At 49.3% G+C, this 57,671-nt stretch carries 41 protein-coding genes and 2 pseudogenes (2 of these 43 running past the window's edge); 34 read left to right on the top strand and 9 right to left on the bottom strand.

What is annotated here, in order from left to right:
- The 10 genes and pseudogenes from WMW72_RS10595 to WMW72_RS10550 all read left to right on the top strand — a co-directional run.
- Positions 1–93, top strand: the end of a protein-coding gene (locus WMW72_RS10595) for a hypothetical protein (protein WP_341415416.1). It extends 135 nt beyond the left edge of the window; 93 of the gene's 228 nt are visible here — the last part of the coding sequence; its start codon lies beyond the left edge, outside the window; the stop codon is at positions 91–93.
- 581 nt (positions 94–674) lie between these two features.
- A complete protein-coding gene (locus WMW72_RS10590; protein ID WP_341415415.1) occupies positions 675–1,946 on the top strand; it encodes a hypothetical protein in 1,272 nt (423 codons plus the stop codon).
- A gap of 16 nt (positions 1,947–1,962) precedes the next feature.
- Entirely contained in the window at positions 1,963–2,100 is a 138-nt protein-coding gene (locus WMW72_RS10585) for a hypothetical protein (RefSeq protein ID WP_341415414.1), read from the top strand.
- Positions 2,079–5,951 (top strand): LPD38 domain-containing protein, encoded by a 3,873-nt coding sequence (locus WMW72_RS10580; RefSeq protein WP_341415413.1) that lies wholly within the window; start codon positions 2,079–2,081, stop codon positions 5,949–5,951. Before WMW72_RS10585 ends, WMW72_RS10580 begins: the two co-directional genes overlap by 22 nt.
- Positions 5,952–5,987: 36 nt before the next feature.
- Complete coding sequence (locus WMW72_RS10575) at positions 5,988–6,125, top strand: hypothetical protein (protein ID WP_341415412.1); 138 nt, start codon at positions 5,988–5,990, stop codon at positions 6,123–6,125.
- On the top strand, positions 6,109–6,615 hold the full coding sequence (locus WMW72_RS10570) for a hypothetical protein (RefSeq protein WP_341415411.1): 507 nt from the start codon (positions 6,109–6,111) through the stop codon (positions 6,613–6,615). The genes WMW72_RS10575 and WMW72_RS10570 overlap by 17 nt, the downstream gene beginning before the upstream one ends.
- Positions 6,581–7,324, top strand: coding sequence for a peptidoglycan recognition protein family protein (locus WMW72_RS10565; RefSeq protein ID WP_341415410.1), 744 nt, complete (start codon positions 6,581–6,583; stop codon positions 7,322–7,324). Before WMW72_RS10570 ends, WMW72_RS10565 begins: the two co-directional genes overlap by 35 nt.
- Positions 7,325–7,864: 540 nt before the next feature.
- Complete coding sequence (locus tag WMW72_RS10560; protein WP_341415409.1) at positions 7,865–9,367, top strand: recombinase family protein; 1,503 nt, start codon at positions 7,865–7,867, stop codon at positions 9,365–9,367.
- A 15-nt stretch (positions 9,368–9,382) separates the two neighbouring features.
- A pseudogene (locus WMW72_RS10555) lies at positions 9,383–9,757 on the top strand (sigma-70 family RNA polymerase sigma factor); the annotation flags it as partial.
- 477 nt (positions 9,758–10,234) lie between these two features.
- Positions 10,235–12,625: an AraC family transcriptional regulator gene (locus tag WMW72_RS10550; protein ID WP_341415408.1), complete on the top strand. Its 2,391-nt coding sequence runs from the start codon at positions 10,235–10,237 to the stop codon at positions 12,623–12,625.
- Between the two features lie 10 nt (positions 12,626–12,635).
- Here WMW72_RS10550 and WMW72_RS10545 read toward each other — a convergent pair whose 3' ends face one another.
- A complete protein-coding gene (locus WMW72_RS10545; RefSeq protein ID WP_341415407.1) occupies positions 12,636–14,969 on the bottom strand; it encodes a glycoside hydrolase family 2 protein in 2,334 nt (777 codons plus the stop codon).
- A 241-nt stretch (positions 14,970–15,210) separates the two neighbouring features.
- On the opposite strand from WMW72_RS10545, the gene WMW72_RS10540 reads away from it, so the two are divergent.
- Positions 15,211–16,275: an SGNH/GDSL hydrolase family protein gene (locus tag WMW72_RS10540; protein ID WP_341415406.1), complete on the top strand. Its 1,065-nt coding sequence runs from the start codon at positions 15,211–15,213 to the stop codon at positions 16,273–16,275.
- On the opposite strand, the gene WMW72_RS35560 is transcribed toward WMW72_RS10540, so the two are convergent.
- Both WMW72_RS35560 and WMW72_RS10535 read right to left on the bottom strand, forming a co-directional pair.
- Entirely contained in the window at positions 16,226–16,549 is a 324-nt protein-coding gene (locus WMW72_RS35560) for a helix-turn-helix transcriptional regulator (RefSeq protein WP_423227534.1), read from the bottom strand. The two genes, WMW72_RS10540 and WMW72_RS35560, sit on opposite strands and share 50 nt — an antisense overlap.
- 17 nt (positions 16,550–16,566) lie before the next feature.
- The gene (locus WMW72_RS10535; protein WP_341415405.1) at positions 16,567–17,076 is read right to left on the bottom strand and encodes an AraC family ligand binding domain-containing protein; all 510 of its coding nucleotides are present in this window, start codon (positions 17,074–17,076) and stop codon (positions 16,567–16,569) included.
- A 231-nt stretch (positions 17,077–17,307) separates the two neighbouring features.
- On the opposite strand from WMW72_RS10535, the gene WMW72_RS10530 reads away from it, so the two are divergent.
- From WMW72_RS10530 to WMW72_RS10510, 5 genes are all read left to right on the top strand, one after another.
- On the top strand, positions 17,308–18,249 hold the full coding sequence (locus WMW72_RS10530; protein ID WP_341415404.1) for an ABC transporter permease: 942 nt from the start codon (positions 17,308–17,310) through the stop codon (positions 18,247–18,249).
- Between the two features lie 12 nt (positions 18,250–18,261).
- Entirely contained in the window at positions 18,262–19,170 is a 909-nt protein-coding gene (locus tag WMW72_RS10525) for a carbohydrate ABC transporter permease (protein ID WP_341415403.1), read from the top strand.
- Between the two features lie 71 nt (positions 19,171–19,241).
- Positions 19,242–20,789: an ABC transporter substrate-binding protein gene (locus WMW72_RS10520; RefSeq protein ID WP_341415402.1), complete on the top strand. Its 1,548-nt coding sequence runs from the start codon at positions 19,242–19,244 to the stop codon at positions 20,787–20,789.
- A 90-nt stretch (positions 20,790–20,879) separates the two neighbouring features.
- A complete protein-coding gene (locus WMW72_RS10515; RefSeq protein ID WP_341415401.1) occupies positions 20,880–27,125 on the top strand; it encodes an OmpL47-type beta-barrel domain-containing protein in 6,246 nt (2,081 codons plus the stop codon).
- A 60-nt stretch (positions 27,126–27,185) separates the two neighbouring features.
- Positions 27,186–28,262, top strand: coding sequence for a Gfo/Idh/MocA family protein (locus WMW72_RS10510; protein WP_341415400.1), 1,077 nt, complete (start codon positions 27,186–27,188; stop codon positions 28,260–28,262).
- 100 nt (positions 28,263–28,362) lie between these two features.
- Here the strand turns inward: WMW72_RS10510 and WMW72_RS10505 are convergent, their stop codons facing one another.
- Positions 28,363–30,903, bottom strand: coding sequence for a glycoside hydrolase family 2 protein (locus tag WMW72_RS10505; protein ID WP_341415399.1), 2,541 nt, complete (start codon positions 30,901–30,903; stop codon positions 28,363–28,365).
- 75 nt (positions 30,904–30,978) lie between these two features.
- Between WMW72_RS10505 and WMW72_RS10500 the strand changes: the two genes are divergently transcribed.
- From WMW72_RS10500 to WMW72_RS10475, 6 genes and pseudogenes are all read left to right on the top strand, one after another.
- Positions 30,979–31,872 carry an AraC family transcriptional regulator gene (locus WMW72_RS10500; protein ID WP_341415398.1) on the top strand — a complete coding sequence of 298 codons (894 nt, stop codon included), beginning with the start codon at positions 30,979–30,981 and terminating at the stop codon, positions 31,870–31,872.
- 135 nt (positions 31,873–32,007) lie between these two features.
- Positions 32,008–32,820 carry a class I fructose-bisphosphate aldolase gene (locus WMW72_RS10495; protein ID WP_341415397.1) on the top strand — a complete coding sequence of 271 codons (813 nt, stop codon included), beginning with the start codon at positions 32,008–32,010 and terminating at the stop codon, positions 32,818–32,820.
- A 14-nt stretch (positions 32,821–32,834) separates the two neighbouring features.
- Complete coding sequence (locus WMW72_RS10490; RefSeq protein WP_341415396.1) at positions 32,835–33,995, top strand: Gfo/Idh/MocA family protein; 1,161 nt, start codon at positions 32,835–32,837, stop codon at positions 33,993–33,995.
- Positions 33,983–35,215 (top strand): annotated as a pseudogene (locus WMW72_RS10485) (carbohydrate kinase family protein). The gene WMW72_RS10490 and the pseudogene WMW72_RS10485 overlap by 13 nt, the downstream one beginning before the upstream one ends.
- A 4-nt stretch (positions 35,216–35,219) precedes the next feature.
- Positions 35,220–35,756, top strand: a complete 537-nt coding sequence (locus tag WMW72_RS10480) for a D-lyxose/D-mannose family sugar isomerase (protein ID WP_341415395.1) — start codon at positions 35,220–35,222, stop codon at positions 35,754–35,756.
- Between the two features lie 30 nt (positions 35,757–35,786).
- A complete protein-coding gene (locus tag WMW72_RS10475) occupies positions 35,787–36,545 on the top strand; it encodes a DeoR/GlpR family DNA-binding transcription regulator (protein ID WP_341415394.1) in 759 nt (252 codons plus the stop codon).
- Between the two features lie 154 nt (positions 36,546–36,699).
- Here WMW72_RS10475 and WMW72_RS10470 read toward each other — a convergent pair whose 3' ends face one another.
- Positions 36,700–37,581, bottom strand: coding sequence for an AraC family transcriptional regulator (locus WMW72_RS10470; RefSeq protein WP_341415393.1), 882 nt, complete (start codon positions 37,579–37,581; stop codon positions 36,700–36,702).
- A 154-nt stretch (positions 37,582–37,735) separates the two neighbouring features.
- Here WMW72_RS10470 and WMW72_RS10465 point away from each other — a divergent pair, with 154 nt between their 5' ends.
- The 5 genes from WMW72_RS10465 (at position 37,736) to WMW72_RS35555 (ending at position 42,666) form a co-directional block, all read left to right on the top strand.
- Positions 37,736–40,213 carry a glycoside hydrolase family 38 N-terminal domain-containing protein gene (locus WMW72_RS10465; protein WP_341415392.1) on the top strand — a complete coding sequence of 826 codons (2,478 nt, stop codon included), beginning with the start codon at positions 37,736–37,738 and terminating at the stop codon, positions 40,211–40,213.
- 96 nt (positions 40,214–40,309) lie between these two features.
- Entirely contained in the window at positions 40,310–41,173 is an 864-nt protein-coding gene (locus WMW72_RS10460) for a DUF4432 family protein (protein ID WP_341415391.1), read from the top strand.
- Between the two features lie 51 nt (positions 41,174–41,224).
- Entirely contained in the window at positions 41,225–41,356 is a 132-nt protein-coding gene (locus WMW72_RS10455; protein WP_341415390.1) for a hypothetical protein, read from the top strand.
- A 93-nt stretch (positions 41,357–41,449) separates the two neighbouring features.
- The gene (locus WMW72_RS10450; RefSeq protein WP_341415389.1) at positions 41,450–42,220 is read left to right on the top strand and encodes a sugar phosphate isomerase/epimerase family protein; all 771 of its coding nucleotides are present in this window, start codon (positions 41,450–41,452) and stop codon (positions 42,218–42,220) included.
- Between the two features lie 167 nt (positions 42,221–42,387).
- On the top strand, positions 42,388–42,666 hold the full coding sequence (locus WMW72_RS35555) for a sugar-binding protein (RefSeq protein ID WP_423227533.1): 279 nt from the start codon (positions 42,388–42,390) through the stop codon (positions 42,664–42,666).
- A 138-nt stretch (positions 42,667–42,804) separates the two neighbouring features.
- On the opposite strand, the gene WMW72_RS10445 is transcribed toward WMW72_RS35555, so the two are convergent.
- Positions 42,805–43,842: a LacI family DNA-binding transcriptional regulator gene (locus tag WMW72_RS10445; RefSeq protein ID WP_341415388.1), complete on the bottom strand. Its 1,038-nt coding sequence runs from the start codon at positions 43,840–43,842 to the stop codon at positions 42,805–42,807.
- Positions 43,843–44,088: 246 nt separating this feature from the next.
- On the opposite strand from WMW72_RS10445, the gene WMW72_RS10440 reads away from it, so the two are divergent.
- The 7 genes from WMW72_RS10440 to WMW72_RS10410 all read left to right on the top strand — a co-directional run bounded on the left by WMW72_RS10440 (position 44,089) and on the right by WMW72_RS10410 (position 55,068).
- A complete protein-coding gene (locus WMW72_RS10440) occupies positions 44,089–45,429 on the top strand; it encodes an FAD-dependent oxidoreductase (RefSeq protein WP_341415387.1) in 1,341 nt (446 codons plus the stop codon).
- A 115-nt stretch (positions 45,430–45,544) separates the two neighbouring features.
- A complete protein-coding gene (locus WMW72_RS10435) occupies positions 45,545–47,302 on the top strand; it encodes a sensor histidine kinase (RefSeq protein ID WP_341415386.1) in 1,758 nt (585 codons plus the stop codon).
- A gap of 3 nt (positions 47,303–47,305) precedes the next feature.
- Complete coding sequence (locus WMW72_RS10430) at positions 47,306–48,049, top strand: response regulator transcription factor (protein ID WP_341415385.1); 744 nt, start codon at positions 47,306–47,308, stop codon at positions 48,047–48,049.
- Positions 48,050–48,199: 150 nt separating this feature from the next.
- On the top strand, positions 48,200–49,525 hold the full coding sequence (locus WMW72_RS10425; protein WP_341415384.1) for an ABC transporter substrate-binding protein: 1,326 nt from the start codon (positions 48,200–48,202) through the stop codon (positions 49,523–49,525).
- A 52-nt stretch (positions 49,526–49,577) separates the two neighbouring features.
- The gene (locus WMW72_RS10420; RefSeq protein WP_341415383.1) at positions 49,578–50,534 is read left to right on the top strand and encodes a carbohydrate ABC transporter permease; all 957 of its coding nucleotides are present in this window, start codon (positions 49,578–49,580) and stop codon (positions 50,532–50,534) included.
- Positions 50,524–51,366 (top strand): carbohydrate ABC transporter permease, encoded by an 843-nt coding sequence (locus WMW72_RS10415; RefSeq protein WP_341415382.1) that lies wholly within the window; start codon positions 50,524–50,526, stop codon positions 51,364–51,366. Before WMW72_RS10420 ends, WMW72_RS10415 begins: the two co-directional genes overlap by 11 nt.
- Before the next feature lie 15 nt (positions 51,367–51,381).
- Positions 51,382–55,068, top strand: coding sequence for an Ig-like domain-containing protein (locus tag WMW72_RS10410; protein WP_341415381.1), 3,687 nt, complete (start codon positions 51,382–51,384; stop codon positions 55,066–55,068).
- Positions 55,069–55,180: 112 nt separating this feature from the next.
- Here WMW72_RS10410 and WMW72_RS10405 read toward each other — a convergent pair whose 3' ends face one another.
- The 3 genes in view from WMW72_RS10405 to WMW72_RS10395 are tightly spaced (at most 26 nt apart) and all read right to left on the bottom strand, a layout consistent with a single transcriptional unit that may run on beyond the window.
- Complete coding sequence (locus tag WMW72_RS10405; protein ID WP_341415380.1) at positions 55,181–56,008, bottom strand: MBL fold metallo-hydrolase; 828 nt, start codon at positions 56,006–56,008, stop codon at positions 55,181–55,183.
- A gap of 13 nt (positions 56,009–56,021) precedes the next feature.
- Positions 56,022–56,999, bottom strand: a complete 978-nt coding sequence (locus WMW72_RS10400) for a D-2-hydroxyacid dehydrogenase (RefSeq protein WP_341415379.1) — start codon at positions 56,997–56,999, stop codon at positions 56,022–56,024.
- Between the two features lie 26 nt (positions 57,000–57,025).
- Positions 57,026–57,671 carry the 3' portion of an IlvD/Edd family dehydratase gene (locus tag WMW72_RS10395; protein WP_341415378.1) on the bottom strand. Its footprint extends 1,049 nt past the window's final position, so 646 of the gene's 1,695 nt are visible here — the last part of the coding sequence; its start codon lies off the right edge, out of view; the stop codon is at positions 57,026–57,028.

Genomic DNA, 57,671 nt, shown 5'->3' with positions numbered 1-57,671 from the left:
AAGAACTCGGAGGCTGGACACGAAATCGCAGCCACGGTTCAGGATCATGAAACGGACATTCGGCTAATCAAGAAGCTGCTGACGAATCAATAACGAAAGCTAAAGAAAGTATTGCTGTTATATTTTCATCATGTTAGGATATAAATAGAAAGAAGGGAGAGCGCTACCTCTCCCCCGGACAACATAGGTTTACCCATGGCGTTCTGTTCGATCGAGCAATGTCCATCAAACGAAAACCCACCGTAGGTCCTCAACCTTTAGCGGTGGGTTTTCGCTTGGAACGCCTACGGAACCATCTGTAAAGCTTCCGAACGCTAAACCAAAGGCTCAGCAAGGTTGCGATTACCTTCAAGATCCAAAATAACGTACCAAGAGTAAACATGGCAGCTCACCTCCTTTCGGAGAGAGTAACGCCATGTTTCACCACCGTTGTCCAAGCCAAATTATACCACATAAGTCGTCCATCTGGGCGGCTTTTTTAGTGCCTAAAATCACCACTTATGATAAAATGGTATATAGTATATGTTATTTCGGCATAAGTGTAAAGTCGCTCAGGCGGCTTTTTTAGTGCCTAAAATCACCACTTATGATAAAATGGTATATAGTATATGTTATTTCGGCATAAGTGTAAAGTCGCTCAGGCGGCTTTTTATTTTACCCAAGGAGGGATACGGATGGCAGACAGAGTATGGGTCCGGCAGTTCCTGAAGGACAATGGATATGGAGACAACGATATCGGATATGACGGTTCCGGACCAAGCGGCAGGGTAACGCTGCAAGGACGTACCTTCGACTATGCGACACCTGATTCGGACGGCATGGTGCGCGGCACATACGATTCGATGAACAAGGCACTAAACAACTTCCGGCAGCAGGGGCTACAGAACAACTTCAACCAAACGTCCGATCAGATCCGGCAAGCAGCACAGGCGGCGGCTAGGCAGTTTAAGGCACCAGAGCCGTTCAAGTACGATCAGAACAGCGACCCAGCCTATCAAGCGGCGCTGAACACAGCACGGGCCAACATCACCCAGCAGCAGGCCGATACCAATGCACGGTTGCGTGCTGGCGGTCAAGGTAAGTCCAGCTATTCGGAGACGGTAGCAAACCAGATCGGAGCCAAGGAGATGGCCCGGGTGTCAGACACGGTACTACCGCAACTCATCAATCAGGCGTACCAACGGTACCAAGATTCGGCTAACCGTGATCTAGCGCTTCAGCAGGCGAACTACGGCGCTGAGCAGGACCGCATAGCGAATTTGGCTAAATCCTATGCCCAGCAATTCGGACAGTACCAGCAGCAATTCGACAACGATCGTGCGATTGGTAGAGACGCGGCTGCGGATAAATCGGCAAACTGGCAGGCGTACCTTCAATCCGCTGGACTAACCGGAAACCTGGGCAGCGGTCCGAAGGTGGATTGGTCGCTTCTTGGTGGTAATGACGGTGCACGTACCCTGCAGGGTCAGGAGTTCGACGCATCGCAACAAAATGCATTGTTCAACCGTGCGCTTCAAGAGGCCGGGCTAACCGGAACTTACAATGGATCACCGACGATGCAGCAGCGTGCTCAGGACTTCAGCCAGAGTGCGGAGAACCGCCGAATCGGTCTGCAGGCACAGGGTCAGTCACAGAGCGCTGCTAATGCCAAGAACAGCAATGATCTGGCATGGGCGCGCTTTAACGCCGACAAAGACCCGAACAGCCTGGACAACCAGTATAAGCAGGCTCAGATTGATAGCCTGAAAGGTAAGTCCGGCAAAGTTGACTACCAGAAGAATCCTGGGTACAGCGAGGATTTGACATTCATCTACGACAACCCGAAGACAGCAGTGACCGAGATCCAGAAGAACGTGCAGTCACTGATTGCCGAATATGGTCAGGATGGATACAATGCCTTGCTTAAGGAAGCCCAGCGGGTACAACGGGCAGCAGAGAAAAAATAGGGGAGGTGCATTATGGGTGTACTTGGACAACGAAACGATTCGTCATCTACCGGACAGGCAAGCGGTGGCGGTGTGTTACGTAGGGGAAGAGAGAACAGAATGCTTGCCCAAGAACAATCTGACCTTGCCCAAATGGACGCAGCTGGTCGTGTAGCAGCTGAACGTGCAACAGAAATTGAAGCTACAAGAGCGCTACAGCCTCCACCGCCGAAGCTTCCGGGCCGGGATATTCCGGTCGTTGGACCCGTATTGCGTGGACTCGATTATATCGCATCAAATCCAATTTCCCAGGCAATCGCGGAATACACGGTGCCGGATGCTCCATTGCTCAAATCCAAGGGGGCAGAGACAACATTCTCCGACATCCTCAATGTCCACAAGGATCGCGACTTATCGGACCTCATCTCTGGCGGAAACGGACGCACCATGCCGGGCACGAATGCGCGTCAAGCCTTCCTTGATCGGTCTGGTCAGGCTCCAAGCACCGGTGCTGCAAAATTAGCAGGGCAAATTGCTGCCCCGTTTTTCGTTCCGGCCGCTGGGCTTGGTACAGGAGCCGGACTTTCCAGGGCGGCAGACGATGCGCTGTCCGCTATACCGCGGTTGCAGGGTACAGGCCGCTTAGCAGCGCGTGAAGGTATTGTAAATGGTGCTATCTTATCAGGTTCGGAGTTTGCGCAAGGCACGGGAGACCCTGTACAAGCAGCGATTAATGGAATTCTTGGCGCTGGTCTTGGAGCAGGCATAGGTGCAGGGGCATCAGTGGCAGGCAAGGCATTCGCCAACAGTAAGTTAGGGCAGGCGTTCAATGATTTCATCGGTCGTAAAGCCCCGACTCCAGAAGAACAACTTGCACTCCCGTCGCCAACACTGGCCCTTCCTTCACCGTCCGTACAGCCGTCCACGGTCGCCAGATCGGCAACACGGGCTAACCCATACCGTCAGCAACTGGAGCAACTTTTTGCGGAGGGGCAGCGGCTGCAGCAGGCTGGGGAGATGAGGCCGGGATACGAACGAGAGGCACTGGAAGACCTTTGGGGCCGCATGGCAGGTCCGGACAGCCCGGGACTGGACGAACTCATCGACCTTGCCACGGCTCCGCGGCCTAGCCGTTTGAAGCCGGATCTTGTGCAGCAGGCGAGGGACTACCAGGGATCTCGGCAGGCGGCAGGCGTGGACTTGCCCGTGCGCTCATCGTCGGATCGATACCCGGGCGGTGTACTCGGTCAGGCTGCAGAACCACGCCAGCAGTACGTGACCAAGGCGGCCGAACAGGTAGCGAGTGAGCCGGCCGAACAGGTTGGGCAGAATTGGTTCACGCGGCTTTTCGGCGAAAGCAATCTCGGGATCACGCCGTTCGGCAGCAAGAAAAGCAACAAGATCGTGACTACCGAGCAGCAGATCGTGAACAATCCGCTGAAGAGCGAAGTGGGCGACATGCTCGGTAGGGCCAAGCAAACGGGTCGTACAACGTGGCAATCGACCGTTGACTTCCTCACACCGCTGAAGCGCATCAGTCAACAGACATATGATGCCGCTATGGACGCATCCCGGGCCAACAATATGGCGAACACGATCATACGCGATAAGTTCGTGGATCTCGAAGGCAACGTGATCGGTAAGAGCTTGGACGAGATCATGAGCAACACGCGAGGACTCGGCAAAAAGGTAGACGATTACCTTGTGCTCAGACACGCCATAACCCGTATGGAGCGCGGAGAGAAGGTCTATGCTACTGAACTCGGCATGACACCTCAGAAAGCCCGTGAAGCCGTTAGCAAACTGGAATCCCGTTACCCTGAGCTGAAGCAGTTTGGACAAGACTGGAACGATTTTAACGCAAATTTACTTGACTCAGGCGTGAGGGAAGGGCTAATATCTGAATCTTCCCGGGATGCCATGATGTCACAGAACCCAAATTATGCTTCCATGCGTCGGGAGTTTACGTTGGGGGAAAAGATGGCTGGTCCGAAGTTTGGCACCACCGGATCTTCGTTCAGTGGTCAGAATGCCCCAATTAAAAAAGTAAGTCCAACCGGTTCAACAAGGAAAATCGTCAGTCCTCTGCGCTCTGCCATTGAGCAGACCTATGCTTGGAAAAATGCAGAGCTGCGTAACCGGACAATGCAGGAGATTGTAAGTAAGATCCAAGCTGATCCGAAAAGTATGGAAGGTATCGCGGAGATCGTCAAGAAGCCCTCGACCAGCTACAAGAACCTGGACCAAGCATTAAGAGAGGGAGGTTCTGAACAATTCTTGGAACTGCTTGACAACGACTTCCGGACATTATTTAAAAAGACGAGCGCTGGCGAGGAAAATATAGTGAGGGCGATGGTGAAAGGACAGCCGGTATACGTAAAGGTTCATGACCCGGAGGCTGTGAAAGCTCTCGTAGGACTTGGAAACGATCAGGCAGGTCTTGTGTTAGGAGCGATGCAATTCTTGTCTAACACAACCAAAAGGGGAGCCACGGGGATGCTTGCTCCGATGTTTGCTTTAAAAAGCTTGGGCGGCGATACCGTTCAAGCAGCAATCCAGTCCCCCAATGCTATCAAGCATATCGCCGTGGATGTACCACATGCTTTCATCAGCTCGATGGCGGATGCACTCGGCATTCCTGGTCTCGGCAAGTTGGCAGAGGACTTCCGCCGCTCTGGTGGGGAATATTCGTCGCTACTTCGAGGGGACAAGCAGTTGAATAAATCTGTCAGCGAATTGAGGAGAGAGCCATTCCTTACGCCACAGGGTGTTACTAAGGGATTGAAGACTACCATCAAGGCCCCGTTTCGGGCTTTGGAAAAGGTATCTGACATCTCTGAAAACGTAAACCGTATGGCGGCGTTCCGGCGTGCCTTGGACGGCAAAGAACGTACCCCGGAGAACGTTCGCGATGCAATCAATGCTGCTCGAGAGTCCACGACAAACTTCTCACGTAGAGGGTCTGCGGCTAGGGAGTTTGAATCCGTTGTACCTTATACCAATGCTGCTATACAAGGTATCTATCGGGTCGGGAATGCGTTTGCCAAACATCCCGTTAAGACCACAGCTGCTGCTGGATTGTTGGTTGTAGCACCCAAACTGTACGAGTATGCAAAGTTCCATGATGATCCGGATTATAACAAACTTCCTGCCCGAGAAAGATACCGCAACCTGATCATAAGCAAGAACGCAGACGGGACGTTTAACAAACAGTTCATGCCGCCTGAATACGAGGCGCTAGGTGCCTTTATTACAGACGTGCTGCGCCATGTCGTGGACGATAATCCGCAAGCCTATAAAGGTACGCTAGACGCTGTAGTCAATGCATTTACTCCGCCTGCCGTTTCAGGAGCGCTTCAGGGATTGACTCAGGGCGAGGGCGTAGAAAAGTCTCTCGTAGGTCTGGCTAATTCCACAGTTGCAGCTCCTTTCGCGGCTACAGCATTTAATCAGAGTTTCACGGGTGCGCCTATCGTACCAAAACGTCTGGAGAACAATTCTCCTGAGTTCCAGTACGACGAGCGAACAAGCAGCATTGCCAAAAAAATAGGACAGGCTACCGGTTTCGCGCCTCTCAAGGTGGATTATCTGATCAAGGCATACGGCGGAGACCCGTCCAGGTTGATCCTGCCGCTATTCTCGGACGCTGGGGGCGGCACGCCGAAGAATACGCTTCTCAAGAACTTCATCGTTGATCCGGTGTTTACGAACAACCTGTCCGATGATTATTACAAGGCTAAGAAAGACTTCGAGACAGCAAAGAAGGACAATAAGGACTTCGACAAGCCGCTGCCGTCCTGGTACTCGGAAGAGTCCTATAAACTATTGAACTCTCAATCCAATAGTTCAGCAGCAAAGCAACTTTCCGATCTTGCACAGGAAAAACGTCAAGTCACTGGCGACAAAACACTGACGGCCCAGCAGAAAGCTGACCAGCTGAGAAACCTGCAACAGAAGATCAACGAGATTTACACGGACGTCAACAGCAAAATCGGTGCATCCGGCTACAAATTCCCGAATCGTTAGGGCCGATAAGGCCCTCTTTGCATAGGAGAAACTCACATGATCGAATCCGCAATCGTCACATTTTGCCGATGCTGCCAGCGGCCGGCTGATATCTGCCCTAACGATCCGCACCAGACATACGAGGAGGAAGTACCGCTAAAGGACCGGGTGACGGAGGATGCAAGAAGCGCTTGAGTTGCTGCAGAAAGTCCTGGAAGACGGCATATCCGTACTGACGCTGATCGGAGTGCTCAACGTCCTGCTCACGTGGTACGAGTCACGCCGTAAGCGCAAGCGTTATGAGCGTATGGAGGCTATGCTGGAGGCCTTGGCGCAGAAAGAAGGGGTAACATGGAATGGACCATCGAGCAGGTTACACACGGCTCTGACGAGCTTAGAGAAGTCGTTGCAATCGTACTCGGCGGGTATCTGCCCGGGGGTAGAAAAATCGAGGAGGCGAGGGAAGATGAAGTTGAATAAGGCGTGGCTTGTCGGCTTGCTGGGGTACATCGCGTACTTTGTGAAACAGCTTTTCGGGATCGAGGTATCAGATGAATTGATAGATAAAATGTCCGATCTGGTGCTGCTTCTAATCATGGTCCTTCCCATGATCCTAAACATGGCGAAGAAAAAGAAGGAGGTCGATCCAGTTGAATCTCAGTATCAGCCAGGAGATAATAAGTAGCCTCGGCGTTCAGCAGCTCGTAGACTGGCGCCGCGAACTTCCGGTCAACCCGAACTATACTTGGGCGCAACTGGCCGGTATCCGGGACGTTAACGCCTTGACGACCATCGCGGTCCATCATGACGGGATCAAGAAGGCTAGCGTCGCGGACAAGACTGACAAGCAGCTTGCCACGATCATAGCTAACAATCACATCCGGCAGACGAACAATGAGTCTAAGGGCGATGCCGGTTTCCCTTACCATGTATGGATCCGAAACGGAACAGCCTACTATTGTAACAACGCAGAAGACCGCACATACGGCGTAGGCGGAAATAACGGGTATACAGTCCATGTGTGCGTTCATGGGGAGTATGCTGGTACAGACGCGCTCACAGACCAGGACCGAAATGCATTGTATGCAATTATCTTGACTCTTAAGTCGTCACTTCCGAAGTATCAGGCTATCAAGGGGCACAACGAGATAGGCAAGACGGATTGCCCGGGATTCAGCATGCAGAAGGTACGCGAGGACGTGGCAATCATCGAAACACGTTCCGCCCAGCAGCAGACATGGGCCGCTAAACTCAACAAAGTGGGCGACCTCGCTAACCAGTATCAATATATGTTTGACCTCATCAAAGCTGGCGAGGGGGATGGTAACGCTCAATGGGCCGTGAACCAGCTGCTCGCCGTTCGGGACGTCCTCGTGGAGCGAAAGCTTCTATAGTAGAATAAAGCCTCCTCGTAACCCGGGGAGGCTAATCATTTCCATATATATCTTTTACCTCGTCTTTCGTGAACTGCTGCAGAAACCTATACTCTCCGTCTACCCAGCGATATTCCTTGAATGCGCCATCTGTAAATACGCGGATCGACCTAATCCCTGGAGGAGCATCTTCCACGGACTTATACCACCCCTCACACCCAAAATGTACATGTGCCTCCCACCATGCCCATACTCTCCTATGCCGAGGTTGCGCCATGACCTGGGCGACAGTCCATCCATGATAACGGTCCGGGTATTTGTCAAGGAGATAATTCAATATGTACTCGGCCATATCCAGATCAAAACTCATTATTCACACGCCCTACATAGTTTACTTCCTAAATAATAACATTCATCCACAGCATGTGTACAAACTGTTAATGCATACACTTCCTTGAGGTGATGCACAGATGCATGTAAGGATGATCCTATCCGACTCTACTGACAAATACAGATCCGCCTGTTATGATTATTTGTATCAAAAGTACAGGAGGGAGTACCTTGATCGGAATCTATGCCCGGGTATCGACAGAAGAACAAGCCAAGAAGGGGACCAGTCTCACAGAACAGATACGGGACTGCCGAAAAAAGGCAGGGACCGAATCAATAAAAGAGTACATCGATGATGGTTACTCAGGCGAGTTTTTGGACCGCCCTGGACTCGATCAGCTACGGGATGACGTTAGAAACGGGATCATAACTCAAGTGATAACGCTCGATCCTGACCGCTGGAGCCGTAGCCTTATGAACCAACTGTTAGTTACGGATGAGATAGAGAAGAAAGCTGAACTATTATTTGTGAATGGCGAGTATGCTAAGACTCCTGAGGGCCGTCTATTTTATCAGATGCGTGGTGCTATCAGTGAATTCGAGAAAGCGAAAATTAATGAGCGAATGAGTCGCGGACGGATTGGTAGAGCTCGAGAGGGAAAGATTCTACGCGATTACCACGTGTACGGTTATGGATATGAAAAGTCAACCAGATCCATGTATGTATTAGAAGACGAAGAAAGAATCGTTAAGTTCATATTCGATTCCTTCACTTCTCCTAGTCAATCGATACGAGGGATAAACGGAATTGCTCTTTACCTCACTGAGCAAGGCATACCCACAAAAAAAGGAGCTGCTGTCTGGCACAAACAGGTAGTCAGACAGATGCTTATGAATCCAGTATATACGGGTAAATTCTATCAGCATAAATGGAACACTGAGGGGATGCTAGGTAACAAGTACAAAAAGAACAAAGAAGACAAAGTGCCGATGAAACTTAGGCCTGAGGAAGATTGGATATACATACCCGTGCCAAGCATCATATCAGAAGAACAGTTTGAGCACGCCCAACTTCTTTTGGGAGAATCCAAGCGTCGCTTTGCGCGTGAAGCGAAAAACAAATACCTGCTCTCCGGCATTATCCGCTGCGGAAAATGTGGAAACACGATGACCGGTCGAAAATCGAAGAACTGGGGAAAGTATGTATTTGAATATACTGACATCAAAAATACAGCAGGATACGCTCAACGAGGCTGTGGAAACCGTGTGAAGTGCGAAGATATCGATGTTTTTGTTTGGGATCAAGTATCGGCTTGGCTGAACCAGCCGGACGAGATTGCTGCAGCGAAGCAGCCTGAAAATGATCAGTCGTTTGAAAGCGCTGAGTTGGACCGGATTGAGCGAGACATGGAGAAGAATCGATCCGGTAGAAAGAAATTGCTCGCCTTATTCGCTGGCGGGGGAAAGGATATTGGTGAAGATGAAATACGCGACATGCTTCGTGATATGAAAGAGGAAGAAGAAAAACTGCTTCAGCGTAAGTCCGTGCTTGAAGGTCAACTTGGGGAGAAGAAAAAATTTGATGTTAGTCGAAATGTGGTTAAGGAGGCGGTCGAGTATTACCTGCAGAAGAACCAAGGGGAATTGACGGTTGATGACAAACAAGAACTCATACGGCACATAGTTAAGGAAATCAGGGTGTATGACGATGAGGTGGAGATATATACCTTCTAATGCACATATCAAGACATTAGGATGGAGATTCTCATGCACTTGCGTTCCCTCAAAAAGACCCGAAAAGACGTCTCGCTTCACGACCCCATCGGTACGGACAAGGAGGGAAATGAGATCACGCTGATCGATATCCTTGGCTCGGAGGCCGATGAGGTCTTAGATAAAGTGCAGCTCAAGATTGAGAAGTCCAAAATCTACCGCAACCTCGATATTCTCGACGAGCGGGAACGTGAAGTGGTGGTTGGACGCTTCGGCCTGGAGCATGGCGGGGAGGAGCGGACGCAGCGCGAGATTGCCAAGGAGCTGGGCATCAGTCGAAGCTATGTGTCGCGGATTGAGAAGCGAGCGCTGATGAAGCTGTACCATGAGTTTTATAAGGCGAAGCGGTAAGTTGGAGGGGACAGGATTTGCAATTTTCAAAACATTTCGTATGAATCGCATTCTATGAAAAGATGGATGCTCAGCTGGCTGATTGTTGTGCGGTTTAGGGATGGGCGGTTAGTTTATTAGATTGGGATAGAGAATAACAGTTAATTGATACTTGCCTTACGAGAAATCGTAGGGCTATTTGATTTCTCTAGAGGCTTTTCTGGCCATGGATTCAAATTTTCCAGCGCTGTAGGCGCCCCGCTTGCTGATCTCATTGAACAATAAAGATCATATGTCGAGGTATCGTTGAACATGGGAGCTAATGTGCTGTTGGGGAAACCGCTTCAGACCACGACTGATGATTAGCAAAGATTTTGGCCAAACTTTAAAGTACCAAATTTATAGGAAAAGACTTATATTAAAGTATACATGCGAACATAAACCAATTACAGTGAGATGACACCCTACATAATTCCGGTAGCACGGTGGGACTGATGCATGCCAGTCTCTTTCACTTCGAATAAAGGAGAATATGGAGGCATGAACATAAAATCTTTTTTTGGAGTTAAAGCCTATTTTATAAAAATGGTTCTTTGGATTAGCACGGCTATTTTGATTCTTGTATTTGTTCTATCTACAGTTGTATATATAAATTCGCAAAATCTTTTGGTCAAAAATGAATATGCAGCCAATCAAAAAATACTTTATCAAGTTAAGTATAATATGTCGTTTATGGATCAAACGATTACCAATTTATCTAAATTTCTTTACTTAAACAGCGATGTAACCGCTATCATGTATGCAAAGAATGAAGATATGATTGAGGTGTCAAAGCATTTGACTAAAGTCGTTAGCTCTGTCACTTCGGCTATTCCTTATATTCACTCCGTCGGCATTTATAATCGGAATCTGGATCAATCCTATAGTTCGGGTTTTCCTTTATTTTTTAAAGATCAGATGCTCTACGACTTTATTAATTCGGATCAAGCGCTTCCTAAGCTTAAACCGATTTTCCGTGATATCAAAAAACTGGTAAACGGAGTAACCGAGCCTGAGTATGTTTTTTCCTATTTTATATACGATACTCCGGCTAGTGGGGCTAAACCGGATGGCGTTGTAGTCATTAACGTTAAACCGGAGTGGTTGCTAGAGAACATTAATCAAATCAATATGATAGATAAACAAAAGGGAGATAAAGTATTCATTCTGGACCAGGTTGGCGAATACTTGGATGATGGAACCCATGATTCTGCAATCAAGAGTTGGCTGAAAACGGATTTTTTGGCCTATAAAACAGCACATCCAGAGGCCGAACGAGATGGTTTTTTTCAAAGCAAGCGTGGTGGAACGCAATATTTAGTCACTTACACAAATGTCGACAACACGGGGATGACGCTGCTAAAAACGCAGCCTGTTCTTGAAATCTATAAGTATATCAACAGCTTAAGAACGAGTATTATCATAATTACACTCATTTTCTTGGTCATGGCGTTGGTGATATCCATAAGCATTTCTCGAAAGATATATCGACCCGTTGGGACGTTGGTGAATTCGATCATGTTAGATCGGATTCGGAGATCGGACAAAGACGAGGTCGTTGATGAAATTTCTTATTTGAACACCGTTTACAGACAATCCATGGAAATGCTCGATCATTTTGATAAGGAAAAGGTGCAGTACAAAGATGTTATGAAGCACTATTGGTTAAGCAGGCTGCTTACGGAGAGTTTATCCATCGGCAGGGCAGAGATGGAAAGCATTTTTAAAGAAATGAGGATTTCTTTAGTCATGGAGGGTTCCTTTGCCATTTGTTTATTGAAAATTGATAACTATAAGGAATTTCAGCATGCGTTCCATGCCAAGGATAAAGATACGATTCGCTTTGCTATGATCAATATTGCATCAGAAATTATGGCAAGAAAGTATCCAAACGAAGGTTTGGATATGAAGGACGATCATGTCGTATTCATTGTAAGTATTCCGGAAGAAGATGCTCACTTTCAATCACATATGCACGCTCTTCTAGAAGAAGCTCAAGAGAATGTCTCCCGTTTTTTTAAAATTACCTTTACGGCATCGATTAGTGAAAAGACGAGTCACATACAGGAATTGAATAGTATGTATAATCAGGCTCTAGATCAGGCGATGTATCGTTTATTATTAGGGCATTCCTCCGTTATCACATACGAAACGATTAAAATAAATGTGGAAAATAAAAAAACGAGCTATTCCAGAAATTATGAGGAGTTGCTTGTGGATGCAATGAAATCAAGCAACACCGAAGCGAAAGAGAAGGTTTTGGGGAACATTTTTGAAGAGGTGGGCACGCTAAACTATCACAATGCGTTAGTCTCCATGATAAGACTCGTGGATAAGGTTATAGAGACATTGGAAGAAATGAAAGTGACTGTTGCGCCATCTTTGCATATCTCTTCGATCAGTCGCAATATCTTGGAGAAGGAGACGATGGTCGAGATTCATCGGATCATTGTAGATGCCCTGCAAGACTCGTTCAAAAAAGATTTCCAGGGAAATACCACTAAACTAAACTACTTTTTGGTAGATGCGGTCACGGAATATATTCAAAACCATTATCAAGACCCTTCCTTGAGCTTGACTTCTATTGCTTCGATTATGAAAATATCCACAAGAAATTTAAGCAAAACCTATAAGGAAGCAACCCATATCTCGATTCCTGATTATATCAACGAGTTTAGGTTAACCAAAGCGGCAGACCTTCTTATCCAAGATGACCTTAATGTGTATGAAATTGCGGAGAAAGTCGGGATCTTGAATGAAACCTATTTTTTCAGCATGTTCAAAAAGAAATATAAGGTCACACCGAAGGAATATGCCTTGCGGAGAAATATGATTAATTTGATTCAATAGGATCGTCCCCCTATCGACCGATTTCATCGGCCTGGAATTCATTGGAGATAGCAGCGATTTGCGGCAGCCAGCTTTTATAAGTTTTCAATGAGAAAGCTGGGAAACCAAGCAGGTAGTGATTGCCATAGGTTCGTCCATTGAAGTTCCATTCGATTAGAAACAATTGCTGCTTGGCATGTGAAATCGGGATTTTCCCTAGCTCGGAAGTTCCATTAGCCTCCACCTCAAAGCTCCCTTCTATAAGCGTTTCATTGGAATCTGCATCCCAAATACGATAGGTGCCGGCAACTGATTCTCTGGAGTCATTGCCTGCGGCTACTCGGACATGCCAATTCTCAGGCTCATCGATCATTATGCAGACGGGGGCCTGGCTTCTTTTGATGTAATGAAAAGCCAGCTTCTTGCCATAGTAGTAATCAACGACCGCATCTGAGAATTGTGGCCAACCGTCAATCATATTCCACCAAATGATCCCTGTTTTACGCCATTTTTTGAGCCGCGCCGTCTCGATAAAAAACTTTTTGGCCTCGGCTTGGGAAATTTGCGAAGCGAGTATAAAGTCTTCCAAAGATTCAGGAATGGCCCCAAATAACTCCTTAATTTGATTCGCCATTAATTGGATACGCGTCGCGTTATGTCCTTGTGAGCCGCTAACTTCCGTTGCGTGGGCCATCCATTGCTCATCCTTACTGTTAAACGGCCATAGATGATCGGGTTCGATGAACTTCTGGATCGACGATAGATTCGGACAGCCATGGTAACCAATTTCACTGATAAAATGGTCCGTACTCGTCTTATAAAAGGTGCTTTTATAATAATCGCGCGGCCCCCAAAGATGCCGCTCAGGAGCTAAGTTCATGTTCCCTGATCGGATGACCTCAGGAGATAAATAAGGAGAGCTTGGCAGATAAGCCCGGTGAGGATCATATTGCTGGATCATTTGCGGAAGCAGGTTACGGGTAATCTGATTCACACCGGGATCAGGCAACCCATACCACTGATAAGCTTCGTCACATTCATTATCCCCGCACCATAGGACAAGCGAGGCATGATTCCGCAGCTTTTTGACAACGGAGCGTGCTTCAAGCCGAATGGACTCACTAAATTCGGGCGTTTGGGGATAGACCGCACAAGCCATTGCAAAGTCCTGCCAGACCATTAACCCATGACTGTCGCAGAAGTCAAAAAATGCATGGTCTTCATAGACGTTTCCTCCCCAGCAGCGGACGATATTGCAGCCTGTATCAGAGAATAGCTGAAGTGCGTTCTTATAGCGACTGGCGTCTCGGCTATGAAACGCATCCATCGGAACCCAATTTGAGCCTTTGCACATGATCGAGATGTGGTTGACTTTAAATAGAAATTCGCCGCCAGCCTCAACAGTCGTTGTTTCTGTGCGAATGAAGTCGACTTGACGAACCCCGATGCGCTCCGTATGTGAAGCAAGTGTACGTCCCTGATAGATCAATTCCGTTGTAACCTCATAGAGATGGGCTTCCCCATACCCATGTGGCCACCAGAGCTGAGGATTCGTTAGGGATATGGTTAAGGAGCCTGTGTTGAATAAGACGGGCCTACTCATCTGAAACTCGGAGGTACCTGATTTACCTGTTACTCGAATCTCCAATCCATGATAAAAATACGCAGGATCTGTTGCCACTCGGTAAAATAATCCGATTTGTGCAGCAGAAAGATTTTTATCCACGGATAAGGTATAGAAATAAAGCTCACTCCAAGCATGATCCTCACGTGCGACCAAAGATACGGATCGCCATATGCCTGCAGAGACCACGCGGGGCATAATATCCCATCCGAAGTTATGAGGCGCTTTCCTCACAAATAACTGCTCGCCATTGGTAAGCGGTCCATAACAAATGGCGTCAGTACTACGCTGCATAGCTTCAATAATAGGCGAACGCAACCGTACAAAAAGCTTGTTCACCCCATCGCAAAGCAGTGAATGCGTGGTCTCGAGTCTTATCTCGATCAACATATTGTCGCTGGAGCCAAGCTCTTCGCCGTTCAACCAATAGGTTGCGCAGCAATCTACACCTTGGAACACCAGTTCGGTTCGCTTGCCCGCCATCGTCGGCGGAGCGGAAAACTCTAAGCTGTACCACCACTCATAAAGCTCGTATGGACGGAGTTCATTGATATTTGTTCCCAGGAAGGGCTCAGAAATCAGGCCGCTCCTTACCAAGTCGAGCTCGACATTCCCAGGTACCTGAGCGCTTATACAAGGCAAATTTAAGCTATTTAGCTCATTTGGATGGTGGATAGGCCATTTTCCTTGAGGAAAATAAATAAGCTTCCATTCTCCATCTAAACATGTTGCAGTTGTCATAGGTAATCCTCCTTAAATAGGTGGGAATGAACCCATTGTAAAAGGATGCTTCAGAAAAAACTTGCCGTATGTTCAGAACAATTGCATGATTTTCGGTTATGACTAATTTTGAAGGAAAATGCCTAATGTGAAATATACTTTCCCAAAATCATCGCCTAAAGTGGAGTTGTGCAGTGAGAAAGATTTGAAATCAGGCTGACCTCGGGTGAAATGATTTTACAATTGAAGGAGTTGCGCGCCCATGAATGTAGAGAGCCGCCGACAGACTGCGGAAGCATTCATTTTTGCAAAAGAAGAGAACATGTCTATCCGATACCGTCCTTTAGCCAAGCTGGGTATGGTATTGCGGAGTCATGCGGATGAGGATCATCCGGACAATATCATTTACGCAGAGGGAATAGACTATGTCGTCGATTACGATCGCGGTGTCATTCGCCGGACGAAGCAAAGCCGGATCCCGGATTGGTCCCGTCACGAATTATACGGCCAAACGGTGTTTGATCATGCAACGTTCAAAAACTGCAGCAATCGTGAATTTACCGTGTATGGGGATTATGTGTATGATAGCGATCCGTTTACGGAGTTCTTCGTTGCCCACGATAGCGGAAATCGAGCCAGGGTGGAGCGCTTGCTTTCCAAATTGCGAACCGGCGAGGAGAGTTCGATCGTTGTTTTTGGTGACAGCATTAGTGCAGGTGGGGAAGCGAGCGAAGAAAAGTTTATGTACTTTAACCGGGTTCATCAATTTCTCAATGACTACTATCCGCGCAGCCGAATCTGTCTGTTGAACAAATCAGTCGGAGGTGAAACGAGCAAAGATGGAAAGAATCGCATACAGCGCGATGTCATTCCTTTGTGCCCTGATCTCGTGATCATAGGATTCGGTATGAACGATCAGAACAAATATGGTGAAGAGTTGGGCGTTTCGCCGGAGGATTTTGAAAGCAATCTATGTCAAATGATCGAGGCCGTCAAGAAGTTGGACAACTGCGATCTTGTGCTCGTGACGCCTTGCCTGCCGAATCCGAAATGGTGGTATGCCAGCGGATTGACTGGCACGTATGCGGAAATCATCCGCCGGCTGGGCCGGGAATACGGCGCCGGTGTAGCTGACGTCACAGCGGTTTGGGAGCAGGAACTTGAAGCCGGCAAATTGCCGGAAAGTCTGCTTCTGAACAACATCAATCATCCGAATGATTATGGGCACTGGCTTTATTTCCAAGCTTTTGTCCCGCTGCTGAGGGATCATCTAGAATTCACAAAACCCGCCGCCCAGCACTCGGAGACACCCCATACTTACTTTTAAAACAACGAATAAAATAAGGCAAGGAATTAAAGCCGGAAGCCATCGCTATTTCCGTAACAGGTAAGCTGGAATTGAGCAGCAGCCTATGGGCATATTGAAGTCTATGCTCCTGCACATATTGCTGAAACGATTGGCCGATGATGGTACTGAATTTTTCGCTGAAATAGTTCGGGCTCCAAGACGTGTGTGCTGCTGCTTGTTTCAAAGTAATCGGTTCACGAAAATGGAAATCGATATAGTTCAGGGCTTTGCGCAGCTTGATCCGTTCTGGCACATCGCTGGAAGGCGTGTCTAATGTAGGTCCAGCATCCGTCGAATCATACGCAGCAGATCGACAAGCAATCTGTCCAACGTGGCGCGGATGGCTTGTCTTTTGCCGATTCTGGATGCTGTGCTTTCTGCTAATAATCTGCGACATTCCTTTTCGATGTTAACCCAATGCTCACCTTCACAGCGAACGATCAAGCGATTAGGCTGCCTAAAGAGGAAGAGTCGCAGCTCCTCATCGAGCCACTCTTCCGTAAATTTCAAATTGATTAAACGAAGAGGGAAGCCTGGGACAGGAATGATGGTATGAAAGTCAACAGGGGTTAGCAGGTAAACCGAGCCTTGGACGAGCTGGGATGACTCTCCATTCAGAATTTGCGTTCCTTTTCCAGATAGAACAATCTCCATCTCAAAAAATTCATGGCCATGCAAATCGTGAAACCGGCTTACCTCATACTCGGAGATGCTGAAATGAAAGGATGGCGTGAGAAATTCATCGATCATATACCGATATGTCGCTGGCATTTTTCGCATGTCTACGCTCCTCTTCTTAACTTTCTTATGTGTAGTATACAATATCAACTGCATGAGTTGGAGGAGATAAGACGCTTTTCCTTCCACGCTTACCAAGCTTAGATGAACTCACTTGATTTGGAGTTTTCCAACCCTATGGAAAAGCAGATTACTTACACATTTTGAAGGAAAATACCTAGTTTATAATGTACATTCCCTGGGGCATTCCCTAAAGTTGGGGTATCGACCAAGATGGCAGGCAAAATTTCAAAGCTAGGATGTGTTGGATGGATGGTAAGAACTTTCAAGAAAAATTTCGGGGTGACCCTGCTGGCGCTGCCAGGCTTCCTGCTTATTTTACTGTTTAATTATGTTCCGCTTTATGGACTGCTGCTTCCGTTTAAGAATTACCAATACACTCTGGGAATATGGAATAGCCCTTGGGTGGGGTTAGACAATTTCGGTTTCTTATTTCATGGCAATGTGCTGTATCGCGTTCTGCGCAATACGATCCTGTATAACATGGTGTTCATTATGTTAGGGACGTTTCTCTCCATCGTCATTGCCTTATTGCTGTTTGAGCTGAGCCGCAAATTTGTGAAGGTCTATCAAACGATTCTGTTCATTCCTTATTTTATTTCCTGGGTGGTCGCTGGCTTTGCCTTCAGGGCGCTGTTTGATATGGAGCATGGCGTCATCAACAGTATCTTGGTTGCCGCGGGCAAAGCGCCGATCCTCTGGTACAGCGAGCCGCAATATTGGCCGTATATTCTCGTGGCGGCTGCTGTCTGGAAGGGATTGGGGTATGGATCTGTGATCTATTACGCCGCTCTGATGGGCATTGATGCCGAGTACTATGATGCTGCGAAAATCGATGGAGCAAGTAAGGTTAGACAGGCTTTTTCGATCTCAATTCCTATGATCAAGCCGATGATTATCATGTTGGTTATCCTGCAAATTGGAAGTATTTGCTATAGTGATTTCGGACTTTTTTACAATGTGACGCTGAATTCATCCTTGATTTATGAGACAACAGATGTCATCGATACGTTCGTTTATCGTTCTCTCATAGATATGGGCGATATTGGGATGGCATCAGCAGCAGGCTTTTTCCAATCGATCGTCGGGTTTTGCCTAGTGTTGTGCACCAATACTATCGTGAGAAGAATCAACCCGGAAAATTCACTTTTCTAAGGAGCATCGACTATGAATCGTCAAAGAGCAATTCGGCTAAAGCCTGCATTCACGACGGGGAAATTCGTGATTCATATCCTGTTTATCTTGTTGTGTGCGGTATGTGTGTTTCCTTTTCTCGTTATCATCGGCACCTCTTTTCAAACGGAAAATGACATTATCAAATTCGGCTATTCGATGATTCCGAAGAACTTCACGTTAGATGCCTACAAGGTGATCCTGCACGAACCTAAAGTTCTATTCAATTCCTACTTGGTTACGATCGGTACGACGGTTGTAGGGTCTCTCATTGGGATGTGGGTAACCACGACCTACGCCTATGCGATTTCGCGTAAAGATTATTCCTATCGCTCGTTCCTGGCTTTTTTCATCTTCTTCACGATGCTCTTTCATGGGGGGATGGTTCCTTCCTATATCCTCATGGTGAAGTGGTTGGGACTCCGCGACAATATCCTGGCACTCATCTTGCCCTATCTGATTAGCGGCTGGTTCGTGCTCTTGATGAAAGGATTCTTGCAGACCATACCGGATGCGATCATCGAGTCCGCGAAAATGGATGGCGCAGGGGAACTTCGAATCTTTACGCAAATTGTGCTGCAAATATCGAAACCGGCACTCGCGACCCTGGGTCTGTTCTTTGCGCTTCAGTACTGGAATGACTGGTGGCTGACCTTACTTTATATGGATCAAGATCATCTCATGAAGCTGCAATACTTACTGATTCGGGTTCTCAAAAATATGGAGTATTTGAATTCAAGCGAGGCCATTCAATATGGACTTGTGAAACCGGGCATGCAAGTACCTTCCTTAAGTGCTCGCATGGCGATGTGTATTTTGGCTGCAGGACCGATGTTGCTTGTTTTCCCTCTGTTCCAGAAGTACTTTGTGCAGGGATTAACGGTAGGTTCTGTCAAAGGTTAATAGTTTCAGGTGCAGGAAAATCATACGGCATCTGTAAATTATATAAAGACAATATAAGGGAGGCAATCCATTTGAAAGATAAAAAGGCAAAGTCTTCGACATGGTGGGCATCAGGAACATCCGTCTTGCTGGCAACAACGATTGTGGTGAGTGGCTGCAGTACAACCGAGAAACCGAAAGCAGGCGCCGGCCCGGTTGCAAGCACGGAGGCAAGTGCGAATCTCACGAAAGATTTTGTGGATATTAGCTGGTTCATGCCCAAACCTATTGACAACTTGAAGGACCAGGAAGCGGTTGAAGCGGAAGCGAACAAATTAATCAAGGAAAAACTGAATGCCAAACTGCACTTTAACTTGATTGATAACGCAGGCTGGGAAGATAAGATCAAGCTGAAATCAGCTGCAGGCGAGCCTTATGATCTTGTTTTTACTTCGAACTCATCCAATAATTTAAATACCAATGTGCAAAAAGGGGCATTTCTGCCGCTGGATGACTTATTGCAGAAGTATGGTCAAAACATATTAAAGAAGGTAGATCCGCGCGCGTGGAAAGCGGTTACTTATAAAGGGAAAATTATGGCGATTCCTGCCCAGACCCCTTATAGTCCGGCATCTGCCTATGTTTTCAAAAAAGATCTAGTTGAAAAGTATAATTTTGATTATAAGAGCGTCAAGAGTCTTAGTGACTTAGAGCCATTCCTGAAAACGATTAAAGAGAATGAGCCGAACATCATTCCAGTCATTGCAACAGCCAATGGAGCGACCTCTGGTGTAGGATTACCCGACTATACAACAGTTGTAGGCGGGATATCTTTTAGCGAGAAGGAAGGCAAATTCGTCAAGACGCTTGATATTCCTCAGAATTATGAGAATTATCGAATGATGAACGACTTCTATAAGAAAGGCTATATTGCCAAAGACGCGGCGATCAAAACGGATTATCTGGCAGAAGCGAAATCCGGAAAATATGCCGTGCTGCGCGACTCAGGCGGTTATACCGAGGATGGGTCGAAATCGACGAGCACTTATGGATTCCCGACTGTTGAAACATTTAGCTCACAACCGACGATATCCACGGCCTCCATGACGGCAGCTGCGACAGCGATTAGTGCAACGTCGAAGAATCCGGAAAGAGCGATGATGCTGCTCGATTATATTTGGAGCGATAAGTTCTTATTGAATACACTTGCCTTTGGCGTGGAAGGAAAAAACTACACGGTTAAATCGGGTACAGTGAAAGATGATAAACCAACTATTGTAGCAAAAAGTGGAGCTGAACAAACTTGGGCCATTTGGCATAACTGGCTTGGGCCGCTTTGGGATCAGTGGGATTCCAACTGGAATACAACGAAAGCTTTGGAAGCCATGAAAAAGACAAACGAGAACGGCAAGGCTTCTGGTCTGCTTGGTTTTGTTTTTAATAATGAGTCGGTCAAAGCGGAGATTGCGCAAATCAATGCCGTCAATAAAGAGGCGAATCCGATCTTTACGACGGGATCCATGCCGGATTATCCGAAGTATGTGGAGGAAACGAAGAAGAAACTGGTAGACGCTGGCATCGATAAAGTAATGGCTGAGATTCAGAAGCAATATGATGCTTGGAAGGCAGAGAATAAATAAAGGTTAAGCTTATGACAATACAATGACTCTACGAATAAGAAGTAGAGTCATTGTTTCTAATCATGCAAATTCAGAAGGAAAGGGAGTTTGATGATGAGTAAAAAGCTGTACGGCATGTTCCTTACATCCTTCATTGTTTTCGCTATCCTATTTGTTGGTCAGCCGGTCGATGTTAGAGCGGAAGCCGCCAATCCTGAAGTGGGTTATTTGATTGACGAGAATTTTTCGTTTTTGTCAGCCTTGACGCCAGGGAATAGCCAGCCGTCCGGGTGGGATGTTCGCGCTGCAGGAGGGGCTCTGGTCTCCCTGTATAACACGAATTTCAAAATCAGCGATACGAGCACGGTACTGCCCGTTTCGATGAAGAAGAAATTTGTTTCGCAAAGCGCAGGCACGCTGACCATGGAATTTCGCATTAAGCCTATGTCAGTCATTGACGGCTTGAAGTGGCAGTTGCTCAGCGATGAAGTCGTAGGCGTCAGCTTACTTACACAAAACAATATGCTCAGTCTGGAGACCGCAAACACCGTAGTTCCCCTACAAGCCTATACGGCAAACATCGAATATGGGATCAAGGTTGTTATCAACCTGAACACGCACACAACAGATGTGTACATTAATGGCATCATGAAGGCGAACGGTGCAACGTTCAAAAATGCGGTAACGACACTGAACCAGTTTCAAGTGCAAACAGGCGCTGCCTCCATGGGGGACTTCTTCTTTGGTCCTTTGAAAATTTATAAAGGGTACGCCGTGAATGAAAGACTTATTTCCGTCGTGAAGGGCGGCGCCATCCCGCAGGATTGGTCTGCAGTTACGTCAGGGGGCGCCATTACCGTCGAGAGCATGCTTAGTTCGCCGCAGCCGGATATTAACAGCATGAAGCTGAACGCGGCTAGTAGCACCGGCAGTATGAGTCTGTCGAAAGCGATATCGCCAATGGCGGATAATTTTACCTACGACTTCAAAGTTCTATACAAGCAGAAGGCGGATGGATTGGATGCTGAGCTAAAAAGCGGAACGACGAGCGTCATCAAACTAACGACGGTGGGCGATGATTTGGCCTATGTCAACAGCAGCGGGCAACCAGTCTCGCTGGATTACAAGTATTTAGCGAATCTGTGGACGCACATTCAGATCAAAGTGAATTGGGCGACAGCGACAGCGGATATCTATATCAACGATAAGCGCAGCGCTCAAGGTGTAGCACTGGCTCCGGGCGCAGTTTCCGTCGACACCCTCAAGTTCACGACCTCCTCTTCGTATCGGGGCGAAATGTGGCTGGATGACATTCTCATGTATAAAACGGTACCGCTTCCTGCCGACTATGTGCCGGCTCCTGTTGCGGTCAGTAAGAGCACGGACGCTCCGGCTGTAGGCGTCCAAAGCTGCCCGATGTGGCGAGAAGGCCATCATCTGGGGTGGGATATGATTCAGCCTTACCCGGATCGGACGCCTCTTCTAGGGTTCTACGACGAAGGCAGCCCGGAAACGGCGGATTGGGAGACGAAATGGCTCATAGATCACGGCATCAATTTCCAGATGTCCTGCTGGTTCAGGCCACTTGGCGGAGACACCGATCGGATGCCGATTAAAGATTCGTATTTATCGCATGCTTTGGATAACGGCTATTTTAATAGCCAATATAGCAATCAAATCGATTTCGCGATTATGTTTGAAAACCTCAATTCCAAGGTCCAGGATGCGGAAGATTTCCGAACGAATCTGATTCCGTACTGGATTGAATATTATTTTAAAGATCCGCGTTATTTGAAGATCGATGGTAAACCTGTTTTCACGATCTACAATTATGATGAGTTAGTAAATGCTTTTAAAGGCAGCAATAACGTGAAGCTGGAGCTGGATAACTTACGAAGCGAAGTGGAAAAAGCGGGGCTTAAGGGCATTATCCTGCTGAACGTGTATAACGGGACGGACCCCCAGCAGTTGAAGAAACGCAAAGATGCTGGCTTTGATGGCGTGTATGCGTATTCCTGGGGCTCCTTCGGCGGCCATCCGGAGTTTCAGAAGCTGAAGATGACGCTAGAGAGGGATGCCGGCGCCATCGATATTATCCCTGGTTTGAGCATGGGCAGAGATGATACGGCTTGGGGCTTGAACTTCGGTTATTATGCGACGCCGTCGGAATTCCAGTCCTTGGCGCAGTGGACGAAGGATAGCTTTATGCCATCGCTTCCTGCAGGCAGTCTAGGCAAAAAGCTGGTTATGCTGGATAACTGGAATGAGTTCGGAGAAGGACATTTCATTATGCCTGCCGGTCTGGCCGGCTTTGGCTACGTGGACGCCATTCGCAATGTATTTGCCGGCAGCGCGCCGCATACCGATAGCGTGCCGACGCAAGCCCAGAAGGATCGGATCAATACCCTGTATCCCGCGGGGAGAGTGGTTCCTAATTTGAACCGACCCCAGCCCGTGATGACCAATGTCTACGGGAACATGTGGGAGTTCAATACTCCGGGCGATGCGGAGGGCTGGACAGTCGAGAAGCAGATTGTGGGCGTGACTGTGCAAGACGGCACTTTTTCCGGCGTATCGAACAATACCGATCCCGGTATTCGATCCGCAGATCACCTCGGGATTAAGGCGGAGGATACTCCCTATCTCGTCATTCGCATGAAGAACGGTACGAACGATATCGACGGCCGATTCTTCTTTACGACAGAGGCGGATGGGACTTGGAATGAAGCCAAGGCCGTCGGCTTTTATGTGAACCCGCTGGATAACGGGTATACAGACTACGTTGTTGAGGCGTGGCAAAACAAGAACTGGACGGGAACCATCCGGCAATTACGCATCGATCCGACTTCCTCCGTCGGGCCAATCAGTATCGATTACATTCGAACGATCTACTCGCCGCAGCCCGGTATTCGGACTTACGTCGACGGCACTTACAAACCGTTCAGCCAACCGGCCCTTCTGCAGGACGGCATCGTGATGCTTCCTATGAAAGATATGTACCTGCAAATCGGGGCGAAGCCGGAATGGGATCCATTGAACGATACCTTGGTAGCCGTGAAGGATAACGTGGTTTATCGACTGAAGGTTGGCGATAGCGTTGCCTATAAGGGAAGCCAAGCGATTACGTTAGAACATGCTCCCGTCAAGCTTGCGAACGGAACAGTAATGGCGCCGCTCAGTTATCTTCATCAGGCCTTTGGCGCGATTGCCAAATGGGATGCGGCTACACAAAAAGTTAATGTGTATCCAACGGCGATTACATGGGATTTTACGACGAGCAGCGGTTGGACGGCCAACAGTCAGATCGCGAATCCCGTCGTTGCGAATGGCGTCTTCAGCGGAACTTCAAACGGGATTTCGGGAAGTGTCCAGCCAGCGATTCTTTCACCGGATGATTTGCAAGTTGCAGCTTCTGATATTAGGCGGATTCGCGTCCGAATGAACAACATGACAAGCGGCGACGAGGCGAAGGTTTATTTTACGACGACCACGGATAGCAATTGGAATGAGGCGAAAATGCTCTCGTCTTATATCCACCCGAACGATGCCGTCTATCGGGAATATGTATTTGATACCTCGAGTCTAGCTGCCTGGACGGGAACCATTAAGCAGGTTCAAGTGGTGCCAACGACGGCTTCCGGAGCCTTCAGTCTGGATTCCGTTCAATTGGAAATAACGCCGACAGTTGCTGTCAAAGGGGATAATCTCATTGAAGATCCGGGATTTGAGGGAAGTAAAACTTCACAATATGGACTGGAGAATGCGACTGCTGTAAAGGATACGACACAATCTCATAGCGGCCATCAGTCCGTCAAGATCACGAAAACGACACGTTACGGCAGTATTAAATTTCCATTGAATGTGGAAAAAGGAAAGGCCTATACGTACTCCGCATGGGCGAAGCTGGCAAATGGTTCGTCATCGAGCGAATTTTTGAGGGTGGGAATCCAATATAACTTGGACGGGGTCACCAAGCAACTCATTATGTTTACAAGCCCAGGCTTGAAGGCGGGAGATTGGACGCAGGTCGAAGGTACTTACACCATTCAGGAATCAGGAGTCGTATCTAATGTTCTCATGTATCTCTATACGGAAATTAACAATCCAGGCGGCGTTTATTACGTCGATGATGTAGCGGTCAAGTTAGTGACAGATTCGGGAAGTCCGGCTTGGATACATCCATCGAATGTAAGCTTGGGTGTGACTTCACTCACGGTCGGTGTTGATAAGACTAAGGCACTGGTCCCTCAATTTACACCAGCGAATGCCAGCAACAAAGAATTAATTTGGCGTTCGAGCAATCCGGGTGTCGCAACGGTGGATGTGAATGGCATGGTGTATGGCGCAAGCTTGGGTACAGCGACCGTCACGGCAACAACAGTAGATGGCGGAAAAGTGGCATCCGTGCTCGTTACCGTAGATGCAACGGTTGGGGTCTCGGGAGTGTCGCTAACGCCAACCACGCTTAGCTTGCAGCTGGGCGATAAGCAAACGCTTGTCCCGACGGTAACACCGGCCAATGCAACCAATAAGCTGATCAAATGGGAATCCGGGAATCCGATTGTAGCAGTCGTCGATGCCGATGGGATAGTTACAGGCGTGGGCACGGGCACAACCCAAATTAAAGCAATCTCCGATGATTCGGGTACGCAAGCCGTAGCCGCGGTTACGGTAACAGCACCGACAAACGTGGTGCAAGGCACAAACCTTATTGTGGATCCGGGCATGGAAGGCAGTACGTTAGCGGCTCCTAACTACCCTTATCTGGCCATGCCTGAGATGACTTCTGCGGAACATCATTCGGGCCAGCAGTCCTTGCTGTTGACGAAGAATGATCGATACGGAGGCGTTAAATTTCCCGTCTCACTTGTAAAGGGCAAACCCTATTACTATTCAGCTTGGGCGAAGCTAGCATCTGTTTCTACAAAGACCGAGACGATCAGAATCGGCTTGCAATATAAAGTAGACGGTAATCCTAAGCCTACACAGTATATTATGTTCGTCAGTCCACCCCTGAGTGCTACGGAATGGAAGCAAGTTGAAGGGAGTCTCATTATTAATGAAACGGGTGTTGTAACCGAAACGACCATGTTTTTATATACGGAAGGTGCCGGCACCCCGTTTTATGTCGATGATGTGGAGATCCGACCGTTAGCTGTGGATACTGTCCCGCCCGTTACGAGTCATGACGCTCCTTCCGGTTGGGTAACGACGGCTCAAGTCGTTCATCTGACGGCCACCGATGGGGAAAGCGGCGTCGCAGGGACGTTCTACAGCTTGGACCATGGGGTCTACACAAGCGGAAATACCGTGTCGATTGCAGGGGAAAGCGTGCATACGCTGGACTTCTATAGCAAGGACGTAGCCGGCAATCAGGAAGCGACGCAAACGGTAACTGTCCGTATCGACGGAACGTCTCCAATAACAACGTCCGTCGTTGCCCCATCAGCGCCGGACGGACCAAGCGGTACCTACGTCAGCCCCGTTACGGTCACATTAAGCGCTTCGGATAACGTGTCTGGCGTTGCACAGGCCGTCTATAGCGTGAATAACGGAGCGACATGGACGCCTTATACAGCTGCGCTCACCTTTGATAAGCAGGGGGCCTATACGCTCCTGTACCGAGCAACCGACTTAGCGGGCAATAGCGAGACAGCCAAGAGCATAAGCTTTAATCTCGCCGCTACAACGGTGAAGGTTCAGCTCAAGGACAGCACCGGAAATCCATTATACGGCGGAGTGGTCAAATACTACGACGGAGGATGGAAAGACTTTGGCGTAACGGATGCCTTGGGAACTGTAAGTAAGTCTTTACAGGATAAAAGCTATACCTTTGGCATCACTTATGAGGGAACGTATAAGGAGATTGTACAACATACAGGAACGGACGGTGTAGTCGTATTTCAGACCGTCAAGGCCAAGGTGCAGTTGAAGGACAGTCTGGGGAATCCGTTGGACAGTGGTACGGTGAAGTATTATGCAGGAAGCTGGCGGACCCTCGGCCATACAACCGGAGGCGAGATCAGCAAGGAGTTATTGCCTAGCTCCTATACCTTTGGCATGACTTATGAGGGAAAAAGTAAGGAGATTGTCCAACATACAGGAACGGACCCCGTAGTCGTATTTCAGATGGTCAAGGTCACGGTACAGCTGAAGGACAGTCAAGGGAATCTGCTAGACGGTGGTGTAGCATCCTTCTACTCGGGAAGTTGGCAGACGATTGGCGTGACAACAAGCGGAGGAATCAGTAAGGAATTATTGCCTGGTTCTTATACCTTTGGCATGACTTACAACGGGATTTACAGAGAGATCGTCAGTAACATAACGACAGATTCAACGGTTGTATTTCAACTGTAAAAGGAGTATGGAAAGCCTCCCCTTAATGGGGAGGCACATCGTACCAACAAAGGAGATTGCATGGTGACCAAGATAAAAGTAGGCATTATCGGTTTAGGGGAAGTCGCGCAAATGGTTCATTTGCCGATTCTGGATTCCTTGTCTGAGCTTTATGAGATGGTGGCATTTTGTGATATTTCACCCAAGCTGTTAGCCAAGATCGGTGAGAAATACCGGGTTAAGCAGTTATTTCTAAACTACAATGAGATGCTTGAACAGTGCGATCTTGATGCTGTTTTTGTGCTGAATCATATGGATTATCATACGGAATGTACGATTGCGGCATTAAACAGGCATATACACGTATTTGTAGAGAAACCGATGTGCTGTACCCAGCGTGAGGTTAATGAGATTATTCAAGCGCGTGACGCTTCAAGTGCACATGTCATGGTAGGGTATATGAGACGGTTTGCTCCCGCTTATCTTCGGGCTATCGAAGAGGTTAAGTCGCTGGGACCTATTATCTATGCCCGAGTGCGGGATATCATCGGCCCTAATCAGTTCTTCACGCGTCAATCCAGCCCGGTCTATCGTTTCGACGATATCCCTTCTTCAGCTGTACAGGATCGCAAGGAGCGGACCGCCAGACTCATGAGAGAGGCCATTGGCGAATTGCCTGATGAGATGTATGCAGCCTATGGCTTGTTGCTCGGACTGAACAGCCACGACATTTCCGCGATGAGAGAGTTAATCGGAATGCCGATCGGGGTGAAAGCAGTCTCCTCTTGGCTGGGCGGAAGATTCAAGAATGCCATCTTTGAATATGAAAGTTTTAACGTGACTTTTGAGACGGGGATAGATCAACAAGGCAGATTTGATGCGCATATCGAGGTGTATGGCGAGAACAAGTCCGTCCTTGTCCAGTACGATACCCCGTATATCAGGCAACTGCCAACGACACTGCACATCAACGAGACGATTGGGGACAATTTCAATCAATCAACGGCTCGAACGACCTACAAGGATGCTTACGTGTATGAACTGGAATATTTCCATGAAGTCGTCACGAAGGGGATGCCACCCAAGACGACACCAGAGGACTACTTGCAGGATCTCATGATCTTTCAAATGATGATGGACGCTATTCAGCATGAATAAAAGGAATTATCTAACGGGCCCATCAGGGACTAAATTCGCCTAGAGAATGAAATGACCCGCTCATCATGTGAGTGGGTCATTTCATCGGTCCATTTTCTGTTTATGTTGAAATACAGTTCAATTTTATTTCTCCTAAAGGAAGGCTGGAAGGAGGGGAATGAATGGTAACGCTTCTTGTTTCACCGGGTAGAAGATCAAAATATTTGTCACTTAAACGAATATCGTCCGGCACGAGAAGATGTACGGCATGACAATACGTTTCTGCCTTGATTTGTACAAGGATAGAATCCTTCTTGGGGATAATTTCTTTAATGAATACTTGTGCTGCCGGAAGCGAAAGGCATCGAAAATCTGCTTGTCTCAGGATTGCAGGAAGAATACCCTGGGGATCCTCACACGATTCAGGTATGACTGCGATAACGCCGTCTTTGGTAGGAGGAAGCATAAATCTATGGATGATTCCCCGGGAACGTGCGGGAATGACGACATCTACATAAGCCGTGTTTCGAATACGGCCATCATATGACAATGATCCACATTCCAATTTCTCATGGATGGGCAGAGAGGTTTCGTTGATCCCCGTTACTTCAACGTACCCCTCATGTTGCCTTAAAACTAACTTTATCGGCTGAAAAGCCCGTTTTACGGCATAGTAGGCAATTTTCCGACGAAGGTAATAATCCACTACACTCCAACCGACTTCCCCCCAACAATCATTAAACATCCAGAATAAGGCGCCGGAGCATTGGCTATTCCTTCGCAGCGACTCTAAAGAATAACCATACATAAGTCCCTGACACAAACCGGCGTACAAGAGATACTCCTCTAAGTTTAAGTCGCCATCCGCTTTATAATGTTTGCGGATTCCCGCTATAACCGTATCTTTCTCGAAAGTATTGGTATGAAGGGACCATACGCGCCCTTCCATACGGATCGGTTCGCTCCCCCAATATTGGGCGAGACTTGAAAACGTGCTGGGGCCGATATAGCCGTATTCCGACACGAACTTTGACGTTACTTCATCATAAACCTCTGGCGTTATCCGTCTTTCCATGTCGGGACTCATGGTCGCTTCCCCCCAATGATGTCGATCCCCCATGGAATTCTTGTTCGGATGCGTGCCGCCATAGGGAGAGCTGTTCCAATAGGGGATTGCCGGGGAGTTTCGATGAACAATTTGAGGGGCAAGCTCGTTATAGAGGAAGGCTCCCCCATAAAAGTGCGGGTGGCGGGAATGCGCCCACCATTCGGCAAAGCCCCAATGGTTCTCATTATTTCCGCACCATAAAGCTAAGGAGGGATGGTTCCGCAGTCTTCGGGTCTGGTAATCCATCTCCTTGGATGCTTCTTCCCTAAACCAAGACAGATGATCGGGATATTTCCCGCAGGTAAACATGAAATCATGCCAGATCAGCAAACCGAACTCATCACATTTCTCATAAAAGAGTTCACGCTCATAAATGCCGCCCCCCCATACTCGAAGCATCGAAAAATGAGCTTCGCGGGCCTCCTCGAGCAAAGCTGTATATTTGTCATCTCTGACTCGAGCTACAATGGAATCAGCCGGTACCCAATTCGCTCCTTTACAGAACATCGGTACCCCATTGACTTCAAATGTAAACTGGCGCTCTACCTCATCGGAGTTTCCTGGTAAACGTTCCGTATTCAGATGAATCGTTCTAATTCCGATCCGGAACGGACGGTATTCTGATACATACTCGCCTATTTTTAATTCAGCCTTGACCCTATACAGGGGCTGATCTCCCATTCCGTTGGGCCACCACAGCTTAACGTGTGGGATGGGGATCTCGATCGTAACATATTGGATACCGGAGCGAAGGCAAAGCTTCGTCAGAACAGAATGCTCTACGGAGCCGTCAGGGCGGAATAGAGATAGCGTAAGCTCCCCCTCTTTCGTCTCATAGGGGTGAAATTGTTTGATTTCTGCTTCAAATCGTACTCGCGCTACAGGGGACAAAGCTATCGTCTCCGCTCTTACACCTATGATCTCCGCAACGGAAGTTCCTTCTAACCAGATTTCTCCTGGGATCCCGCATGTAGCAACCCGAGGCCCCCAATCCCATCCGTACACAAACTGGGCTTTGCGAACGTTAGAGCGGCGTTCGTCGCCTCGTTTTCCTACTGAATTGTTCTCTATACGGAATAAGGAGCCCTCTGTCATAGCGATCTCTTGCTCTGAAACATGCTCAAGTCCGGATGTGACCCTAATAAGAAGCTCATTGTTATGGAGCGAGAGCATTTCTTTGATATTTACAATGAAGGGATAGAATGCGCTTCGATGATGTCCAAGATGGACACGATTCAACCAAATATCCGCTTCGCAATCCAGAGACTCGATAAAAAGAGTCACCATCTCCTCATTCAACATGTCCAGGCTGACATCGAATGTTTTGGCGAACCACCACGATTTTTTTTCCGTCCATTCGCTGTCCCAACAATTGTCCCCAACCAGAGGCTCCTTAATGACGTTGTTCTCTAGTAGGGGAACATGGATATCACAAGGGAGTGAAGCAACGTCAAGCCATCCTGCTTGTTTATTGAAAATCTTAAATGACTGTTCCGGACTAACGGACAAGTCCTCATAGGTGAGACGCCAATCCTGATTCAGTGATTGTCTCATCGTATTGCCTCCTAATGATCGATCTGAGATTACCATACCAAAACCATTAGAAAAGTTCTTCATTTCCACTGATACATGTTGAACTACACTGATCTGAAAGAAGGGACACGAGGAATGCTGATTTTGCATGCAAATGAAACCATGGGAACGGAATTGGATGCCCTTTTTCTATACCACAAACATTTCCAGTATTGGTCCATTACGCATTCCCACGATTTTTACGAACTTTTTCTTGTCACCAAAGGAAGAGTCTGTCACGTGGTAAATGGCCAAACAGAGCGATTAGATGAAGGAGCTTTGGTCTTTATTAGACCGGACGATCAACATGGCTTTGAAGCGATACAGGATGAAAAAGTAGAGTTGCTAAATATAAATCTGCGTGACGAGCTTACTCTCGACATTTTCGCTTTTTTAGGTCCGGGTTTTCCTTCTACTACATTATTACGTGCCATAATGCCTCCAGTCCGATATATTTCTGCTGAACAATCCAAGGCGTTGTTACATCATTGTATGGATATTTGGGCGATAGCTCGTACCGATCAAGCTCAAATGAACAGCATGACGCGCGGCTTACTCGCAAGTCTCTTTACGCGAGAGTTTACCGAACGTCAAGATGGTGCCGCACATGACAAAGCCCCCGGTTGGCTCAGAGAACTTCATGATCATGCAAGGAAAAATGAAGTTTTCTTGAGCGGTGTGAATGCTTTGTATCAATCCGCCCCTTTTTCTCCCGAGCACGTTGCTCGTTGCTGGAAAAAGTATTATCAAGTGACCCCTACTCACTGGATAAATGAACAACGGCTCACCTATGCTGCCGATCTCATCGAACATAGTGACTTGGAAATCTTGGATATTTGTTTTCACTGCGGTTTTGGAAGCCTTAGTTATTTTTATAGATTATTTAAGGAACGGTTTTCCTGCACCCCCATTGCGTATAGAGAAAAGCACGGTAAACTCGACATCTATTAGAGATTTCATCGGCTGAGTGTGGGCAAGCGGTGTTTTATTTTTATCTTGTTAAATGTTCGAAAGTAACATATTATTTTGTTATAAACAATAATATTAGAGGAGATGAGCAGTTTGTTGAAACCGCGTTTGAACCGCATGTTCAGTGAACAAGGGAAATGCTTCGATGTAGCGATTGATCATGGCTTTTTTAATGAGGTATCGTTTTTGACGGGCATTTCGGACATGAAGGCGGCTGTCGAAACGGTCGTACAAGCGGGGCCGGATTGCATCCAGCTCAGCGTCGGTCAAGCCAGGCATTTGCAAGCGATCCCAGGCAGCAGGAAGCCCGGTTTGGTATTGCGCACGGATGCCGCCAACATCTATGGCAACGTGCTCCCGCGTTACTTGTTCAGCGAACTCATTGACAAGGCGATTGAACATGCTGTGCGTTTGGACGCGGTTGCGGTATGTGTGAACTTGCTTTTGCTGCCGAACCAGCCGGAACTTCATTATCAGTGTGTGAAAAATGTGACCCTCCTCAAATCGGAGTGCGAGAAGTACGGCATGCCGCTCATGGTGGAGCCGCTGGTCATGCTGGCGAATGAGGCCAAAGGCGGGTACATGGTTGACGGCGATATGGATAAAATCCTGCCGCTCGTCCGGCAGGCCGTGGAGCTTGGCGCGGATGTCATTAAAGCGGACCCGTGCGATCATGTGGAGGAATATCACCGGGTCATTGAAGTGGCCTCCGGCATTCCTGTGCTCGTTCGTGGCGGTGGAAGATCAAGCGACGAGGAGATTATGAGCCGTACCGTGGAATTGATGAAGCAAGGAGCCACCGGCATTGTGTACGGGCGCAACGTGATTCAGCATCCCAATCCGGCGGGCATGACGAAAGCGCTGATGTCGATCGTCCACCATGGAGCTACGGAAGATCAGGCGCTGTCCATGTTGAAAACACAAGAATAGGGGGGCGAGTAGCCATGTCCAGACAAACGGTACGATTCGGAGTTATCGGCTGCGGCTTGATGGGCAAAGAGTTTGCCAGCGCGGCTGCCAGATGGTGTCACCTCACAGATATGAGCTTTGAGCCGCGTATTGTAGCGGTATGCGATGCCAACCCGGCGGCTACGGAGTGGTTTCAGAAGAATGTTCCCAGCGTGGAGTACGTCTATAGCGACTATAAAGAGTTGCTGGCGAACCCGGATGTCGATGCGATTTATTGCGCGGTCCCGCATCATTTGCACGCGCGTATCTATATCGATATTATCCAGGCGGGCAAGCACTTGCTCGGGGAAAAGCCGTTTGGCATTGATCTCGAAGCCAATGAGGCCATTATGGCAGCCATTGCGCAGAACCCTCAGGTCATCGTCCGCTGCTCATCGGAGTTTCCTTTTTTTCCAGGCGCGCAGCAGCTTGTGCAGTGGGTACAGGCAGGCAAGTTCGGCCGGATCATCGAGGTAGAGGCGGGCTTCTGGCATTCCAGTGATTTGGACCCTACGAAGGTAATTAATTGGAAAAGGAAAGTCGCATCGAACGGCGAATACGGCTGTATGGGCGACCTGGGTCTGCACGTGCTGCATCTGCCGCTGCGGTTTGGCTGGAAGCCAGGCTCGGTCAGGGCGTTATTGTCCAAAATCGTGCCGCAGCGGCCCGACGGGAAGGGAGGCATGGCGCCTTGCGAGACATGGGATAACGCGATTCTCGCGTGTGAGGTAAAGACGGATGGGCAGCAGTTCCCTATGGTCCTGTCCACGAAGCGGATTGCGCCGGGACATGCCAATACGTGGTTTATTCGCGTAACGGGCACCGACTTCTCCGCCGAATTTACAACGAAGAATCCGAAGCAGATTGCTTCTCTACCTTATACGCCGGGTGGTGTTCAAGCTTGGCATGTGGCGGATGCGCCTTACAAATCGGCGTATGGGACGATCACGGGCGGCATTTTTGAATTTGGCTTTTCCGATTCGATCTTGCAGATGTGGGCGGCGTTCTGTGATGAGCTGACCAACGGCCGGGACGGCATGCGCCAGTCGTTTTATTGCGCGACGCCGGAAGAAGCGGCGGACAGTCACCGCCTGTTCACGGCAGCTCTGGAATCCAACCGAGCAGGGAGAACTATTGCACTTAGTTGGGAGGAGTAACGTTGAGCAGCCAAGATGAGATCATTGTCGCCGGACATATTTGCCTCGATATTATTCCTACGATTCATGAGAAAAAATCCGGTTTGGATGCCCTGCTCATTCCCGGTAAGCTCGTAGACATCGGTCCTGCTGTGATCGCGACAGGCGGCGCTGTTTCGAATACCGGGATCGCGCTGCACCGGTTAGGCAATCGGGTGTCGCTCAAGGGCAAGATCGGCTCCGACCAGTTCGGGGAGGCGATTCTGTCCATCCTCCGGTCGCAAGCCGCCTAGCTCGGGGAGGGGATGATCGTGGCGCAGGGGGAGATCAGCTCCTACACGATTGTCATTTCCCCGCCGCATATCGACCGGATCTTTTTGCATGCGACAGGGGCCAATGATACGTACTCGGCGGATGACTTGAAGCTGGAGGATCTGCAGGGGGCTCGGTTGTTTCACTTCGGCTATCCACCGCTCATGCGCAGCATGTATGTGAACGAGGGGGCCGAGTTGGCACGTTTACTCTGCAAGGTCAAAGAGGCAGGGCTCACCGTGTCGCTGGACCTGGCGAAGCCTGACCCGGAATCTCCGGCCGGACAAGCGGATTGGCTGGCGATTTTGACGAAAGCGCTTCCGTATGTGGATGTGTTCATGCCCAGCTTTGAAGAAATCTTGTTCATGCTGCGGCGTGTCCTGTTCGAAGAACTGCTGTGCCAGGAACCTTCCGGCAATTTGCTCAGGTTTGCTAGCGGGGAGCTGCTTGCCGAATTGTCCGGACAATTGCTCCGCATGGGGGCAGCAGTCGTCGGCATTAAATTAGGGGAACACGGCTTGTATCTGCGTTCCACTGCGGACAGCGAGCGGTTGCTTCGGATGGGCGCTTGTACGCCGGATGCTGGGCTACTGGATCAATGGCTTGGCTGTGAAATGCTCACTCCCTGCTATGAAGTGGAAGTCGTCGGCACGACGGGCGCCGGCGATTGCACGATTGCAGGCTTCCTGTCCGGGCTAGTCCGCGGCATGACGCCCGAAGACGCGCTGCAGGCTGCCGTAGCGGTGGGCGCTTGCAATGTCGAACGGGCCGATGCCACGGGCGGCATTCCACATTGGGATCACGTGCTTGCCCGCATTGAGCAGGGATGGAAGAAACGCGACTCGGAACTGTCTTTGGAGGGCTGGCAACAGAACTGCGACGGCATGTGGACCGGGCCTCATCATCAACATTTGGAAAAGGATGTGTAGGGACATGAAAGTTGAGCAAATCCTGGCCGCTCGCCGGCGCACGGTGAAAGAACTGGCTGCTGCCGGTATTCAGTTGACCGATGCGGAACAAGCGAACGTGGAGGTGGCTGATTTTGGACTAGGCGAACTAGAGCTTCAAGGTCTGGAAATTGTAACTTATGTGAATACGGACCGCTATTGCGCCAAAGAGCTCGTGTTATTTCCGCGCCAAACCTGTCCCGAGCACTTACATCCACCTGTCGGCGATGAACCGGGCAAAATGGAAACGTTCCGCTGCCGTGCAGGAATTGTGTATTTGTACGTCGAAGGTAAGGCGACGCCGGCAATCGCCGCTCAGGTGCCGCCCGGCAGCGAGGCGCACTACACGGTATTCCATGAAGTCGAGCTGCGCCCGGGTGAGCAATATACCATCATGCCTGGCATCAAGCATTGGTTTCAGGCAGGCGACGCCGGGGCTATCGTCTCCGAGTTTTCCAGCACGAGCCGGGATGAATTAGATAGGTTTACCGACCTACGGATCGCTCGAATGGCGAATTTATAAAGCTACATCACTAACTTGTGGAGGATTACCATGTCAACGATACCCCTGAACCCACGCCAGCAGCAAATTTTGGAACGGATGGCTTTGGACGGCGAAGTGAAGCTGGTCGAGCTGAAAGCGATGTTCGATGTGACCGAAATGACGCTGCGCAGGGACTTGGAGAAGCTGGAATTGGCAGGGTTGCTGAGGCGTACATTTGGCGGCGCTATCCTCATAGGCAACGATATTGCTCTGAAAGACCGTACCGGGGTGATGATGGAGGAGAAAATGCGGATGGGCCAGCGGGCCGCGGCCAGTCTGCAGGCGGGTGAATCCGTGTTCATCGACGGAGGCTCTACGACCCTGCAGATTGCCCGCTTCCTGCAACCCGAAATGGACATCACCGTCATCACCAATGCGCTGAACATCGCGACGGAACTGCTGAACAAGCAAATTCCGACGATCGTGGTTGGCGGCATGCTTGTGAACCGGACGGCTACGATGGTCGGTCCGATGACCGCGTCATGGTTGGGGACTATGGCGATCGACCGCGTATTTGTCGGGACGACGGGATTATCGGTAAAGCATGGCTTTAGCAATTCCAACATGCACGAAACCGAGATCAAGCGGCTTGTCATCCGGCAGGCTGCGGAAGTGAACGTGATGATGGATCATACGAAGCTAGGCATGCAGGATTTGTTCTCTTTTGCCACGATTGGTGAGGTAAACCGCTTGTTTACGGACCGTGAGCCGGCCGGTGAGCTGGCCGCTGCTTTGCGGAAGGAATCGGTTGAACTGGTTTTATGTTAGCTGGGCGTGCCCGGCCATATCGGCAAGGCGTACAGGTTCATGCAGACTCCAAATAGGAGGTCACCAGTTGAGCGACTGGGGGCCTTCTTTTTTTTCTGAGTCGTGGGATGAGTGGAAGGGTAGAATGTAATGAAGTAACCGCATCACTCTCTAGCTACTGCGTGAAGCCGCTGCGATACGTCCGAGGCGAAGCCTGATACACCTTCTTGAAGGCTCGGCTAAAATAGTGCACACTGGCAAATCCCGTCCGGTCGGCGATCTCCTGCATGGACAACCGGGTCATCTTCAGCAGCTCGGCTGCCTTGGCGAGACGAATTTCCAGCATACGGTCCACGAGCGTTTTGCCGGTGAGCCGCTTGTAAGTGCGGGCCAGATGGCCGTAGCTCATGTGTAAGGAAGCCGCTAATTCCACAGCATGCCACTTGGACTTGTAATAATCTTCCAAATATATATCGACTTTGCGCAGTAGTGCAGCATCGGAATGCGACCCGGGCTCTGGATGACGGGGTTGCGGGTGCTGCAGCTCGCAAAGAGCCAGGATGATTTTGAACGCGCTCAGTCTCAGGCTTAAAGGGGAGGCGCCGCGGCTGCATTCGTCAAGAAGCGTATGGAAAAGGCCGGTAATGCCATGGTTGTCCGTGTAAACCCCCGGTTGCCAGTTAGCCAGCTTGGCGATGCGCCCAGCCAGTGAATCGGTCTCTTCACAGGCGGCCTCTTTGATTTTCCATCTTAAGCAACCCCCGCGGTGCGGACGGTCCGGTACATACCGGTGAGCATGCACTTGGCCCGGAGGCACGACGATAAAATCGCCGGCGCGCATCTCCAGCATGCTGCCCTCAAAGCTCGTGAACATCGTCCCCTCAAACACCACATTCATCTCAAACCACGTATGCGTATGCAAAGGAACCCCGGTTGCGCCTGCGGGATACTCCAGCACGACTTCGATAAACTCAATGGTAGCGCCGTTTAGCGTCAGACAGCCGCTGACATCGGCCTGCTGTCCGGCCAAGGTATCCGGTGTATGCCTAGTTCCCATGACGTATTCCCCCATCTTTGTGCGCGTTATATATGAATGCGTTCTCACCACTATACCACCCAACTGATCATAATTGTGCAAAAATCCGTGATTTTCGTGAATGTGCCAACGCTGATCTACCCTCCATAATAGAGAAAAAAGGAGGAATTCCGTTATGAAGAAGCTTCACTTAATCAGCAACGCCCATCTGGACCCGGTGTGGCAGTGGGAGTGGGAAGAAGGGGCGGCTGCAGCGGTGTCCACGTTCCGGGCAGCAGCGTCGTTCTGTGAGGAGTTTGACGGCTACGTTTTTAATCACAATGAAGCGTTGTTGTACAGGTGGATCGAGGAATATGAGCCTGCGCTGTTTGAGCGCATGCAAAGGCTTGCCCGAGAAGGCAAATGGCACATTATGGGCGGCTGGTATTTGCAGCCGGATTGCAATATGCCCTCCGGCGAGTCCATGGTCCGGCAGATGCTGTACGGACGGACGTACTTTCAAGAGAAGTTCGGCCAAACGCCGACGACGGCCATTAATTTCGATTCGTTCGGCCACTCGCGGGGACTCGTGCAAATTATGCGGCAAGCTGGATTCGATTCGTACTTGTTCATGCGGCCGGATGGCCGGGTGGCGGGGCCGGCGCAAGATTTTGTGTGGGTTGGCTTTGACGGATCGGAGCTGCTCACGCATCAAATCAATAACGGCTACAATTCCTTGCTGGGTCAGGCTAGGACAAAGGTGGAGCGGTGGCTGGAGGAGCACCCGGACCAGGCGCTCAGCATGGTGCTGTGGGGCGTTGGCAACCATGGCGGCGGGCCGTCGCGCGTAGATTTGAAGCAATTGGCGGAGCTGGCTGCCGAGCAATCGGGCGCGGTGGAAATTGTACATTCGACGCCAGAGCAGTACTTTGCTGAGCTTGGGGCGCATAGGGATGAGCTGCCTCGCCTTGAGAACGACCTCAATCCGCGTTTTGTCGGCTGTTACACGTCGATGATTCGCATCAAGCAGGGCCACCGCAAACTGGAGAATGAACTGTTCCTGACGGAAAAAATGCTGTCCGCCGCCGCGCTGAGCGGGCTGCTGAGCCATCCGAAGGCCGAGTTGTCCGAAGCGTTCCATGACTTGATGCTCACCCAGTTCCATGATATCTTGCCCGGCTCGTCCGTACAGCCTGCTGAGGAAGCTTCACTCCGGCTTATCGACCATGGGCTTGAGATTGCTTCCCGGCTCAAAGCCAGGGCATTCTTTGCGCTGGCCGCAGGACAGCCGGAGATGGCGGAGGGCGAGTACCCGATTCTCGTGTACAACCCGCATCCGTATCCAATCAGCGGTGTGTTTGCCTGCGAGTTTATGCTCGCCGACCAGAACTGGAAGGATGAGTATTCGCTGCCGGTTGTGTATCAGGACGGCGTGCGCATCCCTTCCCAAGGGGAGAAGGAGCACAGCAATCTGAGCCTGGATTGGCGGAAGCGGGTCGTCTTTGAAGCGGAGCTGGCGCCGTTCGCGATGAATCGCTTCGCGTGCCGGATTGAGCTGCTGCCGGCCAAGCCGAAGCCTGAGCTTGCGGAGCGGGACGGATATTTCACCTTCCGCAACGACAAGCTCGGTGTCAAGATCAACACACACACGGGGCTTCTCGATGCCTATGAGGTGAATGGCGTGAGCATGCTGGCGGGCGGCGCTTTTCTGCCTGTTGTCGTCGCGGACAACGAAGATCCTTGGCGCATGGATACGAATCGTTTCGAACCTGACATCGGGGCGTTTCGCCTGATGGACCCGGGAGCGGGTACAGATTTTTCCGGGGTGAAAAACGTGCTGCTGCCCTCCGTGCGCGTCATTGAGGACGGTGAGGTGCGTACCGTCATCGAAGCTCTGCTCGAATACGGTCGCTCCGTCGTCATACTGACCTACAAGCTGCCGAAGCGAGGCACGCAGGTGGAAGTCGGCGTGCGCGTATTCTGGAACGAAAAGGACAAGATGCTGAAGCTGTCGCTGCCGACGCTGCTGGAAGAGCCAAGCTATGCAGGGCAAACAATCTATGGCGTGCAGCCGCTGCCGCAGGACGGGACAGAGGCGGTGGCGCAGAGATGGACCGCTCTGGCGTCACACCAAGCGGATGCCGCTGTCACGCTGATCAACGACGGCATCTATGGGTCCGATTGCCGTGGGGCTACGTTGCGTCCGACGCTGCTGCGCAGCACGGGCTACACGGCGCATCCGATTCTGGACCGCCCGCTCATGCCGAGCGACCGCTTCTCGCCGCGGATCGATCAAGGCGAGCGCCAGTTTACGTTCTGGTTGAATGCGGGTCCCGCTCAAGAGCGCATGGCGCTGGTCGACCGCGAAGCGCAGGCGCTGGCCGAACGTCCGTATGCCTTGTCGTTCTGCCCCAGCGGGCAAGGCCAGCTGCCGCAAGTTCCTTTCGTGCTGGACGACGAAACGGTTGTGGTCACAGCCTTCAAACCGGCCGAAGATGGCGACGGGTACATCGTGCGGCTGTTTGAACCGACAGGTCAAGCGCGGACAGCTGTACTCCGTTTCCCTGCGCACGAAGCCGCGCACTTGCTTGCGTTTAAGCCCTTTGAGGTAAAGACGCTGCGCGTGAAGCCGCAAGAGGGCATGGCGCTGGAAAGTCCATTAATGGAGCAGTAAGGGGTAGCCCCTTTACTATGCCATGCCCGATTTGCTGGCAACTATGTCGGATTTGCCACTCGCGTCTTCACATTCACATCAACTAGGAGGTCCTGCATGAATGTCCACCGACCGCAGCGCAATTATGGCTGCCGCATTCACGATCAAGGCACGTATTTGGGCATGAGGACGATTGTCCTGGAAAATGACCTGGTTCGCGTCTCGTATTTGCTGGACAAGGGCGCGGACCTGTTTGAATTTCAATATAAGCCGGCCGGGCTTGATTATGTGTGGCTCTCCGAGAACGGCGTGCAAAATCCAAACGCCTACTTGCCGACGTCGACCGACCTGATTTCGACATTTATCGATTACTACCCCGGCGGGTGGCAGGAGGTGTTCCCGAATGGCGGCCCGACGAGCGCTTACGCCGTCACGCAATTCGGCCAGCATGGGGAAGTGGCGCATATGCGCTGGGATTATACCATCGTGACAGATAGCGTGGACTGTATTGCCGTCACATTCTCCGTAAGGACCAAGAAAGTTCCGTTTCACCTGAGCCGCACCGTCACGCTGGAGCGGCAGTCGCCTGCTCTGACGATTCAGGAAACGTTGACCAACCTGAGCCGCGTGCCCTTGCAGTTCATGTGGGGGCAGCATGTCGCGTTTGGCAAACCGTTCTTGGAACCGGGCTGCCGCATTGTGCTGCCCGACAGCGTGGAGGTGCTGACGGAGACGACAGACAAGGATAAACCGGCTGCAGGGCGCATCGCCAGAGGCCGGCGCCACGCCTGGCCGCTGGCAGAGAGCGCTGGCGGGGGCACGGTCGACCTGTCCGTCACGCCAGAACCGCAGACAGCCTCCGACGTGGTCTACCTCCACGGCTTCGGGGAGCGCGGCTGGTACAAGGTGGAGAACGAACGTCTCGGCGCCGGCCTGCACTTAGAATGGGATGCGTCCGTCATGCCGTATGTCTGGTACTAGCAGGAATTCGGCGCCACCACCGGATACCCTTGGTACGGCCGACACTACAATATGGGTCTGGAGCCTTTCACCAGTTATCCAACCCGCGGTCTGGAGGAAGCGATTCGCAATGGGACGGCTGCGTCGATTGAGCCGGAGGGTACGCTGTCTTTTACGATGAAGGCCAATCCATATAAGCTATGACGTGTCAGGATCTGATCACCCGCGGAAGATTGCCCTCACATCAGATTGTACCTCGAGGGATCACACTAAATCATAGAGAAGGCGGCATATAACATGAAACAGAAGTTTGCAGTACAGCTGTACACTTTACGTAACGAATGTGAGAAAGATTTCCCAGGGGTGCTTCGACAATTAAGGCAGATGGGCTGGGCTGGGGTCGAACTGGCGGGTCTGTACAGTTACTCGGCAGAAGAGATTTCCGAAGTACTGCAAGAAACAGGCTTGCAAACGGCTGGTATGCATGTTTCTTTTCAGCGTTTAAGCAGTGAGCTGGAGAGTGTGCTTAAGGAAGCACAACTTTTCAAGACGACTACCTTAATCTGTCCATCCGTCCCCCATGAGCTTCGGAATGAGGAAGGCTATCGACAATTCCGCAACCAATTAAATGACATTGCGAGAGAAATACGGCAGGATGGCTATACACTCAGCTTTCACAATCATGCTTTCGAGTTCGAAACAAACGTAGATGGTAGGAATGCGCTGGAGTATCTGCTCGAGCCTTCTGCGGATAATGCGATATTGGCTGAAATTGACGTCTATTGGGTGAAAAAAGCGGGGAAAAACCCGGCAGCTTTCATCTGCCCTTATAGCTACCGGATGCCCACGATGCATGTAAAGGATATGACCAACGATGAGCATCGAACGTATGCTGAAATTGGCACGGGCGTCATTGACTTCGATCCGATACTGATATGGGGAGAGCAGAATGGCGTGGCGTGGTACATAGTGGAGCAAGATGTGTGTCAAGGTAATCCCATGGATTGTGTGAATACAAGCTTAAAGAATTTACACCGAATTGCTGAAAGACTAGTGGAAATCGTATAGTTGTATAAAGTAGAGCTGCCGATTGGCAGCTCTTTTTCTTTGAAAGTTTTTGCCGACGAATCAACGTAAGACTTCCAAACCTGAACTTTCGTTTACTGCTCGTAATAGCCAATAAAACTGGAGATTTCTCCTGCAGCTGGCCACGTTCGCAGCTCGCTGTATAGAGAATGAAAACTAAGACGGTATATGGAGAAGACCATAACATTCTTGGATATCGGGTGGAAGCTGCAATCAGATGGAATACGATTACCCCTAAGGCGGGTCATGTTATGGGATTCGATGTCCAGGTTAATGATGATCCTGGCATTGGAACAAGAAAAAGTGTGGCCATATGGAACAACTTGACTGACATGGGTTGGGTGGACACTTCGGGCTTTGGAGTTATCCGATTAGTAAATGGAGAAGTCTCTGGGGGGACGGCGGCCGCTGTTCTGACGGAGGATTAATCTGAGCGGTTCAGCTCGACAATGTTGTTTAAATATGTTGTCTGTCTAAAGAAAAGCAATCCGAGCGCTTGCAGCTTGGGTTGCTTTTTTTGGTTTAAACAGGAAATGAAGCCTTTCATGCTCAGGGATCGGCCAATTTCATAAAGAAGATGTCGAGCCACCCGCATAAAATTCACCGCGGATTCGGATATGCTCGAAGGGCAGGTGAGGGTTGGCTATGCGCCAAAGCATCCGGTCCGCAGCGCGGTAACCGGTATCTTTAATCGGTAAAAGGGGCCTTGTCATCGAGGGGAGTTGATCGGATTGTTCATTCAGGATGCCGATTAACGAGCAATCCTGTGGAACGCGAACACCGGCCTCTTGCAAAGCATAATAGACTGGGGCGACTTGCTCATCGATGGAGCAGAGGATAGCGGTTGGTTTCCAAATCGTATACTTGGCGATGAAATGTTGAACCCATGATGATCTGTTCACCTCATAGGGATTCAAGACATGCTGACTCGGGTCCACCTGATCGTTGACCTCTAGCATAGCCTCCTGAAAAGCTTGCCAACGCAAGCGGAAGCCTCGCTGCGTCACCGTATCACCTACATACATAATGCGGCTGTGACCCATACGCTTGAAGTATCTTACAGATTGATATACGGCTTCATAGACATCCCAGATGACGGAGTCTACTCTGGATTCCGGCGGCGGGAAATTTAATAGAATACGCGGAACAGGTACTTGCAGCAGGAGCTCTTCGATCCCATCATGACTTAAACGGGGGGCCAGGAAAACGCCTTCGGCAAAAAGAATTCCGGAATTCTCCAGCCATTGCGGATAGGATTGAGGGGTCAGATTCGACGGGATTAGCATCGGCTCCACCCAGTGTCCGAACTCGGAGAAGCGGTCATGCAGTCCGGCCAGCAACAGGCGATTGAAGTTGAGCGATTGTTCATTTTGCAGAAGGACAAATCGTCGTTTCACCAGCGGGTAGGCGGCAATTCTGTCATAAACCAAAGTACGCTGCTGATCATGGGTTAAATATCCTAGCTGTTGTGCAGTTTTTACAATCTCGCTTCTGGTTTCCTCAGACATCCCGGATTTCCCCTTTAATGCTTTGGAAACAGTCTGTATAGTCAGGCCGAGCTGATCGGCGATATGCTGCAGAGTCACTTTCTTTTTTCTTCGCATAACAGCTTCCTTCCTGGAATGGGACATCCATGCCCTATCTTGCCATTTGGTGGGTCGTACCCGCTTCCCGTCAGCTTCAGTTTATACAAAACATCAAAAATCGGCAATAATGAAACCATTACCTGCTACCGGTAACCTGAAAGGAGCCATTTAATATTTAAACTTTTTTTAAACTAAAACAAAACTAAATTCGCTATTATAATAATCCCTATGGACGATACGACATCCAAGGGGAGCGAAGTAACGATGAAGATTATGGAAGCGGATATTGTAGTATGTGGAGGCGGCCCGGCAGGTGTGAATGCAGCTATTGCAGCAGGGAGAAGCGGAGCTAGGACTATTCTGATCGAACGGTACGGATTTATCGGAGGTATGTCCACGGCTGCTTTGGTGTATCCGTGGATGACTTTTCATACTTCGGACGGCAAGCAGGTGATTAAAGGAATCGCACAGGAAATCATCGACCGGTTAATGGAGATGAACGGGTCGCCGGGACATGTCCGGGATACGGTAGGTTTCGTGAACACGATCACCCCTTATCATCCGGAGCTGTATAAAGTCCTCGCCCACGATATGCTTAAGGAGGCCGGAGTGAAGCTGCTTCTGCACAGCTTTATGGATGAAGTAAGGACTACAAACTCAACCATTAATTCCATTCAGCTGACGACCAAATCAGGTAAAATTGAGGTTAAGGGTAAGGTGTTTGTAGATACGACAGGAGATGCAGATCTGGCTTATTACGCGGGAGCTCCGTGTCTGCAAGGACGAGATGGCGACAGCCTCACTCAGCCAATGACGATGAAATTCAGGATGAGAGGCGTCGATCTTGAGCGGGTAAAGCGGTACATAATCGAAAATCCGGATGAGTTTTATCGGAAAACACCATTCGATGAACTTGAGCAGCTTCCGTTATCGGGGGTTCTGGGCTTCTATAGGCACTGGAAGGAAGCGGCGCTGCCGATTAACCGCGATCAAATTTTATTCTTTACCGGGCCAGCAGAGGATGAAGTACTGGTTAATACGACGAGAGTGCAGGGGCTTGACGGCACCGATGTGGAAAATCTAACAGAAGCAGAGGAATTGGGAAGAAAGCAAGTGCTGATGGTAGCGAACTTTATGACGGCAAACTTGCCGGGCTTTGAGAAAGCTTCCATCTCGGATGTAGGAGCTCAAATCGGCATACGGGAAACCAGAAGGATCGATGGACTATACGCCTTACAGTCCGAAGATGTCGTGAATGGTCGCAGATTCGCCGATGTGATTGCCCGGAGCGGTTATCCCATTGATATCCATGACCCATCCGGAAAAGGAGTGACGGCCGCTTGGGTGAAAGGCGACGGAGCCTATGACATTCCTTATCGCTGCTTGCTGCCGAAGCACATCAATAATTTGCTGGTCGGGGGGCGATGCATCTCAACGACGCATGAAGCGCTGGCGACAACAAGGCTAACACCAAGTTGTATGGCTACTGGTCAAGCGGCAGGAACTGCGGCGGGGATTGCTTTTAAGTCTGGCGTTGCCCCGGCAGACATTGATATTGCGGTGCTGCAGCAAGAGCTTGTGACGGGCGGAGCTATCCTGCAGTAAGTAGTTAGGGTGAGTTCCTTCACATGATCAACGCCACAACCGACTTATTGGGATTGTGGCGTTACTCATAATAGAGGGCGTACAAGGAGACTACGGCAAGAGGTGAATGTCAAGCATGCCGACGAAGCTATTTATATCGCTCAGAAACAAGTTCATCATTTTGTTTGCCTTATTAATTACAATCCCCTTCATTATCAGCGGATTGATCACCTACTATCAATATAGCTCCAACGTTGAGGAGGATTCCCGCAGATACACGCGCCAAATTATTGAGCAGGTCAACATTAACCTCGATCAATATATGAGAGACATGGATCGTATCACGATGGCGCCTTATTATAATCAGAACGTGATGAGTATTCTCAGGAAACACCCTTGGCAAAGCGCGCCAAGCTTTGTAACCTCGGATGAATACAGCAAGATGAATTTAATGATTTCTTCACTCACCTTTGATCGAAGCGAGATTAGGGGTGTTTTGATTTTTGCGCGGGACAGGAATTTGTTCAGCAACTTGGAGACGACCGTCGATAGATATTGGAATGCATTACACAGCCCATGGATGGCTCAGGTTGAGCAAGGGAACGGGTCGATTGTTGTCGTGCCCCCTCATGACGCCAATTATTATTTGGATGGCCATGAGCAGGTCATTTCGATTGCGCGTGTCATCAGGGAAATTTCTACCAACGACTATCTAGGTATTGTAAAGGTCGATTTGACTGAGCAGGGCTTTAAGAGCTTGCTGGATTCCACGAATAATAACAGTAAAAGTCAGATCTACATTTCGGATCGTAAGGGGGAGGTCATTTACCCGATTGATCAGGGAGATCCTAACCATTCATTGAGTACTCAAGTAATCAACAATGAAGCTGAGCAAATTTCTGTTACGGTTTATTCTGAGTTTACAGGTATGCAGGTGACGGGCTTGATTCCCAAAAGCGAAGTAACAGCCGGAGCTCGGGAGCTTGTAAGATCCACGGTCATCGTTTCTGTCATTTCGATGCTGGTTGCCTATCTGCTGGCTATTGTAGCTTCAAGTCGTTTAGTGAAGCCTATTCGTCATCTGCAAAAGAAAATGAAAAAGGTACAAAAGGGTGATTTTGGGGAAAGAGCGGAGATTACCTCTCATGACGAGATCGGTCATTTAACCGGAGGCTTTAATATAATGGTAGCGGAAATCGAGCGTTTGATCAAAGAGGTATATGAAAGTAAGCTTCGTGAGAAGGAGGCCGAGCTATCCGCGCTCGAAAGTCAAATTAATCCCCATTTCATCTACAATACGTTGGAATCCATTAATATGATGGCATTGGAGTCGAACCAGCACCAGCTATCGAGTGTTGTCGTAAGTTTAGGCAGACTGTTGCGGTTTACGGTAAACAAGGAGGAGCGCTTCGTATTCCTGAAGGATGAGCTGATGTTCGTAGAATCCTATATTCAGATTCTCTCTTATCGGTTAGGTGGGCAGCTTCAGATGGAGCTTGACGTCGACCTGGGACACGAGGACTATCTCGTTCCCAAGCTAATTTTACAGCCTTTGATCGAAAATGTGATTGAGCATGCATTGGATGAAGACTCTGTCACCGTTCGGATCACAACAGCGATAGAGGAGGATCAGTTTCTTATCATCGTCTCCGATGACGGCAAGGGAATGAACGAGGAAAGAATGGAGCAGGTAGAAGCCCACATGTATAAGGAAAGTAAAGAACACGGTGCAAGGGATGGCTTCGGATTTAAGAAAAAGGGCTTTGCGCTGCGCAATGTGCATTGGAGGATTCGACTGCTGTTTGGCCCCGAATATGGCTTGTTTCTGGACAGGACTCATGAGAAGGGCACTCATTTTGTTGTGAAAATTCCGTTACAGTGGAAAGGGGAATGAAAGGTGCTTCGTATATTATTAGTTGAGGATGAAATCAATCTGCGCAATGGCTTTCGTCATTTGCTTGAGCATATTATCGGCGGCGTGCAGGTGGCTGGAGAATTGTCCAATGGCTTGGAAGCGATGGAGTGGTTGATGGTTAACACGGCGGATGCCGTCCTAACAGATATCCGTATGAAGGAAATGAATGGGATAGAGATGCTGAGAAGGCTAAGAGGCCAATACCCTGAGCTTCCGGTAGTTATTGTAAGCGGATACAACGACTTTGAGTATGCTAGGGATGCGCTGAGGTATCATGCCGCGGATTATTTATTAAAGCCTGTAGATAAAGCCGAGCTAGCGCTTGTGATCGACCGATTGAAGAAAGGTTTTTCGAAGAGCAGCTTTCAGCAGCACGAAGCGGAGGCTCCAGTTAAGGAGGGCTTGGAGGAGCGGCAAATCATCAGAAAAGTGAAGGAGCTTATCGACCTTCATCTGGATCAGAGCATATCGCTTCAATATTTGGCTGATCAGGTCCATCTGAATCATCGTTATTTGTCCGCTTTGTTTAAGAGCGAAACCGGGCAGAATCTATCGGAATATGTGACACAGTGCCGAATGAAGAAGGCGAAGCAGCTGCTGAAGACGACGCATATGAAGGTGCAGGACATCGGACGAATGTCCGGGTATCCAAATGGAAAATATTTCATGTCCCTGTTCAAGCAAATCGTAGGCTTGACACCCTCGGAATTTCGCGAGCAAGCGTAGTCCCCATTTATTTTTCAAACCAACTTCAATACAATTCAAACCTTTTCTGAACTTTAGGCCATAAAACAGCTGGTTCGTTTTCTTTATAATAAGGTTTGTAAACGTTTTATTAAAGCGGTTACATACTTAAACATAAAGGGGAACTCGAATATGAACAAAAAGTGGAGTTTACTAACGGGCACGCTGCTAGTCACGACATCGATATTAACGGCTTGCGGTGCCAAAACGGATACGCCGGCAGCTGCGGGGATATCATCAAGTAATGCGCCAAGTCCATCCGCTGATGTGAAGCAGCAGAAGCCTGTCACGCTCAAATTTAGCATATGGGGCAATGATACGCACAAGAAAATGTATGAGGATATGATTGCCAAGTATAAGGAGAAGAATCCGAATATCAGCGTGGAAATTACGATTATCCCCTTTGCAGATTACCAACAAAAGCTTTCGATCATGCAAGCGTCGAATTCGGCTCCGGATGTAGCTTGGCTCGCGGAGCGTATGATTCCGCAGTTCATACAAGGCGGTCAGCTTCTTGACGTAACTTCATTGAAAACGGATGCAGCTTACAAATTTGACGACGTGTTTCCGACCACGCTTGATTTATTAACCAAGGATGGAAAAATCTACGGAATTCCGTTCTCTACACCAACATCCATGATTTATTATAATGCAACCATGTTTAAAGCTAAGGGACTTGCAACGCCGACCGAGCTGTACAAGCAAGGAAAATGGACCTATGAGGAGTTCCTCAAAGCAGCCAAGGTATTAGCCGACCCTGCAAAAGGTGTATATGGTACGAACTTTGTCCGTAATGGCTGGACGAACTGGCCGGATGCGCTGCAAACGGTATTTAATTCCTATGGTGCCGAGCTGCTGAGTAAAGACGGTACGAAAGTTACCTTGAACTCCAAAGAAGGCGAGCAGGCGCTTCAGCTGTATTCGGATATGATCTTTAAGGATAAGGTGCATCCGAAGCCGGGGGATCAAACCACATTTGACACGGGGAAAATTGCGATGCAGAAGGAATTATTCAGCTATATGGGCAAAGCAAAGGCGATTAAGGATTTTGAGTGGGATATAGCTCCATTGCCGCAAGGTCCCAAGGGGGCTGGCACGACAATGGGATATGCCGGAGTTGTGGTCATGAAGGATAGCAAAAATCCGAAGGAAGCAACCGACTTCTTACAATATATTACGAACGCAGAGAACATGAACATGACTAGCCAATATTTTGTTCCAAGCCGCAAGTCGATCCTGGAATCGGACTCGTTCCTGAAGCAAGGACCATCGCCTGAGAGCGTGAAGCTTGCTGTCATCGATCAAATGGCAGGTGCAACCACATTGCCAGCTCACAAAAATTGGCAGCAGATCGATACGAAGATGCAAACCATTCTAGATTTGCTTTATGCGCAGTCGGCTACTCCAAAGGATGTATTGATCAAAGCTGAAAGCGAAGTAACTCCGCTGCTTAAATAAATGGAGCTAATGATTTAGCAACAAACAGAGAGATAGAGAGGAGAGAACCTACATGAATTCCGCAGGTGTGAACACCATGCAAGATCTGCCTACAGGGCATAATGTATCCGCTCGGAAACGTACCAAAAGCCGTCTTGCTTCCAGCGGGGCCTGGTATGCTTACTTATTTATTTCTCCCATGGTAATCGGGTATACCGTTTTCTTATTGATTCCCATCATTGCCGCTTTCGGGATGAGCTTTACAAATTATTCCCTCCTTCATGAATCAGGGTATGTGGGATTAGACAATTATCAAAAGGCTTTTTTGAATGATCCATTATTTTGGAAGACCGTTTGGAATACGTTGTATTTCTCGGCGGGTCTTATCCCGCTAAACCTGCTGCTTGCGTTGGGGCTTGCCTTGCTCTTGAATAGAAAATTACCAGGAATCGGTTTGTTTCGTACCGCAATCTTTACGCCGGTTGTCACTTCGATTGTGGTATGGGCAATTGTGTGGAAATATATTTTTGCGACCGATGCCGGGTTAATTAATCAGCTATTGCAGCTGTTTGGCGTTAAAGGTCCAGCCTGGCTGTACAATTTTGACTTGGCGATGCCGGTTGTCATCGTAGTTAGCGTATTGAAAAATGTAGGCTTGAATATGGTTATTTTCCTTGCTTCTCTGCAGGAGGTTCCCGCCATGTATTATGAGGCAGCCAAAATTGACGGTGCTTCGCGAACTAGAACCTTCATGAATATCACCTTCCCGATGATTTCACCAGCGTTCTTCCTGGCGCTTATACTAACGCTAATCGGATCATTGAAGGTGTTTTCACAGATTCAGGTCATGACAGACGGCGGTCCGGGAACCAGCACCTACGTCCTTGTGTACTACATCTATCAGCAGGCCTTCAAGCAATTTGAGTTCGGCTATGCTTCTTCGATCGCGTTTATCCTGTTTTTTCTGGTGCTGCTCTTAACGATATTGCAATGGAACATGAGAAAAAGGTGGGTGCATCATGAACAGTAACCGTCGAAGCGTTCTGCGTAATCTGCCCATCTATGCCGCTCTTTCCCTTATAGCGCTTATTATATTGTTTCCGTTTATGTGGATGCTCACGACTTCACTTAAGGATCCTACCAAAATATTTTTATTTCCGCCGCAGTGGATTCCTAATCCGGTTTCTTGGACTAATTTTACCCAGGTGTTCGTCAGTCAGCCTGACTTCCCGCTTTACTTCTTCAACAGCGCTTATATAGCGATTGTGGTAACGGTGGCTACTTGCTTGTTTGCGGCGCTATCAGGTTATGCGTTTGGCAAGATGAATTTTCGCTTCAAAAACGTGATTTTTCTGATTCTGCTCAGCGGTATGATGATTCCGACGGAAGTAACCGCGATTCCCATGTTCCTCTGGATGTCCAAGCTTCATCTGACAGATACGCATTTTCCGTTAATTGTTCCTTCTGTATTAGGAGCTGGAGGCATATTCGGCGTATTTTTGCTGCGACAATTTTTTATCATTGTACCGAACGAGCTTGAGGAAGCGGCCAAAATAGACGGCTGTACGCCATGGACTACCTTTTGGCGCGTTATGCTGCCACTGTCCACGCCTGCGTTGTCCACGCTTGCCATCTTTACTTTCCTTCACAGTTGGGATAACTATTTTGATCCGCTGATCTACATCAGCGACAACAAGCTCTTTACGCTGCCGGTTGGTCTTAAGCTCTTTACAGATACGGCCGGAACCGATTGGCATTTACTCATGGCCGCATCCGTTATGGCGACGCTGCCTTTATTGCTTGTTTTCTTTATCGCCCAGAAGCGCTTCATCGAGGGTGTAGCATTAACCGGCTTGAAATAATAAGGAGGAGATCCTATGTTGAGAAAAATCGCAGCTGCCTCGCTTTGTTTTTTTATGCTGCTAAGCGTTGTGCTCGTGATTAAACCTGAGCCTGCATCCGCATTGCCGGGCTTCCCTAAGTTTACTTATGCGGGCCAGGTTTTGGATCCGTTACAGTTAAAATATAATCCTACGGATGAGATTATTTTTCCTCAGGTCGTTAAGGCAACCGATCATATAGCGAATCCGCTGGGAACCTACTATTTATACTATGCCCCTCATGATGCGCCAGGGGGGGTTAATCTGGCTTACTCCAATTCCTTGGACGGTCCCTGGACGGAATACGGGGCTAACCCGTTAATCGCCAATGTGTGGTCTCCTCATTACAACGTGACCCATGTGTCCTCGCCTTATATGATATGGAATGATGAAGCGCAGAGATATTACATGTATTACCACGGGGAAAATACGACGACGAGGATTGCCTCAACCACAGACGGCATCAACTTTACTTATGAGGGAAGAGCGCTGGGTACGAGTGATTATATCGGATTGACGGAAACCTCTTATGCAAAGGTGTTCAAGTACACGATTCCCTCCAAAAATAACACATACATCATGTTGTTGATGGGGAATACCACAGCGAACAAAAGAAACATTTATCTGGCCTGGTCGAACGATGGCCTCAAATGGACAACTCAGAAGAATCCATTGATTACCTCGATTCCAACGGAAGGAACAAATTTGTCCGGCCCCACGTATTTTCCGTGGAATGGCAAGCATTATGTAGCTTACCATGCGTCTTCCGGCAATGTGCATATTACCGAGGTTGGCGCTAATTTTGACCTGGAGAACCACTTGGGCGTGTTGCATGACTCTGATTCCGTGATTGACCGGGGACGAACAGCCTCGCCTAACTTTGTATACGACGGCGATACCTTGTACATGTTCTATGAGCAAGGAGACCGGTTAGGCGGAATGCTCGCCTATGCAAAGGCAGACCTGAATGCGCCTTTAGAGGAGGTACCTCCGCTTCCGCCGGGCCCATTCAAACACATGAATGACGATATGAGTAACTATTCACTAGGCTGGTCAGGAATGGGCAATGGAGTCATTACGCAGCATAGCGGAAATGTAAGCATCGTAGATACGAGTTCCAGTTTTTCGACTTATTTGCTGAAATCCGCATTCACTCCTATTGTGGGGCCCTTTACTGTAGAGTATAGAGCCAAGGTAAATGCGACTAACACCCTGAATGAATTTACAATCAGAAGCGGAAATTATCAAATCGGGCTTTATTTAAAGCACGGCACACAAGGTACAGCACAAAATAAAGCAAGCAGCCCGACGAAGACAGCTACTTTGGATACAACCGTGTATCACGATTACAGAGTTGTTGTTCACGCTAACTATACGTATGACTTGTATATAGACGGTGAACTGGCTTGGGCTGGAGCACCCAGTTTAGGTACCGGCACCAATGTTATGAAAATTGGCGGAGATTCGGCTCCATTCGCTAATATTACCCTGGATCATGTAAAAATGGGTAGTGGCGAGATTATTCCGGGAAGAGCGGTTATTGAAGCCATCCCGCCGGTAAACGTGAATACGTTTGTCAACGTGGCTCCAACGCTGCCTTCAACCGTTTCCGTTACTTATGATGACGAGTCGATCGAAACGATGCCGGTAACGTGGGACAGCATAGCGCCTGTTCAGTATGGGGCGGAAGGTACCTTTATTGTACAAGGGACTGTAGCGGGGACAGCCGTACGAGCGAAGGCGCATATAACGGTAACAGCTATCCCCGCTGCTATTATCGGCTTCGAGCCTGCGCCCGTCACGACGACTGTAGGAGCAGCGCCCATATTGCCTGCTCAAGTGACAGCCGTATATGACGATCGGTCCAAACAAACACACGCTGTAATCTGGGACACTGTGGCACCCTCGCAATATGCGCAGGCAGGAAGCTTCGTTGTATATGGTGTCGTAGAGGGGACAGATGTGAGAGCGGAGGCCCATGTCACTGTTAATTCGACCCCTGCGGTGATTATTCGTATAAATCCGATTCAAGTGTTGACAACGAAAGGTGTGGCACCAGAGCTTCCAGCAGTGGTAACAGCTGTGTACGATGATCAATCCACTTCATCGCAGCCGGTTATCTGGGATCTCGTGGATGCTTCCCAGTATGCGCAAGCAGGCTCGTTTGTCGTAAATGGCGATGTTGCAGGCACAAGCATTCGCGCATCGGCGAATGTCACGGTGACGGAAATTCCGGCTGTCATCATAGAGATTGAGCCTGTGGTGGTAACTACGACAGCAGGGACAGCGCCGAAACTGCCGACGGTTGTCACGGCTGTATATGATAATCAACTAACGTCGCAGCTCCAGGTTGTCTGGGATAACATTGCACCCACATTGTATGCACAAGCAGGCGCCTTTGAGGTTCATGGATCGGTGTATGGAACTGCGCTGCAAGCGACAGCGAATATCACGGTGACAGCCAGTAAAAACAACGGGGGAAGCACGGATGAGAGCACGGGCGGTACATCCAGCGATTCGGGTAATGGCGGTACAATAGCTGTGCCCGTCAACAAAGAGCCTGTAGATCCAAATACATCTATCGTTACCGTTCAAGAACTGGAAATGATTAATGCCATTAAGGAAGCTAAGCATGGGTCAATCCAATTAAACGTCCAGGGCAAACCGGATGCTAAGCAAACAATCGTACAGATTCCTGCACAACTGTTGAATCTGGCGGTAGATAAGCAGATTAAGCAGATCGAATTGCAAACAGCAAGTCTCAACTTAACGTTATCGGTGCAGGCATTGAAGCGGCAAGCTGGCACAGCTAGCCCAGATATCCAGGTTGTCGTATCGAATGTTGATCACCAGACGCTATCGGAGCAGGTTAGAAAATCAATCGAGGGCGGCGGCGTTTACCGAATTGGCTTGCGGATCGGTGACAAGACGATCAGCAGTCTCGGGGCTGAAGCTGCTCAAGCAGCAGTCAGCTACAGACTGAAACCCGGCGAGTCGCCTGAGAAGGTGATTGTAAGCTTCGTGAATTCGCAAGGGAAGCTTGAGGTGCTGGTTAACGGCGCTTATGACCCAGTGACGGGAGAAGTGAGGTTCATGATCGCAGAGCTTGGCGATTATGCGGTAACCTACAAGGATGTCACGTTCCAAGATATCAAGGATACACCTTGGGCGCAAACAAGCATAGAAGCATTGGCCGCCAGAGAAGTTGTGCTTGGCGTAAGCGCGGACAGCTTTGCCCCGAACAAGCCGGTCACAAGAGCTGAATTCGTCACACTCTTGATGAGAAGCTTTAGCTTGACACATGAACAAGCATCATCATCCTCTTTCCGGGACATGGATCAACATGATTGGTATTATAGCTCCGTAGCCGCCGCAGAGCAGCTTGGCGTCATTAGCGGTAGGGAAGACGGAAGCTTCGGTGGAGGAGAGGTCATCTCCAGACAAGATATGGCCGTGCTGGTTAACCGAATTTTACAAGCAATAAACGTAAAGCTTCCTGCCAGTGCCAGCCGGGATGCCTTTAACGACACATCCGACATGGCGGATTATGCGCTTGAAGCTATAAGCGCTATGCAAGACGCAGGTATCCTGGAAGGAAGCAACGGCAGCTTTATGCCGAACGAAAGTACAACCAGAGCGCAAGCTGCTGTGATCATTTACCGATTATTGAATAAGCTAAACTAGCTTGGCAGGGACTGTCTTCAAGGGGGGATGTATCTTCCTTAAGGGCAGTCCCTTATATGCCGATGGAAAGTCAGGGCATTCAGAACGGGCTCAAGACTACCGCGGAGTCTAGCTAGGGAAACTCCTTTGAAACATAAATGTATTTCTCATACCGGGCTAACACATGACTCTTCTGTTCTGGGTAGTACTCATGCAAATAATCGATGAAGTAGCCTGGCTTTTCAGTGTTGCCTTTGAGGAGATCGTAATGCAAAGGAACGACGGTGTCCATATCCGCAGCAACTGCAAGCTCGACGGCTTCCCTATAGTTCATGTTTCCTATCAATCTTAAAGATCTGAAGGCGTCTCTCCCATTAATGGGCAACATGCCAATATCGATGGCTTCTTCCTTCAATGAAGCGACCAGCCCTGGATAGATGAGCGTGTCTCCGGCATGATACAGAGTGACGCCATTCAGCTTAAGGATATATCCGACATAGCGATGGCCAAGCTCGGCATCGTATTCAAATTCCTCGTGAGCTGCAGGAACAGCTTTAATCTGAATATCAGATCCCCTCCACCATTCCCCGGTACGGGCTAGCAGCAATTGTTCTTGAGAAATGCCCCGATTCAGCATTTCAGCGTGGCAATAACCCGGCGCCATAAAAAGGATACCCGCATTATTGCGCCCCATCACGGACACTGTAGCAAGATCCAAATGGTCGAGATGATCGTGAGTAATCAAACAATAGGTCGCATTCGTGATATGTTCCGGTTGGATTGGAGCCGCAAACATCCTGTTTGAGTTCTCGGATAAATAAGGATCTATATAGACTGTCGTGTCTCCACCCTTTACAACGACGCTCTCCTGTCCCAAAAACCAAATGGCAAGCATGCCGTACGGCACTCTCGTATTGTTTATTTCCTGGATGAAATCAGCTCCGAAGCGTTGTCGAGCCACTAGTATCTTCCCCCTATCGGATATTCAGATATGCGTTGTTCACTACGTTGATGGGCTCGCCCATGAGGAATGCTTTTACATTGTCCACAGCGGTATCCATCAATCGGGCTCGTGCGTCCTTGGTTGCCCATGCAATATGTGGCGTAACTATGCAATTTGGAGCTGAAAGCAGTGGGTTGCTTGGCAGTGGCGGTTCTACGGACAGTACATCCAGACCGGCACCGGCTAGACGTCCCTCACGCAAAGCATCTGCAAGATCCTGTTCCTGGATGAGAGGGCCGCGAGAAGTATTGATCAGGAAAGCCGAAGGCTTCATCATTCGAATGCGTTCTGCGTTGATCAATTCCGTCGTCTCCGGGGTAAGCGGGCAGTGCAGGCTAATGACATCCGATTGCCGGAGAAGGTCGTCAAGTGAAACCCATTGGACTCCTGGTACAGGTGCAGGCTCCGTGCGTCCGCTGCCCACGGCAATGACGTTCATCCCAAAGGCATTTGCTATCTGTGCGGTTTGACTCCCGATTCTGCCGAGGCCAATTAATCCGAGTGTACGTCCTTGCAGCTCAACTTGTGGGGAGCGTGTGAAGCAAAAGTCCGATGATCGAACCCATTCTCCATCCCGTACGGCGTCGCCATGCATGTGAACCCGATGGCATAATTCCAAGAGCAGGGCAAAAACGAATTGGGCGACCGAATGAGTGCCATAGGTGGGAACATTCGTTACGGGAATCCCGCGACTTGCAGCAGCTTGAACATCCACAACGTTATAACCTGTTGCTAGGACCCCGATATAGCGGAGATGTGGAAGCCCGGTCAACGTTTCTTTGAATAGGGGAGTTTTATTAGTAAGGAGCAGGTTCGCTTCTGCGGCCCTCTGCATGAGCTGTTCAGGCAACGTTCTCTCATATACGGTAAGATGGCCTAGGGCTCCAAGCCTCCCCCAATCTAAATCTCCCGGATTCAATGTATATCCGTCCAATACAACGATATTCATCTAGGAACAGCTCCTCGGTAGTGTTGTTATTTAGGTTCCTTTGACCTATCAGGCAGCAGGAAATCGAAGTCACAGCCTTTATCTGCCTGCAGCACATGCTCCCGGTAAAGCCTCGTGTAGCCTCGTCCTGTCATTTCTAGAGGTGTCCATTCACTGCGACGTCTCGTCAGCTCTTCTTCCGGCACCAGCAGCTGCAGAGATCGGCGTTCTACATCCAGTTCAATTTCATCCCCCGTTCTTACAAGAGCGATCGTTCCACCGACCGCAGCTTCCGGTGTAACATGCAACACGACAGTACCGAAGGCGGTGCCGCTCATACGTGCATCGGAAATGCGTACCATATCACGTACGCCCTGCTTCAGCAGCTTATCCGGAATAGGCAGCATACCTACCTCCGGCATACCGGGAGCGCCGACGGGTCCGGCATACTGGAGTACGAGAATATCGTCTTCCTTTACATCGAGCTCAGGGTCGTTGATACGTGCTTCCAAGTCTTCGGCCGAGGTGAAGACGATGGCTTTACCGCGATGCGAAAGCAGAGATTGGGAAGCAGCCTTGGTCTTAATGACGGCACCGTTCGGAGCCAGATTACCGTGCAAAATAGCGATACCGCCTTCGGTGTGAAGCGGCTTATCGTACGGATGGACAATATCGCGATACGTTTCAGAGATT

This window comes from Paenibacillus filicis, assembly GCF_038070315.1.
GTDB lineage: Bacteria > Bacillota > Bacilli > Paenibacillales > NBRC-103111 > Paenibacillus_G > Paenibacillus_G filicis.
This window is presented reverse-complemented; position numbering and strand designations above follow the sequence as displayed.

Excerpts from the sequence above, each read along its gene's own strand:
- WMW72_RS10590 (WP_341415415.1), top strand. The coding sequence starts at position 675 with ATGGCAGACAGAGTATGGGTCCGGCAGTTCCTGAAGGACAATGGATAT.
- WMW72_RS10580 (WP_341415413.1), top strand. The coding sequence starts at position 2,079 with ATGGACGCAGCTGGTCGTGTAGCAGCTGAACGTGCAACAGAAATTGAA.
- WMW72_RS10575 (WP_341415412.1), top strand. The coding sequence starts at position 5,988 with ATGATCGAATCCGCAATCGTCACATTTTGCCGATGCTGCCAGCGGCCG.
- WMW72_RS10570 (WP_341415411.1), top strand. The coding sequence starts at position 6,109 with ATGCAAGAAGCGCTTGAGTTGCTGCAGAAAGTCCTGGAAGACGGCATA.
- WMW72_RS10550 (WP_341415408.1), top strand. The coding sequence starts at position 10,235 with ATGCCAGTCTCTTTCACTTCGAATAAAGGAGAATATGGAGGCATGAAC.
- WMW72_RS10545 (WP_341415407.1), bottom strand. The coding sequence starts at position 14,969 with ATGACAACTGCAACATGTTTAGATGGAGAATGGAAGCTTATTTATTTT.
- WMW72_RS10540 (WP_341415406.1), top strand. The coding sequence starts at position 15,211 with ATGAATGTAGAGAGCCGCCGACAGACTGCGGAAGCATTCATTTTTGCA.
- WMW72_RS10535 (WP_341415405.1), bottom strand. The coding sequence starts at position 17,076 with ATGCGAAAAATGCCAGCGACATATCGGTATATGATCGATGAATTTCTC.
- WMW72_RS10530 (WP_341415404.1), top strand. The coding sequence starts at position 17,308 with ATGGCAGGCAAAATTTCAAAGCTAGGATGTGTTGGATGGATGGTAAGA.
- WMW72_RS10525 (WP_341415403.1), top strand. The coding sequence starts at position 18,262 with ATGAATCGTCAAAGAGCAATTCGGCTAAAGCCTGCATTCACGACGGGG.
- WMW72_RS10515 (WP_341415401.1), top strand. The coding sequence starts at position 20,880 with ATGATGAGTAAAAAGCTGTACGGCATGTTCCTTACATCCTTCATTGTT.
- WMW72_RS10510 (WP_341415400.1), top strand. The coding sequence starts at position 27,186 with ATGGTGACCAAGATAAAAGTAGGCATTATCGGTTTAGGGGAAGTCGCG.
- WMW72_RS10505 (WP_341415399.1), bottom strand. The coding sequence starts at position 30,903 with ATGAGACAATCACTGAATCAGGATTGGCGTCTCACCTATGAGGACTTG.
- WMW72_RS10500 (WP_341415398.1), top strand. The coding sequence starts at position 30,979 with ATGTTGAACTACACTGATCTGAAAGAAGGGACACGAGGAATGCTGATT.
- WMW72_RS10495 (WP_341415397.1), top strand. The coding sequence starts at position 32,008 with ATGTTCAGTGAACAAGGGAAATGCTTCGATGTAGCGATTGATCATGGC.
- WMW72_RS10490 (WP_341415396.1), top strand. The coding sequence starts at position 32,835 with ATGTCCAGACAAACGGTACGATTCGGAGTTATCGGCTGCGGCTTGATG.
- WMW72_RS10480 (WP_341415395.1), top strand. The coding sequence starts at position 35,220 with ATGAAAGTTGAGCAAATCCTGGCCGCTCGCCGGCGCACGGTGAAAGAA.
- WMW72_RS10475 (WP_341415394.1), top strand. The coding sequence starts at position 35,787 with ATGTCAACGATACCCCTGAACCCACGCCAGCAGCAAATTTTGGAACGG.
- WMW72_RS10470 (WP_341415393.1), bottom strand. The coding sequence starts at position 37,581 with ATGGGAACTAGGCATACACCGGATACCTTGGCCGGACAGCAGGCCGAT.
- WMW72_RS10465 (WP_341415392.1), top strand. The coding sequence starts at position 37,736 with ATGAAGAAGCTTCACTTAATCAGCAACGCCCATCTGGACCCGGTGTGG.
- WMW72_RS10460 (WP_341415391.1), top strand. The coding sequence starts at position 40,310 with ATGAATGTCCACCGACCGCAGCGCAATTATGGCTGCCGCATTCACGAT.
- WMW72_RS10455 (WP_341415390.1), top strand. The coding sequence starts at position 41,225 with ATGGGTCTGGAGCCTTTCACCAGTTATCCAACCCGCGGTCTGGAGGAA.
- WMW72_RS10450 (WP_341415389.1), top strand. The coding sequence starts at position 41,450 with ATGAAACAGAAGTTTGCAGTACAGCTGTACACTTTACGTAACGAATGT.
- WMW72_RS35555 (WP_423227533.1), top strand. The coding sequence starts at position 42,388 with ATGAAAACTAAGACGGTATATGGAGAAGACCATAACATTCTTGGATAT.
- WMW72_RS10445 (WP_341415388.1), bottom strand. The coding sequence starts at position 43,842 with ATGCGAAGAAAAAAGAAAGTGACTCTGCAGCATATCGCCGATCAGCTC.
- WMW72_RS10440 (WP_341415387.1), top strand. The coding sequence starts at position 44,089 with ATGAAGATTATGGAAGCGGATATTGTAGTATGTGGAGGCGGCCCGGCA.
- WMW72_RS10435 (WP_341415386.1), top strand. The coding sequence starts at position 45,545 with ATGCCGACGAAGCTATTTATATCGCTCAGAAACAAGTTCATCATTTTG.
- WMW72_RS10425 (WP_341415384.1), top strand. The coding sequence starts at position 48,200 with ATGAACAAAAAGTGGAGTTTACTAACGGGCACGCTGCTAGTCACGACA.
- WMW72_RS10420 (WP_341415383.1), top strand. The coding sequence starts at position 49,578 with ATGAATTCCGCAGGTGTGAACACCATGCAAGATCTGCCTACAGGGCAT.
- WMW72_RS10415 (WP_341415382.1), top strand. The coding sequence starts at position 50,524 with ATGAACAGTAACCGTCGAAGCGTTCTGCGTAATCTGCCCATCTATGCC.
- WMW72_RS10410 (WP_341415381.1), top strand. The coding sequence starts at position 51,382 with ATGTTGAGAAAAATCGCAGCTGCCTCGCTTTGTTTTTTTATGCTGCTA.
- WMW72_RS10400 (WP_341415379.1), bottom strand. The coding sequence starts at position 56,999 with ATGAATATCGTTGTATTGGACGGATATACATTGAATCCGGGAGATTTA.